At 71.7% G+C, this 57,671-nt stretch carries 40 protein-coding genes and 2 pseudogenes (2 of these 42 cut by a window edge); 15 read left to right on the top strand and 27 right to left on the bottom strand.

Features of this window, described 5'->3' with window-relative positions; genetic code table 11:
- Positions 1–987: the 5' portion of a protoporphyrinogen oxidase gene (gene hemG, locus ACIGO8_RS25530; protein WP_399735021.1), read on the bottom strand. It extends 561 nt beyond the left edge of the window; the window shows 987 of its 1,548 coding nt (coding positions 1–987); it begins with the start codon at positions 985–987; the stop codon falls past the left edge of the window.
- Between the two features lie 139 nt (positions 988–1,126).
- Between hemG and ACIGO8_RS25525 the strand changes: the two genes are divergently transcribed.
- From ACIGO8_RS25525 to ACIGO8_RS25515, 3 genes are all read left to right on the top strand, one after another.
- Positions 1,127–2,386, top strand: a complete 1,260-nt coding sequence (locus tag ACIGO8_RS25525; RefSeq protein ID WP_399735019.1) for a DUF4349 domain-containing protein — start codon at positions 1,127–1,129, stop codon at positions 2,384–2,386.
- Positions 2,387–2,395: 9 nt separating this feature from the next.
- The gene (locus tag ACIGO8_RS25520; protein ID WP_399735016.1) at positions 2,396–3,769 is read left to right on the top strand and encodes an FAD-dependent oxidoreductase; all 1,374 of its coding nucleotides are present in this window, start codon (positions 2,396–2,398) and stop codon (positions 3,767–3,769) included.
- 65 nt (positions 3,770–3,834) lie between these two features.
- Complete coding sequence (locus tag ACIGO8_RS25515; RefSeq protein ID WP_399735014.1) at positions 3,835–4,263, top strand: hypothetical protein; 429 nt, start codon at positions 3,835–3,837, stop codon at positions 4,261–4,263.
- 25 nt (positions 4,264–4,288) lie between these two features.
- Here ACIGO8_RS25515 and hemE read toward each other — a convergent pair whose 3' ends face one another.
- Positions 4,289–5,365 carry a uroporphyrinogen decarboxylase gene (gene hemE / locus ACIGO8_RS25510; protein WP_399735012.1) on the bottom strand — a complete coding sequence of 359 codons (1,077 nt, stop codon included), beginning with the start codon at positions 5,363–5,365 and terminating at the stop codon, positions 4,289–4,291.
- A gap of 91 nt (positions 5,366–5,456) precedes the next feature.
- On the opposite strand from hemE, the gene ACIGO8_RS25505 reads away from it, so the two are divergent.
- The 3 genes from ACIGO8_RS25505 to ACIGO8_RS25495 all read left to right on the top strand — a co-directional run bounded on the left by ACIGO8_RS25505 (position 5,457) and on the right by ACIGO8_RS25495 (position 8,719).
- Positions 5,457–6,185, top strand: a complete 729-nt coding sequence (locus ACIGO8_RS25505; protein ID WP_399735010.1) for a DUF3000 domain-containing protein — start codon at positions 5,457–5,459, stop codon at positions 6,183–6,185.
- A gap of 297 nt (positions 6,186–6,482) precedes the next feature.
- Positions 6,483–7,148, top strand: a complete 666-nt coding sequence (locus ACIGO8_RS25500) for a response regulator transcription factor (RefSeq protein ID WP_015037008.1) — start codon at positions 6,483–6,485, stop codon at positions 7,146–7,148.
- A 290-nt stretch (positions 7,149–7,438) separates the two neighbouring features.
- The gene (locus tag ACIGO8_RS25495; RefSeq protein WP_399735007.1) at positions 7,439–8,719 is read left to right on the top strand and encodes an HRDC domain-containing protein; all 1,281 of its coding nucleotides are present in this window, start codon (positions 7,439–7,441) and stop codon (positions 8,717–8,719) included.
- Positions 8,720–8,792: 73 nt separating this feature from the next.
- Here ACIGO8_RS25495 and ACIGO8_RS25490 read toward each other — a convergent pair whose 3' ends face one another.
- Positions 8,793–9,311 (bottom strand): hypothetical protein, encoded by a 519-nt coding sequence (locus tag ACIGO8_RS25490; protein ID WP_399735004.1) that lies wholly within the window; start codon positions 9,309–9,311, stop codon positions 8,793–8,795.
- 47 nt (positions 9,312–9,358) lie between these two features.
- Positions 9,359–10,714, bottom strand: a complete 1,356-nt coding sequence (locus tag ACIGO8_RS25485; protein WP_399735001.1) for a hypothetical protein — start codon at positions 10,712–10,714, stop codon at positions 9,359–9,361.
- A gap of 232 nt (positions 10,715–10,946) precedes the next feature.
- Between ACIGO8_RS25485 and ACIGO8_RS25480 the strand changes: the two genes are divergently transcribed.
- Both ACIGO8_RS25480 and ACIGO8_RS25475 read left to right on the top strand, forming a co-directional pair.
- Complete coding sequence (locus tag ACIGO8_RS25480; protein ID WP_399734999.1) at positions 10,947–12,173, top strand: thiolase family protein; 1,227 nt, start codon at positions 10,947–10,949, stop codon at positions 12,171–12,173.
- On the top strand, positions 12,170–14,308 hold the full coding sequence (locus tag ACIGO8_RS25475) for a 3-hydroxyacyl-CoA dehydrogenase NAD-binding domain-containing protein (protein WP_399734996.1): 2,139 nt from the start codon (positions 12,170–12,172) through the stop codon (positions 14,306–14,308). The genes ACIGO8_RS25480 and ACIGO8_RS25475 overlap by 4 nt, the downstream gene beginning before the upstream one ends.
- 67 nt (positions 14,309–14,375) lie before the next feature.
- Here ACIGO8_RS25475 and ACIGO8_RS25470 read toward each other — a convergent pair whose 3' ends face one another.
- The 6 genes from ACIGO8_RS25470 to ACIGO8_RS25445 all read right to left on the bottom strand — a co-directional run bounded on the left by ACIGO8_RS25470 (position 14,376) and on the right by ACIGO8_RS25445 (position 24,888).
- Complete coding sequence (locus ACIGO8_RS25470) at positions 14,376–15,716, bottom strand: phosphodiester glycosidase family protein (RefSeq protein ID WP_399734993.1); 1,341 nt, start codon at positions 15,714–15,716, stop codon at positions 14,376–14,378.
- Positions 15,709–16,440: an Ig-like domain-containing protein gene (locus ACIGO8_RS25465; protein ID WP_399734990.1), complete on the bottom strand. Its 732-nt coding sequence runs from the start codon at positions 16,438–16,440 to the stop codon at positions 15,709–15,711. Before ACIGO8_RS25465 ends, ACIGO8_RS25470 begins: the two co-directional genes overlap by 8 nt.
- Positions 16,437–17,276, bottom strand: coding sequence for a rhamnogalacturonan acetylesterase (locus ACIGO8_RS25460; RefSeq protein ID WP_399734987.1), 840 nt, complete (start codon positions 17,274–17,276; stop codon positions 16,437–16,439). Before ACIGO8_RS25460 ends, ACIGO8_RS25465 begins: the two co-directional genes overlap by 4 nt.
- The gene (locus ACIGO8_RS25455; RefSeq protein ID WP_399734984.1) at positions 17,273–21,934 is read right to left on the bottom strand and encodes a glycosyltransferase; all 4,662 of its coding nucleotides are present in this window, start codon (positions 21,932–21,934) and stop codon (positions 17,273–17,275) included. Before ACIGO8_RS25455 ends, ACIGO8_RS25460 begins: the two co-directional genes overlap by 4 nt.
- Complete coding sequence (locus tag ACIGO8_RS25450; protein WP_399734981.1) at positions 21,931–23,109, bottom strand: CDP-alcohol phosphatidyltransferase family protein; 1,179 nt, start codon at positions 23,107–23,109, stop codon at positions 21,931–21,933. Before ACIGO8_RS25450 ends, ACIGO8_RS25455 begins: the two co-directional genes overlap by 4 nt.
- Before the next feature lie 156 nt (positions 23,110–23,265).
- Positions 23,266–24,888 (bottom strand): hypothetical protein, encoded by a 1,623-nt coding sequence (locus ACIGO8_RS25445; RefSeq protein WP_399734978.1) that lies wholly within the window; start codon positions 24,886–24,888, stop codon positions 23,266–23,268.
- A gap of 152 nt (positions 24,889–25,040) precedes the next feature.
- On the opposite strand from ACIGO8_RS25445, the gene ACIGO8_RS25440 reads away from it, so the two are divergent.
- Both ACIGO8_RS25440 and ACIGO8_RS25435 read left to right on the top strand, forming a co-directional pair.
- On the top strand, positions 25,041–26,132 hold the full coding sequence (locus ACIGO8_RS25440; protein ID WP_399734975.1) for an LCP family protein: 1,092 nt from the start codon (positions 25,041–25,043) through the stop codon (positions 26,130–26,132).
- 29 nt (positions 26,133–26,161) lie between these two features.
- Positions 26,162–26,512, top strand: a pseudogene (locus ACIGO8_RS25435) (NTP pyrophosphohydrolase); the annotation flags it as partial.
- A gap of 119 nt (positions 26,513–26,631) precedes the next feature.
- Here the strand turns inward: ACIGO8_RS25435 and ACIGO8_RS25430 are convergent.
- The 10 genes from ACIGO8_RS25430 to ngcE form a co-directional block, all read right to left on the bottom strand.
- Positions 26,632–27,159 (bottom strand): hypothetical protein, encoded by a 528-nt coding sequence (locus ACIGO8_RS25430; protein WP_399734972.1) that lies wholly within the window; start codon positions 27,157–27,159, stop codon positions 26,632–26,634.
- A gap of 140 nt (positions 27,160–27,299) precedes the next feature.
- Positions 27,300–28,832 (bottom strand): amino acid permease, encoded by a 1,533-nt coding sequence (locus ACIGO8_RS25425; RefSeq protein ID WP_399734969.1) that lies wholly within the window; start codon positions 28,830–28,832, stop codon positions 27,300–27,302.
- A 113-nt stretch (positions 28,833–28,945) separates the two neighbouring features.
- The gene (gene dxs, locus ACIGO8_RS25420; protein ID WP_399734966.1) at positions 28,946–30,865 is read right to left on the bottom strand and encodes a 1-deoxy-D-xylulose-5-phosphate synthase; all 1,920 of its coding nucleotides are present in this window, start codon (positions 30,863–30,865) and stop codon (positions 28,946–28,948) included.
- 204 nt (positions 30,866–31,069) lie between these two features.
- Entirely contained in the window at positions 31,070–32,395 is a 1,326-nt protein-coding gene (locus tag ACIGO8_RS25415) for a sugar ABC transporter permease (protein ID WP_399734963.1), read from the bottom strand.
- Positions 32,392–33,207 carry an ATP-binding cassette domain-containing protein gene (locus tag ACIGO8_RS25410; RefSeq protein WP_399734960.1) on the bottom strand — a complete coding sequence of 272 codons (816 nt, stop codon included), beginning with the start codon at positions 33,205–33,207 and terminating at the stop codon, positions 32,392–32,394. The genes ACIGO8_RS25415 and ACIGO8_RS25410 overlap by 4 nt, the downstream gene beginning before the upstream one ends.
- Before the next feature lie 143 nt (positions 33,208–33,350).
- Positions 33,351–34,451 carry a substrate-binding domain-containing protein gene (locus ACIGO8_RS25405; protein ID WP_399734958.1) on the bottom strand — a complete coding sequence of 367 codons (1,101 nt, stop codon included), beginning with the start codon at positions 34,449–34,451 and terminating at the stop codon, positions 33,351–33,353.
- Positions 34,452–34,573: 122 nt separating this feature from the next.
- Positions 34,574–35,794 carry an ROK family protein gene (locus tag ACIGO8_RS25400; protein WP_399734956.1) on the bottom strand — a complete coding sequence of 407 codons (1,221 nt, stop codon included), beginning with the start codon at positions 35,792–35,794 and terminating at the stop codon, positions 34,574–34,576.
- 177 nt (positions 35,795–35,971) lie between these two features.
- The gene (locus ACIGO8_RS25395; protein ID WP_399734953.1) at positions 35,972–36,940 is read right to left on the bottom strand and encodes a carbohydrate ABC transporter permease; all 969 of its coding nucleotides are present in this window, start codon (positions 36,938–36,940) and stop codon (positions 35,972–35,974) included.
- A gap of 15 nt (positions 36,941–36,955) precedes the next feature.
- Positions 36,956–37,885: a carbohydrate ABC transporter permease gene (locus tag ACIGO8_RS25390; RefSeq protein ID WP_399734950.1), complete on the bottom strand. Its 930-nt coding sequence runs from the start codon at positions 37,883–37,885 to the stop codon at positions 36,956–36,958.
- 58 nt (positions 37,886–37,943) lie between these two features.
- A complete protein-coding gene (gene ngcE, locus ACIGO8_RS25385) occupies positions 37,944–39,395 on the bottom strand; it encodes an N-acetylglucosamine/diacetylchitobiose ABC transporter substrate-binding protein (RefSeq protein WP_399734948.1) in 1,452 nt (483 codons plus the stop codon).
- Between the two features lie 381 nt (positions 39,396–39,776).
- Here ngcE and ACIGO8_RS25380 point away from each other — a divergent pair, with 381 nt between their 5' ends.
- Positions 39,777–43,613, top strand: a complete 3,837-nt coding sequence (locus tag ACIGO8_RS25380; RefSeq protein WP_399734945.1) for a GH92 family glycosyl hydrolase — start codon at positions 39,777–39,779, stop codon at positions 43,611–43,613.
- Between the two features lie 57 nt (positions 43,614–43,670).
- Here the strand turns inward: ACIGO8_RS25380 and acnA are convergent, their stop codons facing one another.
- Entirely contained in the window at positions 43,671–46,385 is a 2,715-nt protein-coding gene (acnA, locus tag ACIGO8_RS25375) for an aconitate hydratase AcnA (protein ID WP_399734942.1), read from the bottom strand.
- 170 nt (positions 46,386–46,555) lie between these two features.
- Entirely contained in the window at positions 46,556–47,395 is an 840-nt protein-coding gene (locus ACIGO8_RS25370; RefSeq protein WP_399734939.1) for an alpha/beta fold hydrolase, read from the bottom strand.
- 66 nt (positions 47,396–47,461) lie between these two features.
- Here ACIGO8_RS25370 and ACIGO8_RS25365 point away from each other — a divergent pair, with 66 nt between their 5' ends.
- The 4 genes and pseudogenes from ACIGO8_RS25365 to ACIGO8_RS25350 all read left to right on the top strand — a co-directional run.
- A complete protein-coding gene (locus ACIGO8_RS25365) occupies positions 47,462–48,061 on the top strand; it encodes a sigma-70 family RNA polymerase sigma factor (protein ID WP_399734936.1) in 600 nt (199 codons plus the stop codon).
- Between the two features lie 68 nt (positions 48,062–48,129).
- Complete coding sequence (locus ACIGO8_RS25360) at positions 48,130–48,486, top strand: VOC family protein (protein ID WP_399734933.1); 357 nt, start codon at positions 48,130–48,132, stop codon at positions 48,484–48,486.
- Between the two features lie 50 nt (positions 48,487–48,536).
- Positions 48,537–50,066, top strand: coding sequence for a helix-turn-helix domain-containing protein (locus tag ACIGO8_RS25355; protein WP_399734930.1), 1,530 nt, complete (start codon positions 48,537–48,539; stop codon positions 50,064–50,066).
- 106 nt (positions 50,067–50,172) lie between these two features.
- Positions 50,173–50,913: pseudogene (locus ACIGO8_RS25350) on the top strand (CDP-alcohol phosphatidyltransferase family protein); the annotation flags it as partial.
- Here the strand turns inward: ACIGO8_RS25350 and ACIGO8_RS25345 are convergent.
- From ACIGO8_RS25345 to ACIGO8_RS25325, 5 genes are all read right to left on the bottom strand, one after another.
- On the bottom strand, positions 50,797–51,345 hold the full coding sequence (locus ACIGO8_RS25345; protein ID WP_399734927.1) for an adenylyltransferase/cytidyltransferase family protein: 549 nt from the start codon (positions 51,343–51,345) through the stop codon (positions 50,797–50,799). The pseudogene ACIGO8_RS25350 and the gene ACIGO8_RS25345 sit on opposite strands and share 117 nt — an antisense overlap.
- Positions 51,345–52,862, bottom strand: coding sequence for a fibronectin type III domain-containing protein (locus ACIGO8_RS25340; RefSeq protein ID WP_399734924.1), 1,518 nt, complete (start codon positions 52,860–52,862; stop codon positions 51,345–51,347). The genes ACIGO8_RS25345 and ACIGO8_RS25340 overlap by 1 nt, the downstream gene beginning before the upstream one ends.
- Before the next feature lie 99 nt (positions 52,863–52,961).
- Positions 52,962–54,506 carry an oligosaccharide flippase family protein gene (locus tag ACIGO8_RS25335; RefSeq protein ID WP_399734922.1) on the bottom strand — a complete coding sequence of 515 codons (1,545 nt, stop codon included), beginning with the start codon at positions 54,504–54,506 and terminating at the stop codon, positions 52,962–52,964.
- Positions 54,503–56,368, bottom strand: coding sequence for a hypothetical protein (locus ACIGO8_RS25330; protein WP_399734919.1), 1,866 nt, complete (start codon positions 56,366–56,368; stop codon positions 54,503–54,505). The genes ACIGO8_RS25335 and ACIGO8_RS25330 overlap by 4 nt, the downstream gene beginning before the upstream one ends.
- On the bottom strand, positions 56,343–57,671 hold the 3' portion of the coding sequence (locus ACIGO8_RS25325; RefSeq protein ID WP_399734916.1) for a hypothetical protein. 147 nt of this gene lie beyond the right edge of the window; the window shows 1,329 of its 1,476 coding nt (coding positions 148–1,476); its start codon lies off the right edge, out of view; its stop codon occupies positions 56,343–56,345. The genes ACIGO8_RS25330 and ACIGO8_RS25325 overlap by 26 nt, the downstream gene beginning before the upstream one ends.

Here is a 57,671-nt window from a genome sequence, read left to right as displayed (position 1 = left end):
GGAGGCGGCGGGCGCGTGGCCGGCGAGGAGCGCGGCGGCGGGCCCGGCGGGCGTGGCGAGGACGACGGCGTCGACGGTGTACGTACGCCGCGGCGTCACCACCTGCCAGCGCGCACCGGACGCCCGGGCCTCGGCCCCGGCCTCGGCGGTCCCGGCCCCTTCCTCGGTTCCGGTGCGGCGCAGTGCGGTCACCGGCGTCCCGGTCAGGATCGTGCCGCCCGCCGCGCGGATCGCGTCGGCGACCGCGCCCGGCAGGGTGCCGATGCCGCCCCGGATGCCGGCGAAGGCCGCGCCGCCCAGACCGGTGGCGGCGCCCGCGGCGTCGGCGGGCGTGGCCGCGCCGGCCCGCTGCACGGCGCGGACGGCCTCACCCAGCGTGCCGTGGGCACGGGCGGCGTCGAAGAGCTTGGGAACGGCCGCCTTCATGGAGATGCGGTAGGCGTCGCCGGCGTAGACGCCGCCGAGGAGCGGCTCGACGAGGCGGTCGACGACCTCGTGGCCCATGCGTTCGGCCACGTACGCGCCGATGGCGACGTCGTCGCCGATCTCGGTCGGCGGGAGTTCGCGGTCGCGGCCGACCCGGCGGACGGACTCGGCCGACAGCAGGCCCTCGACGGCGCGCCCGTCGGCCGGGACGCCCATGACGTGGCCCTTGGGCATGGGCACGAGTTCGCCGCGGGACCACACCGACGCGGTGGTGGTGGCCGGGGTCTGGAGCCGGTCGCCGAGGCCGACCTGTGCGGCGAGCGCGACGGCCTCGGGGCGGCGGGCGAGCAGCGACTCGGCGCCGAGGTCGACGGGAGCGCCGGCGATCTCGCCGGCGAGCAGCTTGCCGCCGAGCCGGTCGCCCCCTTCGAGGAGGGTGACCCGGGCGCCGGCCGTGACGAGGCGGTGGGCCGCGGCCAGGCCGGCGATGCCGCCTCCGACGACGACCACGTCCGGTCCGCCGCCCTGGGCCTGCTGCTCGTGCGCGTTCGTGGGGCTCATGGGACCACTCTCTCAAATCGCCCGCCCGCCGCCGTTCCGAGGCCCGACCGTGACCGCTTCGCTACCGCCGGGACGGCAACCCGGCCCCCGGCCCGTACGTCCAACGGGCATCAGCCATCACCACCTTGGGGGGACCACTGTGCGGGGAGCGAGAAGAACGGCCGCGGCGCTGCTGGCGGCGGCGCTGTTCCTGACGGGCTGCGGGGCGGGTGCCGCGGACTCGGGCGGGGACGCCAAGAGCGCGGGCGCGCAGAAGCCGGGCGGCGAGGGCGGCGCGGGCGCCGCCGACCAGGCCGCGGGCGCGTCGGGCGCCGAGCGGGCGCCCGACACGGCCTCGGGAACGGCCTCCGGGCCGGACGGCAAGCCGAAGGCGCCCGGGCAGCAGCAGCCCGGGCAGCAGCACGTCATCCGGACCGCCGAACTGTCCGTGGAGGCCGAGGACGCGGCCAAGGCGCTGGCGACGGCCCGCCGGGTGGCGGGCGCGGCGGGCGGCCACGTCGAGAACGAGACGACGGAGCGGGTCGACGACACGCACGTCACCTCGCGGGTCGTGCTGCGCGTGCCGCAGGAGCGGTACGACGCGGTGCTCGCCGAGCTGGCGGGCACCGGCAAGCTGTTGTCGCGCAAGGCGGGCGCCAAGGACGTCACCGAGCAGGTGGTGGACGTGGAGAGCCGGATCGCCACGCAGCGGGCGAGCGTGGCGCGGGTGCGGGCGCTGATGGACCGGGCGACGCGGCTGGCCGACGTGGTCACGCTGGAAGGCGAACTGAGCCGGCGTCAGGCCGACCTGGAGTCGCTGCTCGCGCAGCAGGCCTCGCTGAAGGACCGCACGACGATGGCGACGATCACGCTCGAGCTCGTCGAGAAGGAGAGCGAGGCGGCCTCCGAGGACGGGGACGGGGACAGGCCGGGCTTCCTGGACGCGCTCGGCGGCTGGGACGCGCTGGTCTCGGCGGCCGCCTGGGTCCTGGTGGTGCTCGCGGCCCTCGCCCCGTGGCTGGCCGCGGCGGCTCTCGCGTACGCGGTCTGGCGTCTGCTCGTCCGCCCGCGCCTGCCCCGGCGCGAGCCGGCCACGAAGCCGGCGCGGGCGCCGGAGCCCGGTCCGTGGGCACCGCGTGACGGGCGCCCGGCGAACGCGGCCGGCGTGCCCGCCGCCCGGTCCGGCGACGGCGACGGCGACGCACACGGTGACGGTCACGGCGGCCGTGACGCCGGCGGTGACGGTCACGGCGGCCGTGACGCCGGCGGTGACGGTCACGGCGGCCGGACCGACGGCGGTGACGCCGGCGGCGGCCGGACCGACGGCGGTGACGCCGGCGGCGGCCGGACCGACGGCGGTGACGCCGGCGGCGGCCGGACCGACGGCGGGGACTCCGGCCGAACGGGCCCGTCGTCGTAGCGTGTTCGTATGAGCGAACGACTGGTGGTCATCGGCGGCGACGCGGCGGGCATGTCCGCCGCGTCGCAGGCGCGCAGGCTCAAGGGGCCTGAGGAGCTGGAGATCGTCGCGTTCGAGCGGGGGCACTTCAGCTCCTACTCGGCCTGCGGCATCCCGTACTGGGTCGGCGGTGACGTCGCCGGCCGCGACGAGCTGATCGCCCGCAGCCCGCGGCAGCACCGGGCGCGGGACATCGACCTGCGGATGCGGACCGAGGTGACGGAACTCGACGTGTCCGGGCAGCGGGTGCGCACCCGGGACCTGGAGTCGGGCGCGGAGTCCTGGACGGGCTTCGACAAGCTGGTGATCGCGACCGGCGCCCGGCCGCTGCGGCCGCCGCTGCCCGGGATGGACGCGCCGGGCGTGCACGGCGTGCAGGACCTGGAGGACGGCCAGGCGCTGCTCGACTCGCTGGAGCGGGCCCGGGGCCGGCGGGCGGTGGTGGTCGGCGCCGGTTACATCGGCGTGGAGATGGCGGAGGCGTTGCTCGGCCGCGGCTTCGACGTGACGGTCCTCAACCGCAGCGAGCAGCCGATGGCGACGCTGGACCCGGACATGGGGCGCCTGGTGCACCGGGCGATGGACGGTCTGGGCATCCGCACGGTCGGCTCCTCGCCGGTGAAGAAGGTCCTGACCGGCGAGGACGGCCGGGTGCGGGCGGTGGCGACGGACCGGGACGAGTACCCGGCCGACGTGGTGGTGCTCGGCACGGGCGTGGCGCCGGAGACCTCGCTGGCGCGGGCGGCGGGGCTGCCGCTCGGCACGTACGGCGGTCTGCTCACCGATCTGTCGATGCGGGTGCGCGGGCACGAGAACATCTGGGCGGGCGGCGACTGCGTGGAGGTCCTCGACCTGGTGTCGGGCCGGGAGCGGCACGTGCCGCTCGGGACGCACGCCAACAAGCAGGGCCAGGTGATCGGCTCGAACGTCGGCGGCGGCTACGCGACCTTCCCCGGCGTGGTGGGGACGGCGGTGTCCAAGGTCTGCGACCTGGAGATCGCGAGGACCGGGCTGCGCGAGAAGGACGCCCGGGAGGTGGGGCTGAAGTTCGTGTCGGTGAGCGTGGAGTCGACGAGCCGCGCGGGCTACTACCCGGGCGCCGCGCCGATGACCGTCAAGATGCTGGCGGAGCTGCGCACGGGACGGCTGCTCGGCGTGCAGATCGTGGGCCGCGAGGGCGCCGCGAAGCGGGTGGACGTCGCGGCGGTGGCGCTGACGGCGCGGATGACGGTGGAGGAGATGACGGCGCTCGACCTGGGCTACGCGCCGCCGTTCTCGCCGGTGTGGGACCCGGTGCTGGTGGCGGCGCGCAAGGCGACGGCAGCCGTTCGGGCGGCAGGCTGACCCGAGCGGACCAGGGCGCCCGGTGACGGTTTGCGAGCCATTGTGCACCATGCGTAGCTGGTCGCATGATCAGACACACCGCGCGAGCGCTCTGCGCCGCCTCTCTCATCGTCACGCCGCTCGTCCTGAGCACGCCTGCCCACGCCGCGACGACGTGCCGGGTCAACGGCGTCTCCGTCACCGGGACCACCATCACCGGCACGCCGGGATCCGACTACATCACCTGCGACACCGTCGACGTGATGAACGTCGTCAACGGCGCCGGCGGGGACGACTTCATCTCGGTCGGCACCGCCAACGGCCCGGTGGCCGGCGGCGACGGCCGCGACTACATCACGGTCGGCACGGTCGGCAGCTCCGGCTCGGTGCTCGGCCAGGCCGGCAACGACTACATCCGCGTCACCACGAACAACGGTTCCGTCGACGGCGGGCTCGCCGGGCTCGACTACTGTCGCGTCACGGCCGGCAACCCGCCCACCAACTGCGAGTTCTGAGTTCCCGTCCGCACGCGGACGGCCGTCAGACGGCCGTCCGCGTGTGCACGTGTTCGACCAGGCGGGTCAGCGTGTCCGGGTCGGTCGTCGGCAGCACCCCGTGACCGAGGTTGAAGACGTGGCCCTCCAGGTCCTTCGCGGCGGCCAGGACCTCGTCCGTCTTGGCCTCCACGGCCTCCCGCGAGGAGAACAGCACGGCCGGGTCGAGGTTGCCCTGGAGCGCCTTGCCCGGGCCGACCCGGCGGGCGGCCTCGTCGAGCGGCACGCGCCAGTCGACGCCGACCACGTCGGCGCCGGCCTCGCCCATCAGGCCGAGCAGCTCGCCGGTGCCGACGCCGAAGTGGATGCGCGGGACGCCGTACGGGGCGACCGCGTCGAACACCTTCACCGAGGCCGGCATGACCGAGCGGCGGTAGTCGGCCGGGGCGAGCGCGCCGACCCAGGAGTCGAAGAGCTGGACGGCGGAGGCGCCGGCCTCGATCTGCACCTTGAGGAAGGCCGAGGTGATCTCGGCGAGGCGGTCGAGGAGGTCGGCCCACAGCTGCGGGTCGCCGTACATGAGCGCCTTGGTGTGCTCGTGGTTGCGGGACGGGCCGCCCTCGACGAGGTAGCTCGCGAGGGTGAACGGCGCGCCGGCGAAGCCGATGAGCGGGGTGGGGCCGAGTTCGGCGGTGAGCATCCCGATCGCCTCGGTGACGTACGAGACGTCCTCGGGCGTCAGGTCGCGCAGCCGGGCCAGGTCGGCGCGGGTGCGGACCGGCTCGGCGACGACCGGGCCGACGCCGGGCTTGATGTCGAGGTCGATGCCGATGGCCTTCAGCGGGACGACGATGTCGCTGAAGTAGATGGCCGCGTCGACCTTGTGCCGGCGCACGGGCTGGAGGGTGATCTCGGTGACCAGCTCGGGCCGCATGCACGACTCGAGCATGGGGATGCCCTCGCGGACCTTGAGGTACTCGGGCAGGGACCGCCCGGCCTGCCGCATGAACCACACCGGCGTGTGCGGGACGGCCTCACGCCGGCACGCCTTCAGGAACGCGGAGTCGTACGTCTGCGGCTGGTGCTTCTGCTGCTGGCCCTGGGGGCGATCGTTGGCGCTCACGACCAGAATCTTCGCATGTGGCGAGAAGCCGCTCGCCCGGCCCGGGTGTCCCTCCCTGCGCGAGGGCCCGCTTCCGCCTACTCTTCCCCGCATGGCTGCGGCTCAGGGACATTTTTCCGATCATTCCGACGGCATTCGAGGGACGGGGAAGACGGAAGGCGACAGGGCGGATCCCACGGACGCGAATCCCGTGCCTCCGGCGTTCAGGCGGGCGGTCGACGGGCTGCGCGCGGTCCGGCTGCGACCGGAGATCGAGGTGGACCCGACCCGGCCGCCGCAGCGGCTCGCCCCGTACGCGTACGCCCTGGAGGCGGCGGTCGTGGACGGCGAGGACGATCTGGCGGACGGGCGGCTGGTGCTGCTGCACGACCCGGCCGGGCACGACGCCTGGAAGGGCACCTTCCGCCTGGTGACGCTGGTGCGGGCGGAGCTGGAGCCGGAGATGGCGGCGGATCCGCTGCTGCCGGAGGTCTGCTGGTCCTGGCTGACCGGGGCGCTGGAGGCGCGCGGTCTGCCGTACGGGGAGGCGAGCGGCACCGTCACCATGGCGGGCTCGCACTACTTCGGTGCGCTCGCGGAGCGGCGGCCGGCGACGCAGATCGAGATCCGGGCCTCCTGGACGCCCCGCGAGGGCCCGGCCGGCGTGCCGGACACCGGGACGCACCTGGCGGCCTGGTGCGATCTGCTGTGCCAGGTCGCGGGGCTGCCGCCGTCACCGGCCGGTCCGGGCCAGGGCGGGGACGCGGGGCCGGGTACGGGGACGGCGTCGGGGGCCGGGGTGGTCCCGCTGCCGCAGCGACGCGGCCCGCAGCAGCCCTGACGGCGGAGGCGCGGCCCCGGGGCCGGGCGTGGACAGGCCGGGCGGGGACGGCGTCGGGCGCCGACAGGGCCGGGCGGGCGTCGATTTTCGGACACTTTCGAGTGGGGCGGGCGTGAGGCTCGTACGATGATCGATCGCGCGTCCGAATTGCCCCAATTGTTACTCACTAAATCGTGATCTTTCCCTAAAGGCGGGCGGCCCTGCTGCCGAAGGACTCAGTGACCCCTTCAAAGCACGGGTTCGCCCCCGGCTTCTTCCCCGAGCCGGCTCCGTCCCGCACCTTCCCCAGGAGGCCTGGTGTCCGTTCTCCTCGAGCAGCCCGCAAGCCTGGTCGCCTACCGCCCGAACAAGCCGACGGCCATGGTCGTCGTGGCCGACCCGCGCGTCCGCTCCACCGTCACCCGCCACCTGTGGGCGCTCGGCGTGCGCGACGTCATCGAGGCGTCGTCCATCGCGGAGGCCCGTCCCCGCGTCGGCAACCCGCGCGACATCTGCGTGGCCGACGTCCACCTCCCCGACGGCAGCGGACTGACCCTGCTGTCCGAGACCCGCGCCGCGGGCTGGCCCAACGGCCTCGCCCTGTCGGCCGCCGACGACATCGGCGCCGTGCGCAACGCCCTCGCGGGCGGCGTCAAGGGTTACGTCGTCACCGGCACCCGCACCAACATCGGGCACCCCACCCGCCCCGGTGCCGCTCCGATCGGCGCCGCGGCCGCCCGCCTCGGCCACCGCCGCCCCCCGGGTGCCCCGAGCCACCCGGGCGGCTACCGCGAGCTGTCCGGCCGCGAGGTCGAGGTCCTGCGGCTCGTCGCCGAGGGCCAGTCGAACAAGGCGATCGGCGTCTCCATGGGCCTGTCCGCGCTCACCGTGAAGAGCCACCTCGCCCGGATCGCCCGCAAGCTGGGCACCGGCGACCGGGCCGGCATGGTCGCCGTGGCCCTGCGCACCGGGATCATCCACTGAGCGGCGTGCCCCGCGTCACGGGGTGACGCGCGCCTGGCGCCCGACGACGGAACGTTTCCCCCATCAGCCTCCGGCCCGAGCGCTGCTCGGGCCCTGCTCGGGCCCGGCTCCGGCCCGGCTCCGGCCCGGCCCGAGCAGGGCCCGAGTCCGGCCCGGCCCGAGCAGGGCCCGAGTCCGGCCCGAGCAGGGCCCGAGTCCGGCCCGAGTCCGGCCTCCGGCCGATCCGACCGTTCAGGCTGTTCCGGCTGTTCCTTCGACGGGCCCTTGCCAGTCACAGATACCCTTGACAGGTGACCGACGCCCAAGACACCGCGAGTGACACCGCACTGCGAACCACCGGGGGCGCCCCCTCGGACGACGACGTCCCTGCGCATGGGCTGCCGATCCCGCTGCTCGAACCCCGCGAGGGCATTCCGCCCGTCGTCGCGACCGAGGACGCCCTCGCCGACGTCGTCGCCGCCTTCGCGGCCGGCCGCGGCCCCGTCGCCGTCGACGCCGAGCGCGCCTCCGGCTACCGCTACGGGCAGCGCGCCTATCTCGTCCAGCTCCGCCGCGAGGGCGCGGGCACCGCGCTGATCGACCCGGTGGGCTGCCCCGATCTGTCCGGCCTCGGCGAGGCCCTGGCCGGCACCGAATGGATCCTGCACGCCGCGACCCAGGACCTGCCCTGCCTGCGCGACATAGGCATGGTGCCGACGCGGCTGTTCGACACCGAGCTCGCCGGCCGCCTCGCCGGCTTCCCGCGGGTCGGCCTCGGCGCCATGGTCGAGTCGGTCCTCGGCTACGCCCTGGAGAAGGGCCACTCCGCCGTCGACTGGTCCACCCGCCCGCTGCCCGAGCCGTGGCTGCGGTACGCGGCGCTCGACGTGGAGCTCCTGGTCGACCTGCGCGACGAGCTGGAGAAGGAGCTGGACCGGCAGGGCAAGCTGGAGTGGGCGCTCGAGGAGTTCGACGCCATCGCCTCGGCGCCGCCCGCCCCGCCGCGCAAGGATCCCTGGCGGCGCACGTCGGGCATGCACAAGGTGCGCCGACGCCGCCAGATGGCGGTCGTACGGGAGCTGTGGACGGCCCGTGACCGGATCGCCCAGCGGCGTGACGTCTCTCCCGGCAAGGTGCTCAGCGACGCGGCGATCGTGGAGGCGGCCCTCGCGCTGCCGCCGAACGCGGGCGCGCTGTCCGCGCTGCCCGGCTTCGGGCAGCGGATGGGCCGGCGCCAGCTGGAGCAGTGGCAGGCGGCCGTGGACCGGGCCAAGGCGCTGCCGGACGCGGAGCTGCCGCAGCCGGGCCAGCCGCTGACGGGCCCGCCGCCGCCGCGCGCCTGGGCGGACAAGGACCCAGCCGCCGCGGCCCGGCTCTCGGCGGCCCGCGCCGCCGTGTCGGCGCTCGCCGAGCAGCTGAACCTGCCCCAGGAGAACCTGATCACGCCGGACACCGTCCGCCGGGTCTGCTGGGAGCCGCCGCCGGCGACCCCGGACTCGGTCGCCGCGGCCCTCACCGGCTACGGCGCCCGCCCCTGGCAGGTCGCCCTGGTCACTCCGCTCCTGGTCACCGCCCTGGCGGCGACGGCCTGACCTCTCGCCCGAGGCCCCCGACGCGCGATCCGCGTGCCGGGGGCCTTCGGCGTTCCACGGGGCCGGGGCGGGATCAGCGCCAGATCGAGGAGAAGCCGTCCAGCTGGATCCAGGAGATCTTGTTGCCGTCGGTGGCGCCGAAGACGTACACCTTGCCGTCGCGGGCGAGCTCGATGCGACAGGTGCTGAAGCCGTCCCGGTTGTTGCGCGGGGCGACACCGCGGACGGTCGTGGTGAGGGGCCTCAGCTCCGGCGGGAGGGTGCCGATCAGGTCGAGCGTCTCGGGCGTGTTCCCGCCGTCGAACTCGGAGCCGGGGTCGCAGGTGACGCCGCCGCGCATCTGGAGGAAGTCGGTACCGGCGATCTTGACGACGCGGGCCTGCGGCGCGTTGCCGCCGAGGGGCTTCAGCTGGGCGTGGGCGAGCGAGGTGAAGTCGGTCCAGGGCCGGACGACCTCGAGGAGGGGGGACGCCGACCCGTCGCTGCCGACGGCCGCGGCCGGTGTCGGCGCGAGGACGGAGGTGCCGGCCGCGGCGGCCGGGACGGCGAGGGCGGCGGTGAGCAGGGAGCGGCGGCTGGTGCTGCTGGTCATGGTGGGCCTTTCGGGAGCGGAGGAGGAACGGCGCGGGGCGGCGGCGGTCAGGCCCACGGGACGGAGAAGTTGTCGAGCTGGATCCAGTCGACGGTGTTGTCGGGCGTGGCTCCGTACGCGTAGAGGTTGCCGTCGTCGTTCGCCTCGACGCGGCAGACCGCGAAGCCGTCGCGCGCGTTGCGGGGACAGCCGGCGTGCAGGTTGAGGCTGGGCCGCAGGGCGGCGGGCAGGGCGCCGACGAGGCCGCCGGTGGCGGCGTCGGAGAAGCCGCAGGTGATCTTGCCGCGGAGCTGGAGCAGCCGGTTCCCGGCGAGGGCGATGAGGCGGGCCTGCGGGACTTCGGCGGAGCCGGACCGCACGCCGGCCGCGAGGGTGATCGGGGTCCAGTCGACGAGGACCTCGACGGTGAGGTCGGGCTCGCCGGGTCCGGGCAGGTACATGAGGTCGAACGACCGCCGGGCGCTGCTGGGCGGCCCGAAGGTGAAGGCGAAGCAGAGCCGGGTCCTGTCGTCTCCCGCGCCGGGCTCCGGGGCCCAGGGCGCGAGGCCTTCGGGCTCGCGGCGGGCCGGATCGGCCGCCGTGCGGCGGATCCTGGTGCGCCGGACCGACAGACCGGTGCGCCAGTCGAAGGTCGTCAGGGTGGCGTCGTCGGCCCAGGCGTCGCCGGTCCACAGGTAGAGGTGGTCACCGAAGGTGGCCATGCCCTGCGGATACGGCTGGACGTGGGTGACCGCCCGCACGCCGGGGACCTCGGCCAGGACGCCCTCGGCGGCCTGGTCGAGGGCGTAGAGCGCGTACCGGTAGACGTAGTGCTGGTTGTCCTGGCCGGGCGGCACCGGGCCCCGGGTGGCGACGACGAGGCGGTGGTGGGCCGGGTCGACGGCGGTGAGGCAGTGCTGCGGAAAGCCCGGGACGTTCAGCACCTCGACCCGGTTGGTGTCGCCGCAGTCGACGGCCGTCGCCGGTGTGTCCTTCGTCCTGCCGTCGCCGGTCGCGGGCACGTACCGGGTGACGGCGATCGCCTGGCCCTCGGTGATGTCGCGGTCGGCGTGGTGGAGGGCGTTGCCCTCCAGCCAGAGGTCGACGCCGCCGCCGGCTCGCGGGACGACGCCGAAGGAGGTGCCGTGGCCGAAGCCGCGCAGGTACATGCGGTCCAGGACCTGGCCGGTCGCGAGGGCCAGCCGGGTGCAGAGCAGGTCTCCCCGGTCCTCGCGGACTCCGCCCGGGATCGGCTCCTTGTCCCCGGTCAGATAGACGTCGGCCGGGACGACCTGGAGGGTGTAGAGCTCCTGGGCCGTGCTGTCGACGGCGAAGGACTGCATCACGCTGTCCGACGTGTACGTGAGCGCGCCGGTGAGCAGCGCCTTCGGTGTCTGGGCGGTGTCGATCGCCGCTGCGGTCATGAGATCCCCCTCGTGAGACGCGGCCGGTGCGATGATCTTGGGCCGCGGGCGACAGCCTCTCAGGCGGTGCGCGCGGCGGCGTCCGCGGGTGTGACGTTCACCGCTCCGGGCCAGGGGGGTGGGCAGCTTGGTTACCCGCAAGTAGCATGGGGGGAGCAAGCGCGCGCTTAGCCGCGTGCCGGGCCCCGCGCCCGCGCAGCAGTGCCATCCCGCACCCTGGAGGAGAGCCATCGTGCCTCGTACCGTCAGGGACGTCGTCTTCGTCGACGGCGTCCGTACCCCGTTCGGCAAGGCGGGCCCGAAGGGCATCTACCACGAGACCCGCGCCGACGACCTCGTCGTGAAGGCCATCCGGGAGCTGCTGCGCCGCAACCCCGGCCTCGACCCCGCCCAGATCGACGAGGTCGCCATCGCCGCGACCACGCAGATCGGTGACCAGGGCCTGACCCTCGGCCGCACCGCCGGCATCCTGGCCGGCCTGCCGCAGTCCGTGCCGGGCTACTCCATCGACCGCATGTGCGCCGGTGCGCTGACCGCCGTCACCTCCGTGGCCGGTTCGATCGCCTTCGGCGCGTACGACGCCGTCATCGCCGGCGGTGTCGAGCACATGGGCCGTCACCCCATGGGCGAGGGCGTCGACCCGAACCCGCGCTTCGTGTCGGAGAAGCTCGTCGACGAGTCCGCCCTCTTCATGGGCATGACCGCAGAGAACCTGCACGACCGCTACCCGACGATCACCAAGCAGCGCGCCGACGAGTACGCCGTGCGCTCGCAGGAGAAGGCCGCCAAGGCGTACGCCGACGGCAAGATCCAGCAGGACCTGGTGCCGATCTCGGTCCGCCGCACCTCGCCCGAGGGCGGCGAGACGGGCTGGGGCCTGGTCACCGCCGACGAGCCGATGCGCCCGGGCACCACCCTGGAGTCGCTGGCGAACCTGAAGACGCCGTTCCGCGTCCACGGCAAGGTCACCGCGGGCAACGCGGCCGGCCTCAACGACGGCGCCACCGCCTCGATCATCGCCTCCGAGGACTTCGCCCGCGAGAACAACCTCCCGGTGAAGATGCGCCTCGTCTCCTACGCCTTCGCCGGCGTCGAGCCCGAGGTCATGGGCTACGGTCCGATCCCGGCCACCGAGAAGGCGCTGGCCAAGGCCGGCCTGTCCATCTCGGACATCGGTCTCTTCGAGATCAACGAGGCCTTCGCCGTCCAGGTCCTGGCCTTCCTGGAGCACTACGGCATCGCCGACGACGACGCGCGCGTCAACCAGTACGGCGGCGCCATCGCGTACGGCCACCCGCTCGCCTCCTCCGGCGTCCGTCTGATGACGCAGCTGGCCCGCCAGTTCGAGGAGCAGCCGGAGGTCCGCTACGGCCTCACCACCATGTGCGTCGGCTTCGGCATGGGCGCCACGGTCATCTGGGAGAACCCGAACCACAAGGACGCCGGAGGCAGCAAGTGAGCACCACCGCAGAGCTTCTGAAGGGCGCCGCCGAGCTCTTCCCGGACGAGGTCGTCACCTCGGCCCACGTACGTCACTTCGACCTGCCCGCGGGCGCGGGCCGGTTCGCGCTGATCACGCTGGACAACGGCTTCGACCACACCAAGCCGACCACCTTCGGCCCGCAGTCGCTCGCCAACCTCAACACGGCGATCGACCAGGTCGAGGCCGAGGCCGCGAACGGTGAGATCGTCGGCGTCGGCATCACCGGCAAGCCGTTCATCTTCGCCGTCGGCGCGGACCTCAAGGGCGTCGAGCTGCTCAAGCAGCACTCCGACGCGCTCGCCATCGGCAAGGGCGGCCACGACGTCTTCAAGCGTCTGTCCGGCCTGGCCGTGCCGACCTTCGCCTACTACAACGGCGCGGCGATGGGCGGCGGTGTCGAGGTCGGTCTGCACTGCACCTACCGCACCGTCTCCAAGGCCCTGCCGGCCTTCTCGCTGCCCGAGGTCTTCCTCGGTCTCGTGCCCGGCTGGGGCGGCTGCACCATCCTGCCGAACCTGATCGGCGCCGAGAAGGCCGTCTCGGTCATCATCGAGAACAGCCTCAACCAGAACCGCCAGCTCAAGGGCAAGCAGGTCTTCGAGCTCGGCATCGCCGACGCGCTCTTCGAGGGCGCCGACTTCCTCGAGCAGTCGCTCATCTGGACCGCGGGCGTGCTGAACGGCTCCGTGACCGTCGAGCGCCCCGAGGTCGACCGCGGCGAGGCCTGGGACCAGGCCGTCGCCAAGGGCCGTGCCGTCGCCGACTCCAAGGTGCACGGCGCCGCCCCGGCCGCCTACCGCGCCCTCGACATCATCGAGGCGTCCAAGGACGGCGAGCTGCAGAAGGGCTTCGACGCCGAGGACCAGGCCCTCGCGGACCTGATCATGGGCGGCGAGCTCCGCTCCGGCATCTACGCCTTCAACCTGGTGCAGAAGCGCGGCAAGCGCCCGGCCGGCGCGCCGGACAAGTCGCTGGCCCGCCCGGTCACCAAGGTCGGCGTCGTCGGCGCCGGTCTGATGGCCTCCCAGCTCGCGCTGCTCTTCCTGCGCCGCCTCGAGGTGCCGGTCGTGCTGACCGACATCGACCAGGAGCGCGTCGACAAGGGCGTGGGCTACGTCCACGGCGAGATCGACAAGCTGCTCGGCAAGGGCCGCATCAACCAGGACAAGGCCAACCGCCTCAAGGGCCTGGTCTCCGGTGTCCTGGACAAGGCCGAGGGCTTCGCGGACGCGGACTTCGTCATCGAGGCCGTGTTCGAGGAGATGTCGGTCAAGCAGAAGGTGTTCGCGGAGGTCGAGGCGGTCGCCCCGGCGCACGCGATCCTCGCCACCAACACCTCCTCGCTGTCCGTGTCGGAGATGGCCTCCAAGCTCCAGCACCCGGAGCGCGTGGTCGGCTTCCACTTCTTCAACCCGGTCGCGATCCTCCCGCTCCTGGAGATCGTGCGCGGCGAGAAGACCGACGACGCCTCGCTGGCCACGGCCTTCGCCGTCGCCAAGAAGCTGAAGAAGACGGGCGTGCTGACGAAGGACGCCCCGGCGTTCGTCGTGAACCGCATCCTCACCCGCTTCATGGGCGAGATCCAGAACATCATCGACGAGGGCACCCCGGTCGCCACGGCGGAGAAGGCGGTCGAGCCGCTCGGCCTGCCGATGTCCCCGCTGGTCCTCCTGGAGCTCGTCGGCCCGGCCATCGGTCTGCACGTCTCCGAGACCCTGAACCGCGCCTTCCCGGAGCGCTTCACGGTCTCCCCCAACCTGAAGGCCGTCGTCGAGGCCGGCAAGCGCGGCTTCTACGTCTACAACGCGGAGAACGGCTTCAAGCCGGAGCTCGACCCCGAGGTCGCCGCGCTCCTGAAGCAGGGCGACGTCGTCCTGACCGAGGAGCAGGCCCGGGACCGCGTCCTGGACGCGGTGGCGCAGGAGATCGGCCTGATGCTGGAAGAGGGTGTCGTCGCCGAGGCGCAGGACATCGACCTCTGCCTGATCACGGGCGCGGGCTGGCCCTTCCACCTGGGCGGCATCACGCCGTACCTGGACCGTGAGGGCGTCTCCGAGCGCGTCAACGGCAAGCGGTTCCTGGCGCAGGGCGTGGCGAGCGTCCCCGCGTAACCGGACTGCGGCACAGCGGCGGCCGGCGGACCGTCCCTCCGGGGATGGACCGCCGGCCGTCGGCGCGTCAGGAGCCGGCGGGCAGGACCGCGAGGGCGGTGGCGACACGGCGCTCGGAGACCGGGTCGCCCGTGGACTCGCGGGGCCGGTTGCGCAGTGCGCCGGCGACGACCATCGTGGACGAGCCGCCGCCGTCGAGGTTGAGGCCGTCGACGGCGCCGAGCGAGCGCAGCAGACCGGCGGCCTCCGCGAGCGTCGCTCCCGTGCTGACGCCGGGCTCGCGCCCGTCGAGGACGAGGAGCAGGACGCCGCCGTCGGCGGTGACGCCGGCCACGGTCCTGGCGGGCCGCTCCGTACGGGCGAGGTCCCGCTCGTTCAGGGCGAGTTCGCCGCCCTTGAGGAGGCGGGCGCCGCCACCGACGGCCGAGTCGACCGGGCCGCCGGGCAGCGGGCCGCCGTCCGGGTCCGTCATCGTCGTCGTGGTGGTGACGCGGGTGCCGGGGCGGGCGTGGGCGCGCAGCCAGCCGGCGCCGGCGCCGATGCCCTGGAGGACCGAGCCGCCGGGCGGTACGGGTCCGCCGGCCGGGGAGCGCAGGGCGCGCACCGTGCCGTCGGCCGCGAGGAGCGCCTCGACGCCGTCGCTGTCGCCGCCGCGCGGTCCTCCGGGTGTGTCGGCGCCCCACTCGGGCGTGAACTGGACGATCTCGTCCGGGTCCTGGCACAGGCCGGTCCTGGCGTCCCGGGTCAGCGGCCGCCCGTCCTCGATCCGCCGCTCGGCGTCCGGTCCGCCGCAGGGCCGAAGCCGCCCGGCGACCCGGTCGACGCCGTCGAGGACGCGCTCGGCGGGAGCGGCCGGACCGGAGCCGCCGGCACGGGCCGGGCCGGAGGCGACGATCCGGCCGGTGGTGGACACCTCGGCGATCCGGGCCGTCAGACGGTCGCCGCGGCGGCCGAGGAGCAGCGCGGCGCCGTCGTTGCGGGACTCGCTGAGGACCCGGCCGTGCTCCACGTAGAGGCCGGTCGGGTCGCCCGGGTAGCCGGCGAAGCCCTTGCCGCCGCGGATGTCGAAGTACGAGGCGTTGACCGCGGCCAGCGCGTGGCCGCGGCGGGCGACGTCGCGTACGGTCTGGCCCTCGGCGAGGCCCCGCCCGTGCACGCCGGTCAGCCGGACCGGCGCGTCGGGCGCGATCCGTACGAGATGGCCGCGCACCGGCCCGGCCGGTCCCTGGGCGGTGAACTCCTGGTAGACCACGCCGGCGGCGAGCCGCTGCCCGGCCGGCAGTGCGGGCGCCGTCAGGGCCGGCTCATGGGCGCCGGGGCCGGAGCCGGAGCCGGAGCAGGCCGCGGTGCCGGCGAGCAGCGCGAGGGCGAGCAGGGCGGCGGGCAGCCGTCCGTTCGGGCTACGCATCCGGAAGGATCGCTCCCGGCGCGTGGGACAGGTCGCCGATGTGGACGGTGATCTCCTGCCACACCCGGTGCCCGTGGTCGTCCTCGAAGCAGCAGGAGAAGGAGTCGTAGCCGAGGTGGCCGGCCTCCGCCTGATAGCTGAGCGAGCCGTCGGACGCGCTGAACAGCGTGCCGTGGGAGGCGAAGGTCGTGCCCGTGAAGCGCAGGCCCTCGGCCGGGCTGTAGCCGCCGGGGATCATGAAGCTGCCGCCCGGGGCCAGGACCATCGAGCGGCCCGGCAGCCAGTGGCGGCGGACCCGGAAGCCGGTCCGGGAGACCGCCATGGACGGGACGAGCCGCTCCTCGTCGGTGCGCTTGACGCCGACGACGATCCGCGGGAGGAAGTACGCGCCCTCGGCGGCGTTCTCGGGCACCTTGACCGTCAGGGTCGCGCTGCGCGGCTCGGCGCCCGAGCTGTACGTGGCGTAGCGGCCGTTGGCCAGCTTGCCGAGGCCCTTGTGGCGGACGACGTCGAGGACGCCGTCCTCGAAGATGTCGCCGAGCAGATAGCCGTAGACCCGGTACGGCGCGTCCTGCGGGGTGATCGACAGCGTCAGGTGGAAGCGCTGTCCGGGCGCCAGCGGCGCGGCCGGGTCGGCGTCGGAGAACAGCTCCAGATGGCCGCCGTAACGCGGCTCCTCCGGGTGGGCCACCCAGGCCCGCGTCAGCGGATACCAGTCGCTCATGCCACTCCCTCGCTCACCGCGCCGGCCGGGCCGGACGCGCTCACCGCGCCGGACGCGCCCACCGGGCCGACCGGGCTCACCCGGGACTTGGTGAGGTGCTCGAAGACGTCGTCGGGAAGCCAGGTCACCTCCTGCTCTGGGACGTGGGCGTCCAGGTTGCGGAAGTGCTCCGGCGCGAGGACGCGCTGGGCGTACAGCTCGTGGGCGACGAAGCGGGCGCACTCCAGGGCGCCGTGCGGCCGCAGATGGCTGTTGTCCTCCACGCCGTCCGGATAGTTGGGGTGCTCCCCCGGCTCCAGGTACAGGAAGATCTTCTTGCTCTCCTCGGCGCCCAGCCGCTCCCACCAGGTGCTGGTGAACTCGTGCAGGTCGACCAGCGGGACGGAGACGGTCCGGGACAGCTCGCGGACGGCCTGCGGATAGACGCCGAGGCTGCGCCGCATGTTGCCGAAGGCGTCGAAGACGCGCCGCTCGACGCCGGGCACCAGGACGGGGTGCGCGCCGCGGGCCCGGGCGCCGTCGGTGTACTTGCGCAGATAGAACTGGAAGTCGGAGAACGGCGCGGTGAAGCGGCCGTCCTCGGCGCGCATGTCGTTGTGGCCGAAGGAGATCAGGAGCAGGTCGCCGGGGGCGATGTTCTCCAGGATCCAGGCCAGCCGGCCGCGCTCGTAGAAGCTGCGCGAACTGGCGCCCGCGCGGGCGGCGTTCACCACCTCGAAGCCCTGGGTGAACAGGTGGAGCGCCTGTCCCCAGCCGGCCATCGGGGCCATGGCGGCCTGCCGCGTGCAGGCTCCCGAGCCTCCCGCGATGAAGATGCGTCTCGTCTGCTCGTTCATACCTGCCTGACCTGCGTATCCATGGAATCGACACCCCCGCGGTGCCGCTCGTCGAAGGCGGGGTCCGCCACGACCGAGGCGTCCAGCGTCTCGATCACCTGGTAGGCGCGGGCGCAGTTCGAGGTGTCGCGGAGCACGAAGAACTCCTCGGCCCGGCGCTGGTACTCGGGCTCGACCTGGAAGCCCCGCTCGACGGAGCGGACGATCTCGTCGACGGCGCGCTCGACGGTCGCGCACGTCGGGCCGAAGCCGTCGCGCGCGAGGTCGAAATAGCCGCGCTTGTAGTGCTTGCTGTAGAACTGCTCGTCGTCGAAGTTGGTGTAGACGACGGGCTTGCCCATGTAGGCGACGTCGAAGAACACGGACGAGTAGTCGGTGACCAGCATCGAGCACTCGCGCATGGCGAGCTGCACGTCGCGGCCGGTCGTGGAGACGGTGATCGACGGATGGTCGATCGAGAAGTGCTTCAGATACGGGCGGATCTCGTAGTGCGGCATGAACTCCAGCTCGACGCCGTGCCGCTGGAGGGTCCCGAGCAGCCGCTCGTCGCGCAGCAGCGCGGAGAAGAAGCGGTAGTACGCGGAGGCGGCGAACGGGATCTCCGGCTTGGCCGCCTTGTTGTAGGACGGCGCGACGATCTCGCGGCGCCAGGTCGGCATGACGAGGACGCGCCGCTTGCCGGGCACCGGTGTCAGGGCGTCGAAGCGGGGCAGGCCGGTGGCGGCGACCCGCTCGTAGCCGTAGCCGCAGTGCTCGGCGTAGTAGGCGCGTTCGCTGCGGCCGGTGGTGAGCACCATGTCGACGTTGGTGACCTGGGCGTGGATGGAGGCGACGACGTCGTTGTAGACGACGCCGTGCTGGAGGAAGACCCGCTTGTAGCGCAGCAGGTCGCCGTAGCCGCGCAGGAAGGACCGCTTGCTCAGGCCGGGGAAGCCGAGGTAGGCCTCCAGGTCGTAGGCGTTGATCAGCCGCTCGGCGTGCAGCAGGTAGGCCCGGTGGCGCCAGGACAGCCGGTCGAGGACCTGGCCGTGGCGGGCCACCTTGTCCCAGTCCGCCGCGTCGCGGTTGAGGGAGTAGTAGACCTTGCGCCGGGGATGGTTCTGCCGGATCCAGGTGAACAGGTGGTAGCTGTTGTCCTGGGCGGTGTCTTCGCGCTCGCCGATGATCCAGATGCCGCGTCGGCCGAGGACGGGCTTGGTCAGCCAGTACAGCAGCCGGGTGCGCCAGCCGGGGCGGCCGGGCAGCGAGCCGCGCAGCTCGGAGCGGAAGCGGCGCAGCCGGTCGGCGCGGCGGGCGAGGAAGCCGCTCACCCAGCGGACGGTGGTGCGCTCGTCGTCGTCGATGCTCAGCACGAAGCGGCGCCGGCCCCGGGTGTGGACGCCCTTGAAGCGGTGCAGCATCTGGCGGGTGGACAGCGGCACGTCGTGGTGCCGGTCGCCGTGGTGGACGCGGACGGCGAGCCGGAGTTCGGCGTTGGCGAGGGTGTCGAGGACGTCCTCGGGGACGGTGGCCCGCCAGCCGGAGAACCAGTCCTGGTCCTTGCGGGTGCGCCAGCGGTCGCGCCGGTAGACCTGGCCGAGCGGTACGGCGGCCTCGCGCCGTCCGTCGGTGAGCACCAGCTCCAGCGGGTTGGTGTAGAGGGTGTCGATGTCGGTGCCGGAGAAGACGAGGAGTCCCTCGAACTCGAGGGCGCGGCCGTCGGTCCAGCGGAAGGTCTCCAGGACGGCGCCGGTCCGCTCGATCCGCAACAGCGAGGTGTCGACGGTGTCCTCGGCGAGGCGGCGGAAGACGCCGGACTCGTCGAGGTGGAGGGTGGGCAGGTAGGCGGGTCTGGCCAGCGGGTCGGCGAACAGCTCGAAGTTGCCGGTGACCAGGGCGTGGTGCTGGAGCCGGGACTGCTGCCGGCCCGCGTACTGCAGGATCAGGTCGTCGGGGATCGCCGCGTAGACCCGCCGGAGCACCGGGAAGACGGCGGCCAGCTCGGGCCTGCTCATGATCCGGTGCATGTTGCGGACGTAGGGCTGGAGCGAGCGGACGACGAAGCGCTGGGCGAGGCGCTCGGTGCGGTCGGGCTCGCCGGCGACCGACTTGAGGACGTGGTCGGCGAGGCGCACCAGCTCCTGCGTCTTGACCGGGTCGTTCCACGGGCGGTCGAAGAGCGAGTCCTGCTCGTGCTCGTCGCGGGCGTAGCAGCGGGCGCCCTTGGCGACGGTGATGCGGCGCGAGCGCAGCATGGCCGGCACGGTGAACCAGTCGTCCTCGAAGCCGGGCCCGGGGCCGCAGCGGAAGCCGCGGTCGCGGATGTAGGAGGTCTTGAAGAGCTTGGCGCCGAGTCCGGTGGAGAAGACGAGGTAGGGCGCGTCGTGGAGCTGACGCACCGGGGCGGAGTCCTTGAAGTAGCGCAGCCAGGGCTCGTCGGCTGCCTGCCGCGGGCCGGGGAAGTTGTCGGCCTCGCCGACGACCACGTCGAAGCCGGTGTCGAGGGTGCGGGTGGCGGCGAGCAGCCGGGCGAGCACGGCCTCGCCGAGGATGTCCCGGGCGCGCGCGAACATCACGTAGGGGGCCCGGACGTGGCGCAGGCCGTGGTCGAAGGACGAGCGCGGGCCGAGGGAGGCCTGGCTGACGACCTTCGCGTTGCGGTGGGCGGCGGCGAAGGCGGCGAGCCGCGCGGCGGTGGTGTCGCTGGAGCCGTCGTCGACGAGGACGACCTGGGTCTCGGCGAAGCCCTGCTGGGCCACGAGGGAGCCGAGGAAGGCGTCCAGGTTGTACTCGTCGTTGCGGCAGTGGACGACGAGCGCGGCGGTGTGGCGCTGGGGCGGGGCGGCGGCGGGGCGGTGCGCCTCGGCGGTCTGCCACCACAGCCAGGGCGTGCCGCGCGGGTTGGTCCGCTCCTGGGCGGCGCTGGTCTCGGGGCGGATGCCGAGGTTGCCGCTGACGGTCCGGTAGAGCTCGTAGACGTCGCTGCCGCCGGAGCCGCCGGAGGCGCCGGAGGCGCCGGAGGCGGTGTAGCGCAGGTCGGAGACGTCGACCGGGTCGATGTTGAGGGCCGTGGAGGCGCGCTCGCCGCGGTGGCGGAGCTGGACGAAGAAGTTCCAGTTGCCGGGGCGTTCGGCCGCGCCGAGGGTGGCGGCGAGGTCGACGTCGGCGTGGTAACGGATCCAGTGCTCGTCGATCTCGACGCCGGTGACCGGGAAGCGGTGGTCCGCCTTGGTGCTGCGGCGGCGCAGCACGGCGATGAGTTCGACGGTGTCGTCGGGCCGGACGCGGCCGAGCTGGTTGCGGACGGCTCCGGCGATGTGGAGCCGGTCGCCGTGGATCTCGACCCGGGAGGCCTCGTTGTAGAGGCGGGCGTCGGCCAGCGGGGTGCCGCTCAGTTCCAGGTCGGTGACGTCGAGGAAGCTCTCGGCGCCGGGCCGGCCGAGCAGCGAGCCGGACCAGTAGACGCGGCCGTCGCGTTCGACGAGGTCGGAGCTGACGACGCTGCGGCGGGCGAGGAAGTCGGCGGCGGACAGCGCGATGTCGACCCGGCCGTGCAGCAGGCCGAAGGCCCGGATCCGCTCCATGGGGCCGCACAGCGCGTAGGTGTCCTCGTCGAACGTGCGCAGGTAGGGGGCCACGGCGCGGACGAAGCCGTCGCGGTAGGCGGCGTCGCCGGTGCGCAGCTCGGGCGTGTAGAGCCGCAGGTCGTGGGAGAGGAACTTGGCGCCCTTGCGGGCGATCAGGTCGGGGCGGCCGACGCCGGTGAGGAACAGGTCGGTGTGGCGGTGGACCCGGACCCGGTCGGTGATGCTGCGCAGCTCGTGGCGGCGGTTGGTGATCGACGGCTGGTCGGTCTCGCGTTCCCACAGCCAGCGGTAGACGGGCGTGGGCAGGAGGGTGAGCGTGCGGGCGTGGAAGTTGGCGACGGTGGAGAAGTAGGTGTCCTCGAAGAAGACGCCCTCGGGGAAGCGGATGCCGTGGTCGTGGAGGAAGTCGCGGCGGTAGAGCTTGCCGGCGGCGATCGGGTCGTCGAAGAGCTCGGGCAGCTCGCCGAGACCGCCGGTGGTGCGGGCGGTCGTGTAGAGCTGCTGCTGCCAGACGGTGATCTCGTCCTTGGCCGGGTTGATCCGCAGCACGCGGCCCGCGGTGACGTCGGCGCCGGTGGCGAGGGCGGAGGCGAGGAGGTCCTCGACGGCCTTGAGCGGCAGCTCGTCGTCGGCGTCGAGGAACATCACGTACTGGCCGGTGGCGGCGTCGATGCCGTGGTTGCGCGGGGCTCCGCAGCCGCCGCTGTTGTGCGGCCGCTCGATGACCCGGACCCGGTCGTCCTGCTCGGCGTACTGGTGGGCGACGAGCAGGGTGCCGTCGGCGGAGGCGTCGTCGACGACGAGCACCTCGAGGTCGCGGTGCGTCTGGCTGACGGCGGACTGGAGCGCGCGGCCGAGGGTGGCGCTCGCGTTGTAGGCGGGGACGACGACGGTGACGCGGTAGGCGCCCGGGCCGTAGGAGGCGTCGTACGAGGTCGCGTGCGTGTCGTCGTACGAAGTCGCGTGCGCGCCGTCGTACGAGGTGGCGTGCCCGCCTTTGTCAGCGTGCGCGCCGTCGTACGAGGTGACGTGCCCGCCGTCGTACGCGTGCACGCCGTCGTACGAGGTGGCGTGCGGGTCAGGGTTGCTCATCGGCCCTGGTACTCCGGGTGGTGGCGCTCGCCGCGCGCGGGCTGGGCCGGGATCTGCTGCAGCCGCATGGTGTCCCAGCCGCCCTGGGCCGCCGGGTCGTAGGGATGCGGATACGGCTGGAAGCCCGGGTCCTCGTACGGCTCGGGAGCGGGGAAGCGCTCGTGCGCCTCGGCCTGCTCCTCCTCCTGCTCCTGGCCGCGCCTGCGGTGCCGGCCCGCCTGCAGACGGGGCGAGATGGACCCGGCCTTGGAGGGCACGCCGGCGGGATCGATCTGCTCCATGGTGCGGGTGAAGTCCCTGGTGGACAGCCAGAACTTGAACATGATGACGAGCTCGAAGGCGCCCAGGAGGACGGCCGAGACGGCCGTGGTGGCGAGCACGTGCCCGACGAGCGGCCCCACGATGAAGATGAACATCTGGAACTCGATGCCGCTGATCAGGTGCGGCCGGATCCGGCTGCGCAGCAGCGCGTGGCGGACCCGCGCGTACCACGGGAAGCTCTTGCGGAACTGCTGGTGCAGGTCGATGACCTCGGGCTGTCCGGCCGCCACGGCGGCGGCCCGGTGCGCCTCGGGCTCCACGTGCGGGTTGTCGCGGAGCAGGTCCTCCATGAAGACGACCTTCTGTTCCTCCTCCTGCACGCCTTCCGCGGCCTGGCGGGCCAGCGTCACGGCCTCGATCTTGCCGCGCATGGACATGCGCATCTTGTAGATCTGGAGGGCGTCGACGTAGCGGAGCATGTCGAGGAAGACGACGACGAGGGCCGCGAGCAGGAAGACGGGCTTCCCGGTGCGCAGGTACTGACCGCCCATCAGGGCGAGGGCGCAGAACAGCACCCGGATGCGGTCGAAGACGTAGTCGAGCCAGCCGCCGAAGACCGAGCCATTGCCCTTGAGGCGGGCGAGCTTGCCGTCGATGCAGTCGAGGATGAAGCTGACGTGGTAGAGACCGGCGCCGATCGCGAGGGAGGCGGGGTCGCCCTCGAGGAAGTAGAACGCGGAGCCGAGGCCCACGAAGAGCGCGGCCCAGGTGACGCGGTTCGGCGTGACGGAGTCGAAGCGCGCGAGCCAGCACACCAGCCGCGTGGCGACGGGGTCCACCAGGAGGACCGTCCACCAGGCGTCCCGCTTCTTGCAGGTCAGCTTCTGGACAGCCCTGAGTGACAGCTTCTGCATGGCCCCCCTCGCGAGCGTGGCAACGTCACGTCTCGCCGAACGGGCCCCTGCCCCCGCCACGCCGCGGTCGCGGGTCGTGCGCACGAGATGAACACATGAGGTTCACTCGTCATTCACTTCAGACGCGCCACGGATCTTAGCAAGAAAGTCGGATTTTCATATTTCTTGGTGAACCGATTGCCAGGACCCGAAGACGAGACCGCCCACGTCAGGGCGTTGCCGGGCGACCAGCGGCACGCCGTCGGCCGCCACCGTGGCGATCACCACACGGCCGAAGCCGTCCAGCGCGACCGCCGGCGGCGCCGGTGCCACCGGCGCCGGATCACCATGGGCGGCCCACCACACCCCCAGATCGGGCCGGCCGTCCGCGTGCGCGCCGACGGCCGGGACGCCGTCGTGGCCGTCGCGCACCAGGACCGTACAGCTCCAGCCGTCGACGCCGGCGCCCGCGACACCGGCGACCGGGCCGCCGCCGTCGCCGCCGCCCAGGCCGATCGGTGCGCCCGCGCCCGGCTGCCAGACACAGACCTCGTTGGTCGCCGCGTACCGGTAGCGCAGCGCCCCGGCCTCCGGCGCGGCGGACAGACTGCCCGGCACCGCGCTCACCGGCACCGAACGGTCTTCCGTCCAGGCGCCGGACGCCGGGTCGTAGTGCCAGTGCACGGCCGCCTCGCCGTCGCGGACGCGGGCGACGAGGTCGACGCCGCCGTCCCAGGCGGGGAAGGCGACGAGCTCGTCGGCCACCTTGCGGCCGCGCAGGTGCTCCCAGGCCGACCAGCGGCCGGCCGGGTCCTGGCGCCGGGTGCTGATGCTCGCGCCCACGTTGCGCACGAAGACGTGGAAGGTGCCGGCGGCGTCGAGGGCGCCCACCGGGAAGCCGACCCGGCGGGCCTTGGGCCACTCGCGCGCGTTCGGATTGCCCACCGCGGTCCACGGGCCGAGCGGCCGGCCGCTCTGGTACTGGACGGCGGTGACGACCTCCAGGGACGGGCCCTGGGCGGAGTCCGCGCGCCGCAGCCCGAGCAGCCGTACGTAGCCGTCGGCGCCGCGCACGACGGAGAGGCCGGGCATCAGGTCGGGCGTCTCCAGGAGTTCGGGACCCGACCAGCCCGGCCCGCCGGGCGTCCGCTCCGTCCAGCACAGCACGCCCGCGGCCGAGAGCAGATGGACCGACAGCCGGCCGTCGGTGCCGGTGGTCAGCCAGCGGGTGGGGCGCGGATAGCGGGCGGCGAGGCCGCCCGGCGCGTCCGGGCCGGCGGCCGCGCGCCGGCAGTCCACGAAGACGGGCGTGCCGGTGTCGCGCTGCAGACGGCGGGCGGCGCCCACGGCGGCGAGCGCGGCGACGGCGCGCCGGGGCGGTTCGACGACCGCGTACCTCCGCTCCCCGCCGGGCACGGGCACGCTCGCCGGATCCGGGTCGAGGGTGGCGACGCGGAGCGGGGCGAGGCGGGCGAGGGCGTCGTACACCGCGGCCTCGGCCCGCGCGACGGCCTGCGCGGCCGCCCGGGCCGCCGCCTGCGGATCGTCCGGCGACGCGGCCGGATCCTCCGGCAGGCCGAGGTCGAGGCCGAGGACCAGCGGCCGGCCGACGGGACGCGGTCCCGGCCCGGCGGCGGCCCGGTCGAGGAAGCGCTCCAGGCCTTCGAGTTCGCCTGCCTCACCGTGCCCGAGGCACACGACCGCGACGGGCCGGCCCGGCGGCTGGGCGAGCAGCAGCGGAGGCGCGTCGGCCGGGGTGGCGACGACGACGGCGACGAGGTCCGGCCGGGTACGCCCCATGTCGCCCCACTTTCCTGCTGTTTATCCGTACGTTCCCTGTTGTTCACATCCATGCGAACGCATAGACGATAACTCCCCGGGGTCCTCGCAAATGTGTCCGAGCGTCCGCTTATACTTCACGACTTGACAAGAGCCCACGGAGGACTCGCAGCATGACGCAGGACGTACGCCGGCCGGCCGCCCACGGGGACCGGGATCTCCCGGCCGGCAGGCGGGGCCGCAAGGCACCCCGTAAGCGCAGGACCGGCCGGATCGTGCTGCTGGTCCTGCTCGTGCTCGTCCTCGCCGCCGGCGGCGGGCTCTACTGGATGTACGCGAGCATCGACGGCAACATCAAAGCCGTCGACATCACCAAGGAACTCGGCGACGACCGGCCGGCCAAGGTGCCCACCACCGGACAGAACCTGCTGGTGCTCGGCTCGGACTCGCGGGCCGGGGCCAACGCCGCTCTCGACGGGGCCGCGGTCAGCGGCGCCCGCTCGGACACCGCGCTCGTGGTGCACATCCCGGAGGGACGGACCCGGGCCGTGGCCGTCAGCATCCCCCGCGACACCCTGGTCACCCGGCCGGAGTGCACCCGCAAGGGCGGCGGCACGGCGCCGTCGGCCCAGCGCGTGATGTTCAACTCGGTCTACTCCCAGTACGGTCCGGCCTGCGTGGTCAAGACGGTCGAGAAGATGTCCGGCGTCCGGCTCGACCACTACATGGAGATCGACTTCGCCGGCTTCAAGGACCTGGTCGACGCCATCGGCGGAGTGACCGTCGACGTCGAGCGGCCGATCAAGGACACCCACTCGGGCCTCGACCTCGCCGCCGGCCCGCAGCGCCTGGACGGCACGCAGTCACTGGCCTTCGTGCGGACCCGCTACGGCGTGGGCGACGGCAGCGACCTCGGCCGGATCGGCAACCAGCAGAAGTTCCTCACCGCGCTGCTGACCGAGGTCAAGCGGCAGGACCTGCTGGGCAGCCCCGCCAAGACGTACGAGATCGCCGACTCGGCCACCAAGGCGCTCACCACCGACGCCGAACTCGCCTCGCTCACCGCGCTCGGCGACTACGCCCGCAGCCTGAACGGCGTCGACCCGGCGAACATGGAGACGATCATGCTCCCGGTGGCGTACGACAAGAAGGACCCGAACCGGGTCGTGGCCCACGAGCCCGCCGCCAAGCAGCTGTGGACCGCGATCCGCGAGGACACCGACATCCCGGAGTCCGCGAAGAAGTCACCGGCCACCGGCGGCTGACGAAGCCGACGTGCTGACATCCTGAGGGCATGACTCTGCCCCTGCTCGTCGTGGACGGCGCCAACGTGGTGGGCTCGGTGCCCGACGGCTGGTGGAAGGACCGGCGCGGGGCCGCCGAACGGCTCCGCGACCGGCTCGCCGAGCACGGCGGGCCCGACGGCCTCCCGTACGAGATCGTGCTCGTCGTGGAGGGCCGGGCGCGGGGCGTCGCCTCCGTGCCGGGAGTACGGGTCGAGGAGGCGTCCGGCAGCGGCGACGACCTGATCGCCGAGCTGGCCCGGAACGCACAGGGCCGGCCGTGCCTGGTGGTCACGGCCGACCGCGCCCTGCGCCGGCGCGTCGAGGAGACCGGAGCCCGCTGCGTGGGGCCCCGCAGCCTGCCGTCCGAGCGCCGCTCCTCCTCGGGCTCACCCGCCGAGGACCCGCCCGAAGCCGGCCCGACCTCCGAAGGCCCGTCCGCCGAAGGCCCGTCCGCCGGAGGCCCGTCCTCGGCGGCGGATTAGGCCGCCCACTCCCGCAGCAGGTCCTCGCGCTGTGCCTGGCGGGGTGAGCCGCCCTCCCACGAGCGGCCCCACGCCGCCATCGCCGCCAGCGTCGTCTCCATCGTCGCGGCGCCTTCCGTGAGCCGGGACAGCACGGCCCGGGAGAGGTCGGCCTCGGCCGCGGAGTAGCCGACGGCCGCCGCCACGTAGGCGGACAGCTCGTGCTCGCCGTCGCGGGCCTCCACGCACAGCCGCATCATCGGCGGGGCGTCGCCCGTCCGGGTCGGACCGATCGGCACCGCGAGGTTCATCACCGTGTCCAGGGCCACGTCGGCGAAGGCGCCGACCTGCCGCTTCAGGGTCTTCACGGGCACGTCCGCCACGGTCAGGGCCCGCACGTCCTCCCACAGATGGAGCACGCTCTGGCCGTCGCCGAGACCCATGACGCCCTGGGTGGTCAGGCGCACGCCGGGCGCCAGTCCGGACGGCTTCGCGCCCACGTACACATCGCCCTCGGCGATCCAGAACAGGCCGACCATGGCCATGGGTTGCTCACTTCCCCCGACTGGCGGCACCGCCGCCACGTCACGCGTCGAACGATCAGGTCGTCCTCGCAACGCGCGAAGGGGCCGGGAAGTTCCACTTCCCGGCCCCTGCTCCCGGCACCCGTCGGCGCCGGCACCGCTCAGTACTTCGCGTCCTGGCCCAGCCGGCCGAGGCGGCTGTTCCTGCGGCCGTACAGGAAGTAGACGACCAAGCCGATCACCATCCAGACGGCGAAGCGGAACCAGGTCTCGGCCGGCAGGTTGAGCATCAGCCAGACCGAGGCGGCGATGGAGAGGATCGGCAGCACCGGCACCCACGGCGTGCGGAAGGACCGGTGGAGGTCGGGGCGGCTGCGGCGCAGCACCATCACACCGGCCGCGACCACCACGAAGGCGAAGAGCGTGCCGATGTTCACCAGCGTCGCCAGCTCGTTGATGCTGGTGAAGCCGGCGACGATCGCGATGATGACGCCGAGCAGGATCGTCGGCCGGTACGGAGTCCGAAAGCGCGGGTGCGTCACGGAGAAGAAGCGGGGCAGCAGCCCGTCGCGGCTCATCGCGAAGAAGACGCGGGTCTGGCCGAGCAGCAGGATCAGGCACACCGTGGTGAGGCCGACGGCGGCGCCGAAGCTGATGACGCCCGCGTAGAACGGGTGGCCCACGGCCTTGAAGGCGTCGGCGAGCGGGGCGCTGGTGGACAGCTCCGTGTACTTCTCCATGCCGGTGACGACGAGGGCGACCGCCACGTACAGCACGGTGCAGATGAGGAGCGAGCCGAGGATGCCGCGGGGCATGTCGCGCTGCGGCAGCTTGGTCTCCTCGGCCGCGGTGGCGACCACGTCGAAGCCGATGAAGGCGAAGAAGACGACGGACGCGGCGGTGAAGATGCCCATGACGCCGAAGTTCGTCGGCTCGTAACCGAAGATCAGCTGGACCATCGGCGAGTCCCAGTTGGAGCCGCCGCCGGGCGGGGTGACCGCGGGCGGGATGAAGGGCTTGTAGTTGTCGCCGACGACGAAGAACAGACCGGCGATGATCACGATCATCACGACGGTGACCTTGATCGCGACGACGATCGCGGTGATCCGGGCGGACAGCTTCATGCCGAGCACCAGAATGACCGTCAGCACCAGCACCAGCAGGAAGGCCAGGAGGTCGAAGGTGCCGCCGGGCACGTCCGGTCCTTCGAGCGCGGCCGGCAGATGCCATCCGATGTTGTCCATCAGCGAGCGCACGTAGCCCGACCAGCCGACGGCGACGACGGCGGTGCCGAGCGCGAACTCCAGGACGAGGTCCCAGCCGATGATCCAGGCCGGCAGCTCGCCGATCGAGGCGTACGCGAAGGTGTACGCCGAACCGGCGACCGGCACCGTCGAGGCGAACTCCGCGTAGCACAGGGCGGCGAGGGCGCAGACGATGCCGGCGGCGACGAAGGCCAGGGCCGTCGCCGGGCCCGCGTTCTCCTTGGCCACCTTGCCCGTCAGGACGAAGATGCCGGTGCCGATGATGACGCCGACGCCGAACACCGTCAGGTCCCAGGCGGACAGCGACTTCTTGAGGGCGTGCTCCGGCTCCTCGGTGTCGCGGATCGACTGCTCGACCGACTTGGTCCGGAACATCCCGGAGTTCGCGCGTGGCTGCTGGTCCGTACTCACGTCGTACCTCCCTGCCATGGGGCTGCCCGTCCTCAGGTCAGGATGCACGCCAAAGGGCCGGTCGGCACCCGTAAGGGTGGCGCGACCGGCCCAAAGGTGACGCGGTGTGACGAAGGTGAGCCGACGGCGGGTCAGTCCCGGGCGGGCTCGACCGCCTGGGCGCTGGTCTCGAAGCGGCCGTCCAGGCGCGAGACCAGGCCGGTCACCTGGCGCGCGATGTCCGGGGCGGTCAGCCCGATCTCGGCGAGCACCTCGGCGCGCGAGGCGTGGTCGAGGAAGCGCGGCGGGATGCCGAAGTCACGCAGCGGCACGTCCACTCCGGCGTCCCGCAGGGCCTGGGCGACGGCGGAGCCGACGCCGCCGGCCCGGCTGTTGTCCTCGACGGTGACGACCACCCGGTGCTGCTCGGCGAGCGGCGCGAGGGCCTCGTCGACCGGCTTGACCCAGCGCGGGTCGACGACGGTCGTGGAGATGCCCTGCTGGTCGAGGAGGCCGGCGATCTCCAGGCACATGGGCGCCAGCGCGCCGACCGAGACGAGGAGCACGTCGGGCGTGTCGGTGCCGGCCTCGCGCAGCACGTCCATGCCGCCGACGCGGCGCACGGCGGGGACGGCCGGGCCGACCGCGCCCTTGGAGAAGCGGACCACGGTGGGCGCGTCGGTGACCTCGACGGCCTCGCGCAGCTGGGCGCGGACCTGGTCGGCGTCACGCGGCGCGGCGAGCCTGAGGCCGGGCACGACCTGGAGGATCGACATGTCCCACATGCCGTTGTGGGAGGCGCCGTCGGTGCCGGTGACGCCGGCGCGGTCGAGCACGAAGGTGACGCCGCACTTGTGCAGGGCCACGTCCATGAGGACCTGGTCGAAGGCGCGGTTGAGGAAGGTCGCGTAGACCGCGAAGACCGGGTGGAGGCCGCCGGTGGCGAGGCCGGCCGCGGAGACCGCGGCGTGCTGCTCGGCGATGCCGACGTCGAACACCCGCTCGGGGAAGGCCTTGGCGAAGCGGTCGAGGCCGACCGGCTGGAGCATGGCCGCGGTGATCGCGACGATGTCCTCGCGCTCCTTGCCGAGCGCGACCATCTCCTCGCCGAAGACGCTGGTCCAGTCGGCGCCGGAGGAGGCGATCGGCAGACCGGTGTCCGGGTGGATCTTGCCGACGGCGTGGAAGCGGTCGGCCTCGTCCTGGAGCGCGGGCTGGTAGCCGCGGCCCTTCTCGGTGAGGCAGTGCACGATGACCGGGCCGCCGAAGCGCTTGGCGCGGGTGAGCGCCGACTCCAGGGCCTCGATGTCGTGGCCGTCGATGGGGCCGACGTACTTCAGGCCGAGGTCCTCGAACATGCCCTGCGGGGCGATGAAGTCCTTCAGGCCCTTCTTGGCGCCGTGCAGGGTCTCGTAGAGCGGCTTGCCGACGACCGGGGTGCGCTCCAGGATGTCCTTGCCGCGGGCGAGGAAGCGCTCGTAGCCGTCGGTGGTGCGCAGGGTGGCCAGGTGGTTGGCGAGGCCGCCGATGGTCGGGGCGTAGGAACGCTCGTTGTCGTTGACGACGATGACGACCTGGCGGTCCTTGGCGTCGGCGATGTTGTTGAGCGCCTCCCAGGCCATGCCGCCGGTCAGCGCGCCGTCACCGATGACGGCGACGACGTGGTCGTCCTTGCGCAGGATCTGGTTGGCCTTGGCGAGGCCGTCGGCCCAGCCGAGGACGGTGGAGGCGTGCGAGTTCTCGATGACGTCGTGCTCGGACTCGGCCTGCGACGGGTAGCCCGACAGGCCGCCCTTCATCTTGAGCTTGGAGAAGTCCTGCCGGCCGGTGAGCAGCTTGTGCACGTAGCTCTGGTGGCCGGTGTCCCACAGGACCTTGTCCTTGGGCGAGTCGAAGACGCGGTGCAGGGCGATGGTCAGCTCGACCACGCCGAGGTTGGGACCGAGGTGCCCGCCGGTCTTGGAGACGGCGTCCACGAGGAACGACCTGATCTCTTCGGCCAGCTGGTCCAGCTGTTCCGAGGAGAGCCGGTCCAGATCTCGCGGTCCCCTGATACGGGTCAGCAGAGCCACCCGTGCCTCCTTGCGTTTGAACTGGTCGAGCTTGCCGATTTGTCGAGTCTAATGTTCCGTCTTGGATCGTGGGCATCGGGCCGGGGGTGGCACGCCACCCGGATGGCCGACACACCGCTGATCCTTCTGCCCCGTCCACTGGTCCGGACGCAGCAGTGCCCGGCGCCGGTTTCCCGGCGCCGGGCGGACTGTCCGTGATGTGCGTTACGCGCGTCCCGCGGTCTTCTGCGTGCGGCGGGAGACCGAGTCGATCACGACGGCGGCGAGCAGCACCGCGCCGGTGATCATGTTCTGGATCGCGTTGGACATGCCGATCATGTTGAGACCCTGCTGGATCGACTGGATCACGATCATGCCCAGGAGCGCGGACCAGACCTTGCCGCGGCCGCCGAAGAGGCTGGTGCCGCCGATCACGGCCGCGGCGATGACCAGCATCAGCGTGTTGCCGCCGCCGAGGCTCTTGGTCGCGCCGCCGGAGAGGCTCGCGATGAACAGGCCGCCGAAGGCGGCGAGCGTGCCGGAGATCGCGAAGACCGCGATCCGGACCCGGTCGACGTTGATGCCGGCGCGGCGGGCCGCCTCGGCGTTGCCGCCGACCGCGAAGACCTTGCGGCCGAAGAGGGTGCGGCGGGCGACGAAGTCGGCGAGGACCAGGACGGCCAGGAAGAGCACCAGGGCGAGCGGCAGGCCGCGGGCGCCGGCGGGCTCGTTCATGACGTACGCCACGGCGAAGACCAGGACCGCGACGACGGCGGCGCGCAGCACGATCTCGCTGACCGGGCGGGCCGGGAGCCGGGCGGCCTTGCGGCGGCCGCTGTCACGCAGCAGCGACAGCACGTAGCCGGCCACGGCGACCAGGGCCAGGCCGTAGGCGGCGATCTTGTCGGCGAAGAAGTAGTTGGTGAGGTTCTCCACCACGCTGCCGGACGGCGTGTTGATGGAGCCCTCGCCGCCCATGAGCCACTCCTGCAGGCCCATCCAGCCGAGGAAGCCCGCGAGGGTGACGACGAAGGCGGGCACGCCGATCTTGGCGAAGAAGAAGCCGTGGAGCGCGCCGATGACGGTGCCGCTGAGCACCGCGATCACGATCGACAGCCACTCGTTCATGCCGTTGCTGACCTGGAGGCCGGCCCAGACGGCGGCGCCGACGCCGGCGACCGAGCCCATGGACAGGTCGATCTCGCCGAGGACGAGCACGAAGACGATGCCGACCGCCATGATGCCGAGGCCGGAGGCGTAGACGGCGACGTTGGCGACGGAGCTCGCGGACAGGAAGTTGCTGTTCTGGAGCTGGAAGACGATCGCGATGACGATCAGGCCGAGGATCACGGGCAGGGAGCCGAGCTCGCCGCCGCGGATCTTGCGGGTGAACTCCGTCCAGTAACCCTTGAGGCCCTCCTCGCGGACGAGCAGGCGCGGGTCGACGGCCGGGACGGGAGCCGCGGACTCCTCGGGGGTCCCGGAGGCCGCGGGGACCTCGGAGGCTTCGGGAGCCTCGGAGGCTTCGGGGGTCTTGGCGAGGTCGCTCACTTGGCGGCCCCCTTCTCGGCGGTGTTCTCGGCGGTCTCGGCGATCCGCGCCTGCCGGCGGGTCACGGCGTTGTCCGTGGCACCGGTGATGGCGGCGATGATCGTCTCGTGGCTGGTGTCCTTGACGTCGAAGACACCGTTGTTGCGGCCGAGGCGGAGCACGGCGACCTTGTCCGCGACGGCGCGGACGTCGGCCATGTTGTGGCTGATGAGGATGACGCCGTGGCCGCGCTCGCGCAGCCGCTCCACCAGGTCGAGCACCTGTGCGGTCTGCTCGACGCCGAGGGCGGCGGTGGGCTCGTCCAGGATGACGATCTTCGGGTCGCCGATCAGGGCGCGGGCGATGGCCACGACCTGGCGCTGGCCGCCGGAGAGGGCGGCGACGGGTATGCGGACCGACGGGATGCGGATGGACAGGGTGTCCAGGAGCTCCCGGGCGCGCTTCTCCATGGCGATCTCGTCGAGGACGGAGCCGGAGCTGAGCTCGCTGCCGAGGAAGAGGTTGGCGACGACGTCGAGGTTGTCGCAGAGCGCCAGGTCCTGGTAGACGGTCGCGACCCCGAGGTTCTGGGAGTCGTGGGGCTTGGTGATCTGGACGGGGCGGCCGTCCCACTCGATGGTGCCCTCGTCGATCGGGTGGACGCCCGAGATCGTCTTGACGAGGGTGGACTTGCCGGCGCCGTTGTCGCCCACCAGGGCGACGACCTCTCCGGCATGGATCTCCAGATCGACATCGGTGAGCACCTGGACGGCGCCGAACCGCTTGGAGACCCCGCGCAACGCCAGCACGGGCGCAGCGGACACGTGAATCATCTCCTTCGCCGCCTGACCGGCGGGGATGTGGTGCGAGAAGGTACTGCGAGGTTTCGCGAGGGGAGTCCGGCGCCCCGCCCCCGCTTGCGGGGCGTGTGTACGGGGCGGGAGGCGCCGGACCGGTTCCGGGGGGACGGGGCGGGCTACTTGATGCCCGCCGCCTCGCAGGCCGCCTTGTACTCGGCGGTGCAGATGTCGGCCGCCTTGTAGACGTTGTCGGCGATGATCGTGGAGCCGATGTTCTCCTTGGTCACGACCTGCGCGTCGTAGAGCTTGGCCGGGATGTCCTTGAACTCGCCGGTGAGGCTGGTGACCTTGACCGGGACGAGGTCGTCGATCTTCTCGCCCTTGAGGAGCTTGACGGCGATCTCGGCGGTGGTCTCGGCCTCGGGCTTGATCTGCTTGTAGATCGTGAAGGCCTGGTCGCCCTTCAGGATGCGCTGCAGACCGGCGAGTTCGGCGTCCTGGCCGCCGACCGGGACCTTGACGCCCTGCTTGTTGAGGGCGGTGATGATGCCGCCGGCCATGCCGTCGTTGGCGGAGTAGACGCCCTGGAAGCCGGTCTTGCCCAGCGAGTCGATGGCGGCGCCCATCTTCTTGTTGGCCTCGTCCGGCGACCAGTCCGGGATGTCCTGCTCGTAGACGACCTTCTTGACGGCGCTGTCGATGACGCTGTGGGCGCCCTTCTTGAACAGCGGGGCGTTCGGGTCGGTCGGCGAGCCGTTGATCATGACAACGTTGGCGTCCTTCGCCTTGTCGCCCAGCGACTTCACGAGGGCCTCGCCCTGGAGGCGGCCGATCTTCTCGTTGTCGTAGGAGACGTAGGCGGAGATCGGGCCCTCGGCCAGACGGTCGTACGCGACGACCTTGACGCCCTTCTTCTCGGCCTGCTGGACCCAGGACTTGGTGGCCTTGTAGTCGACCGAGTCCAGGATGATGACCTTCACGCCCTGCGTGACGAGCGCGTCGAACTGCTTCTTCTGGGTCTCGGTGTCCTGCGCGGCGTTGTTGTACTTGACCTCGCAGTCGGCGCAGAGGGCCTTGATCTTCGCCTCCATGATGGGGCGGTCGAAGGTCTCGTAGCGCGTGGTCTTGTTCTCCGGCAGCAGCAGACCGATGGTCTTGCCGTCGCCGCCGCCCGAGTCGCCGGAACCGTTGTCGCCGGCCTTGCCACAGGCGGCGAGGGAGAGGGCCATGGAAACCGCGGCCGTGCCTATGACGACGCGACGCGTCACTGCGTTCATGTGGGGTTGCCTCCCTGACGAGGCCGCGACATTGCGGCCGAGGTGGCTGGAAGTCAACTCGGCCGCAGGGTCGACGTCAAGGAGTAAATCCTTAACGAGATGACAACGGTGCCATCCGTTATCTAAGTGAAGGCAGGCTGAGGCGCCGACGGCGAGCCCGACGGGGCGCTGACAGAACTCTGCAGAAGCGGCGAATCGCCCATCTCGCTCAGCACGAGCGCGAGCGCGCCCAGCACCTCCGCGCGGCCGCCCAGCGCTCCCGGGGCCAGCGACAGCTGGCGGGCGGCGCTGGGAATGGCGTAGCGCGACACGGAGTCCCGGATGGGCGCGAGGACCAGCTCGCCCGCCTCGGCCAGATCACCGCCCAGGACCACCCGGCTCGGGTTCAGAAGATTGCAGAGGTTGGCGACACCGCTGCCGATGTGCCGGCCCACGTCGGCGATCACCCGCCGGCAGCCGGGATCGCCCTCCCGGGCCAGCTGGACCACCCGCTCCATGGTCAGGTCCGGCCCGTGCGAGGGCTGGAGCAGCGGCAGGACGTAACGGGCCGCCGTGAAGGTCTCCAGGCAGCCCCGGTTGCCGCAGCGGCACACCGGCCCCGACTCGTCGAGCGTGATGTGGCCGATCTCGCCGGCCGTGCCGCCCGGGCCCCGGTAGACGCGGCCGTCTATCACCAGGCCGGCACCGACACCGCTGGCCACCTTGATGTACGCGAGGTCCTTCACGCCCCGGCCGCTGCCCCAGACCAGCTCGCCGAGCGCGCCGAGGTTGGCGTCGTTGTCGACGTGCACGGGCACGCCCAGCCGGGCCGACAGCTCGTCGGCCGGATTGATCCCGCTCCAGCCCGGCAGGATCGACGTGGAGCCCAGCGTGCCCGAGGACACGTCGATCGGGCCCGGCACGCCGAGACCGACGCCGACCACCTTGTCCCGGCCGATGCCGGTCGCCGCGATCAGCCGGCTGACCAGCTGTTCCGCCCGGTCGAAGCCCTCCGCGGCCGAGGCGTCCACATCCAGCGGCTCGGCCTCCTCGGCCAGCACCTGATGGGCCAGGTTGCCCACCGCGACCCGCAGGTGGGTGTGGCCGAAGTCGACCCCGATGACGATGCCCGCGTCGCCGCTGAGCGAGACGCTGCGGGCCCGGCGGCCTCCGGCGGAGGTCGGCGTGACCTCCACGGTCCCGCCGTCCTTCAGCTCCCGCACGATGTTGGAGACCGTGGCGGCGGACAGCCCGGTCGACCGGGCGATCTCGGCCTGGGTGAGCGATCCGGCCATCCGTACCGCCCGGACGACCCGCTCCAGATTGGCCCGGTGCAGCGAGGACTGCGACCCCGGAGTCTCCATTGACTCTCTCCACCCTACGACGTGTACAAGTTATGAAGTCCAAGCTCCTTCGAGGGGCTTGTCGTCGTCAAGTCCTCGACGGCAGTCGTATCCGGATGGAAAAGGTCCGGCCCCGGGGAAACCCACTCCCCCGGGGCCGGACCGAGCAGCGCCTGGACCGTCTCTTCCTCGTCCTCGCTACTTCAGCGTGGCCGAGGTGAGACCCGCCTGGACCTGCCGCTGGAAGGACAGGTAGACCACCAGCATCGGGATCATGGCGATGGTGACGCCGGCGAAGAGCACCGGCAGGTCCGTCTCGTAGCCCTGCTGCTGCTGGAGCTGGATCAGGCCCTGCGTCAGCACGTACCGCTCCGGGTCGTCACCGGTCTGCGGCTGCATGAGCACCGTCGGCAGCACGAACTGGTTCCACTGCCCGAGCGTGTTGAAGATGCCCACGCTGAGCAGACCCGGCTTCGCCATCGGCAGCATCACCTGGAAGAAGGCCCGGGTGTGCGAGGCGCCGTCCAGGACCGCGGCCTCGAAGACGGCCGTCGGCAGCGTCCGGAAGAAGGAGTGCATGAAGAAGACGGTGAACGGCATCGAGTAGGCGACGTACACCAGGATGAGGCCCTGGTAGGTGTTGAGCATCCCGAGCATCTTCACCATGAAGAAGAGCGGGACGAGCGCCAGGAAGACCGGGAACATCGCGCCGGCCACGAAGAAGTAGTAGATCAGCCGGTTGCCCCAGAACTGGTAGCGCGCCAGCACGTACGCCGCCATCGAGCCGAACAGCATGGTCAGCGGCACCGAGAACACCAGGACGATCACGGTGTTCAGGAAGTAGTCGCCGATGCCCTTGTTCCAGGCCCGGGAGAAGACGTCGAAGGACCAGTTGGACGGCCAGCCGAAGGCCGAGCCGGCGATCTGGCTGTCGGTCTTGAAGGAGCTGAGCACCAGCCACAGCAGCGGCAGCACGATCAGCAGGGCCCAGACGGCCAGGAAGCCGTGCGAGAAGACGTTCAGGACGACGCCCTCGCGGGCCGGCGCCGGGGCCGGCCCGGAGCCCTTGCGGACGGCGCGCTGACGGGGCACGGCGGCCCCGGCGGCTCCTGCGGAGGCCCCGGCCGGCGTGGCGGAGGCGTCGGACTTCTGGATGGGTGCAGTCATCGTGGGTTCTCCCGCTCAGAACTCGAGGCGCTCGCGGCGGGTGGCGCGCAGCGTGACCACGGACACGATCAGGGTGAGCAGCAGCATGACCACGCCCATGGCGCAGGCGTAACCGCTCTTACCGAAGTAGAGGAAGTTGCGCATCATGACCGTCGACATGGTCTCGCTGTGATGGTCGGGGCCGCCGCCGTAGTCGCCCGAGGTCATGGTGGAGACCAGGACGAACATGTCCATGGCGACGATGCCGAGGTAGACCCAGGCGGTCTGCACGGAGTCCCACAGCAGCGGCAGGGTGATGCGGAAGAAGGACTGGGCGCGGCCCGCGCCGTCGATCAGCGCGGCCTCGTAGATGTCCTTCGGGATGGACTGCATCGCGGCGGAGAACAGCACCAGGTAGAAGCCGACGCCGTGCCAGACCACGACCGCGATCAGGGCCCACAGGACGAAGTTCGGCTCGTTGAGCCATTCGACGGGCTTGTCGGCCTCGATCAGCCCGAGCTTCAGCAGGAAGCCGTTCAGCATGCCGCCGGTGTCGCTGCGGTAGACGGCGCCGAAGAGCACCGCGAGGATCGCGAGCGAGAGCACCTGCGGAAAGAAGTAGACGACCTTGTAGAACTTGGATCCGGCGACGCCCGCGACGCCGCCGGCCTTGCTGCGCCCGCCCGCGTTCACCATGAAGGCGAGGAAGAGGGCGAGCAGGATGGTGATCACCGGGATGAACACCAGGAACAGGATGTTGTGCCAGACCGCTCCCAGGAAGACGTCGTCCTCGAAGAGCGCGACGTAGTTGTCGAGGCCGACGAAGGAGAAGGTCTGCGACTGGCCCTTCCAGTCGGTCAGCGAATAGCCGAAGGTCTGGAGGTACGGCCAGATGACGAAGACCAGATAGAGGGCCACGGGTATGAAGAGGAAGCCCGTGACGAACTTGTACTGCCCTTTGCGCATGACGTTCCTGTCCCTGATGTCCCCGTCGAGATCGATACGCGAGATGGGTGTCCGCGCGTCAGTCGCGGTGGTTGTTCTTGGCCGCCGGGTCCTTGGCCGCCTTGTCGACCGCGGCCTGGGCCCGCTTGAGCCATTCGGCGGGCTGGATGCGCTTGGCCATCAGCTCGTTGGAGGCGTTCTGGATCTCGGTGTCCATCTCGCTGTACCACTCGGTGTACAGGAAGCGGAAGGTGTTGCTGCCGGCCTTCTTGGAGGCCTCGACCGTGGACTGGGTGCCGGGGCGCAGCTTGACGCTCGGGTCCACGCCGTCGGCGAGGATGGTGAGCGAGTTGGCCTCCTTGGCGAAGAGCGTCGACCACTCCTTGGAGAGCATCATCCGCATGAACTCCTTGGCCTCGGGCAGGTTCTTGGCCTTGGCCGGGATGATGAAGGGCTCGCCGGAGCCGGCGCGGATCGCCTCGTAGGGCATCTTGCTGCCGGGCAGCAGTGGCATCGGCATGAACTTCATGTCGAAGTCGGCCGGCGTCTGCTTGAGCTGCTCGTTCTCCAGCCAGGAGCCACAGGTGATGAAGGCGGCCTTGTACTGGTTCCAGCGGGTCTGGGACTCGGTGTGGGTGAGGCCGTTGGTGCCGGGCATGAGGTAGCCCTTCTCGACCACCTCGTAGATCGCCTCGACGGCCTCCTTGGCGGCGTCGGAGCCGACGAAGGCCTTCGGGTCGAGGTTGTCGATCGCCTTCATGGCCTCGAGACCGCCCTTCTTGGCGATCAGGTCCATGATGGCGACGTTGATGTAGTACGGGAACTTGCCCTGGTGGGCGAGGCCGCCGATGCCCTGTGAGGTGGCGTCCTTGCAGATGGCGAGGAACTCGTCCCAGGTCTTGGGCTCGGTCCAGCCCTTCTCCTTGAAGAGCTTGCCGGAGTACCACAGGCCCCACACCGTGTAGATGTAGTTGAGGGCGACGGTCTTGCCCTCCAGGATGCCGGCGTCGAGCGTGCCGGGGATCAGGGTGTCGCGGACCTTCTTGGCCGGGTCGTCGACGGACGGCGCGTCGAGGACCTCGGCGAGGTCGAGCAGCTGGCCGTTCTTGTGCAGGACGTCGATCTTGATCTTCTGGGCGCCGGAGTCGTCGACGAGGTCCGGCGGGTTGCCCGCGTTGAAGCGCGGCTGGAGCTTGCCGGTGATCTCCTGGGTGCCGGTGTGGGTGGCGGTGACGCCCCACTTCTTGTTGAAGCTGGCCTCCCAGGCCTTGGCGTAGTCGTCGCCGTATCCGCCCTTGAAGACGACGACGTCGATCTTTCCGCCCTTGGCGACGCCGAACGGATTGTCCTTCGTCTTCTCGCCCTTGGGCTTGTCGGAGCCGCCGTCGTCGCCGCCGCTGGAGGCGCACGCGGACAGGAAGCTCATGGTCGGCACCGAGATCAGACCGAGTGCGGCGGAACGCTTGATCAGATCGCGACGGCCGAGGCCCTCGTTCTTCGGGGCGTCGTTCTGGGCGGAGGTGGATCCCATGCTAAGTCCTCGCCTTCATTCAGGACTCAGGCGGTGTACCGGTCGCCCGTACAGATTCGCCTCCGGCGAAGGGCCCCGCCACCGCGGTCAATTGCAGCTGGGTCGTGCAGGCGTCGGGCCGTCGTTCGCAGTGGTACGACGGGCGGGACGCCGACAGGTATAGTCCACTTCCCGCCGCCGGAGCAAGATCGAAACCGGCTTTCCCCGGCAGTCTTCTCCGAGTTGAGACCTGCGGGACAGCCCTGGCTTTTCTGTCCCGGTTCCTCCCTCGAATTCTCGTCAACACCCTTGACACCGTCGGCCTTTCACCCGTCTCCTGGGTGCTCGTGCGAGCGGTTTGACAACGTTGTCTAGAACCAGCGGCAGGAGCGACGACACGGTATGCGTCCCCATCACAGAGCGGTCTGCCTGGCGGCCTCGGCGGCATTGGTCCTGAGCCTCACCCCCACGGTGGCTCAGGCGCTTCCGGGCGGAACGGATCAGTCCGGCGGATCCGTACGAGAGTTCACGACCTCCTTCGAAGCGGACGAACCGCAGCCGACCTGGCGGAACACCGTCGAAACAGGACTAGACGGAAAGAAGCGGACGTCGGGTGTCGACGGCGGATTCGTCACCGGCATACCCGGCAACGTCACCGACCGGGTGACGGCCCTGCGCGCCAGCGGCGAGAACGCGGGCGCGGGCGAGGTCAAGGAGAACCTGGTCGACCTCCAGCCGGGCACCAAGTGGCTGGTCTTCGAGCCCACCGCCTGGATCGAGTTCGACCTCGAGACGCCGGTGAAACTCGCCACGTACGCCATGACCTCGGCCAACGACGCCGCCGAACGCGACCCGCGCGACTGGACCCTCAAGGGCTCGGCGGACGGCAAGGAGTGGACGGTCCTCGACACCCGCGGCGCGCAGAGCTTCGCCAAGCGCTTCGAGACGAAGACCTACGACGTCCCCGGGGCCGCGGGCGGCGGAGCCACCGCCTACGCCCACTACCGCCTGGAGATCACCAGGAACGCCGGCGCCGGCCTGACCCAGCTCGCCGACGTCCAGTTCTCCAACGGCGACACCTCGCAGCCCGTCCCCGAGGAGATGCGCAGCCAGGCCGACCGCGGTCCCAGCGGCTCCCCCACCGCCAAGGCCGGCGCCGGCTTCACCGGGAAGCGGGCGCTGCGCTACGCCGGCACCCACAAGGGCGCGGGCCGGGCCTGGTCGTACAACAAGGTCTTCGACGTCGACATCCGGATCGTCCGCAACACGGAGCTGTCGTACAAGATCTTCCCGTCGATGTCGGCGTCCGAGACGGACCTGAACTATCCGGCCACGAACGTGTCCGTCGACCTGGCCTTCACCGACGGCACCTATCTGAGCGACCTCGGTGCCACCGACTCCTACGGCGGGCCGCTCACGCCGCAGGGCCAGGGCGCCGCCAAGCGGCTGCACGTCAACCAGTGGAACCAGGTCACCGCGCGGATCGGCGAGGTCGCGAACGGCAGGACCGTGGACCGGATCCTGGTGGCGTACGACGCGCCGAAGGGCCCGGCGAAGTTCCAGGGCTGGATCGACGACGTGACGATCGCGCCGAAGCGGCCGCGGGAGCCGTACGACCGGCTGTCCGACTACGCCTCGACGGTCCGCGGCACCCACTCCTCCGGCTCCTTCTCGCGCGGCAACACCTTCCCGGCCACCGCCGTCCCGCACGGCTTCAACTTCTGGACGCCGGTGACCAACGCGGCGACGCAGAGCTGGATCTACGAGTACGCGCGCGGCAACAACGCGGACAACCTGCCCACCCTGCAGGCGCTGTCCGCCAGCCACCAGCCGAGCCCGTGGATGGGCGACCGGCAGACCTTCCAGGTGATGCCCTCGGCCGCCGCCGGCGCGCCACCGACCGACCGGACCGCCCGCGCGCTGCCCTTCCGGCATGCCGAGGAGACGGCGAAGCCGCACTACTACGGCGTCACGTTCGAGAACGGTCTGAAGGCGGAGATCGCCCCGGCCGACCACGCCGCCGCGATGCGGTTCACCTATCCCGGTGACGACGCGAGCGTCGTCTTCGACAACGTCACCGACCAGGGCGGGCTCACCCTCGACCCGGCGACCCGCTCCTTCACGGCCTACTCGGACGTGCGCAGCGGTCTGTCGACGGGCGCGGGCCGGATGTTCGTGTACGGCGTCTTCGACGCGCCGGTCACCGCCTCCGGCAAGCCCACCGAGGCCGGTGTGAAGGGCCACTTCCGCTTCGACGCGGGCGCGGGTCGGACGGTGAACCTGCGGATCGCGACCTCGCTGATCTCCGTGGAGCAGGCGAAGGCGAACCTCGCGGACGAGATCCCGGAGGGCACCGGCTTCGAGACCGTACGGGAGCGGGCGCAGGACGCCTGGGACGAGGTGCTGGGCCGGGTCACGGTCGAGGGCGCGACCCACGACCAGCTCACCACCCTCTATTCCAGCCTCTACCGGCTCTACCTCTATCCCAACTCCGGCTTCGAGAAGGTGGGTTCGGTCTACAAGTACGCCAGCCCCTTCTCCGCGCCGGCCGGGCCCGACACGCCGACCCGTACCGGTGCGAAGGTCGTCGAGGGCAGGCCGTACGTCAACAACGGCTTCTGGGACACCTACCGGACGACCTGGCCGGCCTACTCCTTCCTCACGCCGGGCAAGGCGGGCGAGCTGGTCGACGGCTTCGTGCAGCAGTACAAGGACGGCGGCTGGATCTCGCGCTGGTCCTCGCCCGGCTACGCGGATCTGATGACCGGCACCTCCTCCGACGTGGCCTTCGCCGACGCCTACGTCAAGGGCGTGGACTTCGACGCCGAGGCGGCGTACGAGGCGGCCCTGAAGAACGCCACCGTCGCCCCGCCCAGCCGTGGTGTGGGCCGCAAGGGCATGGAGACCTCGCCCTTCACCGGTTACGCCTCGACGGAGACCCACGAGGGCCTGTCCTGGTCCCTGGAGGGCTATCTCAACGACTACGGCATCGCGCGGATGGGCCGGGCGCTGTACGAGAAGACCGGCGAGAAGCGGTACCGGGAGGAGTCGGAGTACTTCCTGAACCGGGCGCGGGAGTACGTGTCGCTCTTCGACGCCAAGGCGGGCTTCTTCCAGGGCCGGGACGCCAAGGGCGGCTGGCGGGTGCCGTCGGAGTCGTACGACCCGCGCGTCTGGGGCTACGACTACACGGAGACCAACGGCTGGGGCTACGCCTTCACCGCGCCGCAGGACTCGCGTGGTCTGGCCAATCTGTACGGCGGGCGGGCGGGCCTCGGCAAGAAGCTCGACGCGTACTTCTCGACGCCGGAGACGGCCTCGCCGGACGTGGCCGGCTCGTACGGCAGTGTCATCCACGAGATGACGGAGGCGCGGGACGTGCGGATGGGCATGTACGGGCACTCCAACCAGGTCGCGCACCATGTGCCGTACATGTACGACGCGGCGGGGCAGCCGTGGAAGACGGCCGAGAAGGTGCGGGAGGTGCTGTCCCGGCTGTACACGGGCAGCGAGATCGGGCAGGGCTATCACGGTGACGAGGACAACGGCGAGCAGTCGGCCTGGTTCCTGTTCTCCTCGCTCGGCTTCTATCCGCTGGTGATGGGCAGCGGGGAGTACGCGATCGGGTCGCCGCTGTTCACGAAGGCGACGGTGCGGATGGACAACGGCCGCACGCTGGTCGTGGAGGCCCCGCGCAACAGCGCCCGGAACGTGTACGTCCAGGGTGTGAGGCTGAACGGCGAGCGCTGGACGTCGACGGCGCTGCCGCACGGCCTGCTGGCGAAGGGCGGCGTGCTGAAGTTCGACATGGGCCCGGAGCCGTCGGCGTGGGGCACGGGTTCTTCGGCGGCCCCGGTGTCGATCACGAAGGACGACGAGGTGCCGGCGCCGCGGGCGGATCTGCTGGCGGGTGGCGCGGGGCCGCTGTTCGACGACACGTCGGCGACGGCGGGTGCGGCGGCCGGTCCGGTGGAGCTGCCGGTGGCGAAGGCCGGGAAGGCGGTCCAGTACACGCTGACGTCGTCGGCGGACCGGGCGAAGGCGCCGGCCGGCTGGGTGCTGCAGGGTTCGGCGGACGGGCTGAGCTGGAAGGACCTGGACCGGCGGGAGGGCGAGTCCTTCGCCTGGGCCCGGCAGACCCGGGTCTTCACGGTCGCGGCGCCCGGCTCGTACGCGAGGTACCGGCTGGTGCCCGCGGGTCCGGGCGGTGAGCTGGCGGAGGTCGAGCTGCTGGGCTGACGGCACGGGCAAGGGCCCTCTCCCCAGTGGGGAGAGGGCCCTTGCCGTTTCGGATCCCTAGCCGCGGATCAGGTTGCGCAGCACGTACTGCATGATGCCGCCGTTGCGGTAGTAGTCCGCCTCACCGGGGGTGTCGATGCGGACGACCGCGTCGAACTCGACACCGGTGTCGGTGGTGACCTTGACCGTGCTCGGGGTGGTGCCCTCGTTGAGCTCGGTGATGCCGGTGATGGAGAAGGTCTCCTCGCCGGTCAGGCCGAGGGAGTCGGCCGACTGGCCGGCCGGGAACTGCAGCGGCAGGACGCCCATGCCGATGAGGTTCGAGCGGTGGATGCGCTCGTACGACTCGGTGATGACGGCCTTGACGCCGAGGAGCGCGGTGCCCTTGGCGGCCCAGTCGCGGGACGAGCCGGAGCCGTACTCCTTGCCGCCCAGGATGACCAGCGGGGTGCCGGCGGCCTGGTAGTTCTGCGAGGCGTCGTAGATGAAGGAGACCGGGCCGCCCTCCTGCGTGAAGTCACGCGTGTAGCCGCCCTCGGTGCCCGGCGCGATCTGGTTGCGCAGGCGGATGTTGGCGAAGGTGCCGCGGATCATGACCTCGTGGTTGCCTCGGCGCGAGCCGTAGGAGTTGAAGTCACGACGCTCCACACCGTGCTCGGTGAGGTACTGGCCGGCCGGGGTGTCGGCCTTGATGGCACCGGCCGGGGAGATGTGGTCGGTGGTGACCGAGTCGCCGAGCTTGGCGAGCACGCGGGCGCCCGTGATGTCGGTGACCGGGGTGGTCTCCATCGTCATGCCCTCGAAGTACGGGGGCTTGCGGACGTAGGTGGACTCGGTGTCCCACTCGAAGGTGTTGCCGGTCGGGATCGGCAGCGCCTGCCACTGGGCGTCGCCCGCGAAGACGTCGCTGTAGGACTTGCTGAACATGTCCTCGCCGATGGCGTTGGCGACGACGTCGTTGACCTCGGCCTCGGAGGGCCAGATGTCGGCCAGGTAGACGGGCTTGCCGTCCTGGTCGACGCCGAGGGCGTCCTTGGTGATGTCCACCTTCATGGAGCCCGCGATGGCGTACGCGACGACCAGCGGCGGGGAGGCCAGGTAGTTCATCTTGACGTCGGGGTTGATGCGGCCCTCGAAGTTCCGGTTGCCGGAGAGGACCGAGGTCACGGCCAGGTCGTGCTCGTTGACGGCCTTGGAGACCTCCTCCGGCAGCGGGCCGGAGTTGCCGATGCAGGTGGTGCAGCCGTAGCCGACGAGGTTGAAGCCGACCTTGTCGAGGTACGGGGTGAGGCCCGCCTTGTCGAAGTAGTCGGTGACGACCTTCGAGCCCGGGGCGAGGGTGGTCTTGACCCACGGCTTGCGGGTCAGGCCCTTCTCCACGGCCTTCTTCGCGACGAGCGCGGCGGCGACCATGACGTACGGGTTCGAGGTGTTGGTGCAGGAGGTGATCGCGGCGACGGTGACGGCGCCGTGGTCGAGGGTGTAGGTCGTGCCGTCGGGGGCGGTGACCTGGACCGGGTTCGACGGGACCGTGCTGCTGACGGCCGGGGCGTCGGAGGCCGGGAAGGACTCCTGGCCCGCCTCGTCGACGCTGTCGACGTAGTTGCGCACGTCCTGGGCGAACTGCTCGGCGGCGTTGGCGAGGACGATGCGGTCCTGCGGGCGCTTCGGGCCGGCGATCGACGGGACGACGGTGGAGAGGTCGAGCTCCAGCTTCTCGGAGAAGTCGGGCTCGGCGGCCGGGTCGAGCCAGAGGCCCTGCTCCTTGGCGTACGCCTCGACGAGCGCGACCTGCTGCTCGGAGCGGCCGGTGAGCTTGAGGTAGTTCAGGGTCTCGCCGTCGATCGGGAAGATCGCGGCGGTGGAGCCGAACTCGGGCGACATGTTGCCGATGGTGGCGCGGTTGGCGAGGCTGGTGGCCGCGACGCCCTCGCCGTAGAACTCGACGAACTTGCCGACGACGCCGTGCTTGCGCAGCATCTCGGTGATCGTGAGGACCAGGTCGGTGGCGGTGGTGCCGGTGGGCAGCTCGCCGGTGAGCTTGAAGCCGACGACGCGCGGGATCAGCATGGAGACCGGCTGGCCGAGCATGGCGGCCTCGGCCTCGATGCCGCCGACGCCCCAGCCGAGGACGCCGAGGCCGTTGACCATGGTGGTGTGCGAGTCGGTGCCGACGAGGGTGTCGGGGTAGGCCTGGCCGCCCCGGACCATGACGGTGCGGGCCAGGTGCTCGATGTTCACCTGGTGGACGATGCCGGTGCCGGGCGGGACGACCTTGAACTCGTCGAAGGCGGTCTGGCCCCAGCGCAGGAACTGGTAGCGCTCCTTGTTGCGGCCGTACTCGAGCTCGACGTTCTGGCCGAACGCGTCCTTGGTGCCGAACTTGTCGGCGATGACGGAGTGGTCGATGACCAGCTCGGCGGGGGCGAGCGGGTTGATCTTCGCCGGGTCGCCGCCGAGCTCCTTGACGGCCTCGCGCATGGTGGCGAGGTCGACGACACAGGGCACGCCGGTGAAGTCCTGCATGATCACGCGCGCCGGCGTGAACTGGATCTCCTGGCTCGGCTGGGCCTGGGAGTCCCAGTTGCCGAGGGCCCGGATGTGGTCGGCGGTGATGTTCGCGCCGTCCTCGGTGCGGAGGAGGTTCTCCAGCAGGACCTTCAGGCTGTAGGGGAGCCGGGCCGAGCCCTCCACCTTGTCCAGGCGGAAGATCTCGTAGGACTCGTCGCCCACGCGCAGCGTGGCGCGGGCGTCGAAGCTGTTCGCCGACACGACAGTCTCCTTCATATATGTGCGCGTTCCACCGCATCCTGCCGCCACGTACGCGTCGTCGATCCGCTAAGGTAAGGCTAAGTTAGGTAACCCTTACCGGGTGGCGGCAGCGGTGCGCCTCGGCAGATATCTCGATGTCGAGATAACTCTAGTACATCACCGGCGCTCGGTCATGCTCGGCTTGCGCCGAGAAACGCCGCCACGGTCGCGACGAACCGGGCGGGGTCGTCCAGCCACGGATAGTGGCCCGCGCCGGGCTGCACGGGGAATGTGGCGTCGGACACCCACGCCGCGAGCCCGGCCACCGCGCTCGGCGGACTGTTGAGGTCGAGCTCTCCCGCGAGCACCAGGACGGGCGAGGCGAGCCGGGCGAGCGCGGCCCGGGTGGCGGCCGGGGTGAAGGCGCCCTCGGCGCCGAAGCCGGCGACCGCCTCCGGGTTGTCCGGCCGGCTCGCCGCGTGGTGCCGACGGGCGGCCTCGTCCCAGCGGCCGTACCAGAAGGGTGCGACGGCCTCCCAGTCGGCACCCGTGCCGTCGTTGATCGCCTCCAGGGCGGCGAAGGCGGCCGGGAACCAGGGCTCGTGGGCGCGTCGGCGGGCGAGTGCCAGCCGGACCTCGGCCGGCACGTCGATCCCGACGGCCCGCAGACCGGGCGTGACGAGGGCGAGCCGGGCCACGCGGTGCGGGTGACGGGCGGCGTACTGGACGGCGACGTTCGCGCCGGCCGAGTGACCGAGCAGCTCGATCCGTTCGAGTCCGAGGTGCGCCCGCAGCGCCTCGATGTCGTCGACGAGCCGGTCGCAGCGGTAGGTGGCGGGGTCCGCGGGACGGGCGGAGGCGCCGGTGCCGCGCAGATCGGGGACGACGAGGGTGCGGTGGGCGGTCAGTCCGCCGAGGTCGCCGAGGTACGCGGAGTCGGCGGGCCCGCCGGGGACGCAGAGGAGGGGCGCGCCCGAGCCGATGACGCGGTGGGCGAGCCGGGTGCCGTCGGGCGCGGTGAAGAAGGTCATAACCACGTTGTACAACCTGGTTATGAGCGCTGTCGAGAGCCCGCCCCCGACGGGTATAACTGAGTGATGACAGCCGAGCGGAACCCGACGGGCACCCTGACCGAGGAGCAGGTCGAGCGGATGTTCGCCGGCATGAACGAGGTCGTCCGCGCGGGCGAGGAGATGCGCCGCCTGCGCGCGGAGATGATCCAGCTGCTCGCCGGCGCCGGCTGGACCCAGGACCGGCTCGCGCGCCTGGCCGGGATGAGCCAGCCCGCCGTCTCCAAACAGGTCACCAAGCCCCGTACCGGCGAGGCGGTGGACGTGTCGCTCGACCAGCACGACGCGCCCTGGCTCGAAGGGCGCCTGTGGGGACTCGCCGAGGAGATCGCGGACACGCTCGGCGACTCCGCGCACTGCTCGCGCCTGGTGCACGTGCTTGCCCGCGGCCGCAAGCGGTTCACCGCGCAGAACGTGGACGCGTTGCGGCGCCTGGTGGAGCAGGACCTGCGGGAGCATGCGGCGCGCCGGCCTTTCGGGGCGTATCAGCACACCTACGACCGGATCGCCCGCGGCCTCGACGTCCTGGCCACGCCGGGGACGGGCGAGGCCGGCAGCGGTCCGGCCTCGGTGCGCCGGGCACTCGCCTGCCAGATCCAGCGCGTCCGGCTCCACGAGGACACCTGAGCGTCCGCGGGTGTCCGGATGGCCGATGCGCAATTGCCGTGAACCGGCCCAAGGGTGACGATCGGAGCATGTTCAGCGGCGCGCATGTGATCGTCTACACCCGGGACGCGGAGGCGGACCGCACCTTCCTCAAGGACGTCTTCCGGTTCGCCCATGTCGACGCGGGCCGCGGCTGGCTCATCTTCCAACTGCCGCCCTCCGAGATCGCGGTGCACCCCACCGACGGGGAGCCGAAGACCGAGGTCTACCTGATGTGCGAGGACATCGCCGCCACCCTGGCCGTCCTGGAGGACCGCGGCGCCGAGGTCTCACGGCCCGTCAGCGACCAGGGCTGGGGGCTCGTCGCGGCCGTGCGCCTGCCGAGCGGGACCGAACTCCCGTTGTACGAGCCGCGTCACCCGGTCGCGCACAGCCCGTCACCCTGATGGCCTACCCCACCGCGAGTGACATCTCATATCTGAGATAACGTGACGGCATGGCAGACGACTACCTCGTACGCATCGGCAAGCTCATCCGTGACGCACGCCAGCACCGCGGCTGGACGCAGACCCAGCTGGCCGACGCACTCGGCACCAGCCAGAGCGCGGTGAACCGGATCGAGCGCGGCAACCAGAACATCAGCCTTGAGATGATCGCCCGCATCGGCGAAGCACTCGACAGCGAGATCGTCGCCCTCGGTTACGCCGGACCCATGCACCTGCGGGTCGTCGGCCGCCGCCGGCTCTCCGGCTCCATCGACGTCAAGACGAGCAAGAACGCCTGTGTCGCCCTGCTGTGCGCCTCGCTGCTCAACAAGGGCCGCACCGTGCTGCGCCGGGTCGCCCGCATCGAGGAGGTCTTCCGCCTGCTCGAGGTCCTCAACTCCATCGGCGTCCGCACCCGCTGGATCAACGAGGGCGTCGACCTGGAGATCGTGCCGCCGGCCGAGCTGGAGATGGAGTCCATCGACGCGGAGGCGGCCATCCGCACCCGCTCGATCATCATGTTCCTCGGCCCGCTGCTGCACCGCCTGGACCACTTCAAGCTGCCCTACGCCGGCGGCTGCGACCTCGGCACCCGCACCATCGAGCCGCACATGATCGCACTGCGCCGCTTCGGCCTGGAGATCACCGCCACCGAGGGCCTCTACCACGCGCGGGTCGAGTCGTCCGTCGTTCCCGACCGCCCGATCGTCCTGACCGAGCGCGGCGACACGGTGACCGAGAACGCCCTCCTCGCCGCCGCCCGCCACGACGGCGTCACCGTCATCCGCAACGCCTCCTCCAACTACATGGTCCAGGACCTGTGCTTCTTCCTGGAGGCGCTGGGCGTACGGGTCGAGGGCATCGGCACCACCACACTCACCGTGCACGGCGTCCCCCAGATCGACGTCGACGTCGACTACTCGCCCTCCGAGGACCCGGTCGAGGCGATGAGCCTGCTCGCCGCGGCCGTCGTCACCGAGTCCGAACTGACGATCCGCCGGGTCCCGATCGAGTTCATGGAGATCGAGCTCGCGGTCCTGGAGGAGATGGGCCTCGACCACGACCGCTCCGCCGAGTACCCGGCGGACAACGGCCGCACCCGCCTGGTCGACCTCACGGTCCGCCCCTCCAAGCTGGAGGCGCCGATCGACAAGATCCACCCGATGCCCTTCCCGGGCCTCAACATCGACAACGTGCCCTTCTTCGCGGCGATCGCGGCCACCGCCCAGGGCAAGACCCTCATCCACGACTGGGTCTACGACAACCGCGCCATCTACCTCACCGACCTCAACCGCCTCGGCGGCCGCCTCCAGCTCCTCGACCCGCACCGCGTCCTCGTCGAGGGCCCCACCCGCTGGCGCGCCGCCGAGATGATGTGCCCGCCGGCCCTGCGCCCGGCCGTGGTCGTCCTCCTCGCCATGATGGCCGCCGAGGGCACCTCGGTGCTGCGCAACGTCTACGTCATCAACCGCGGCTACGAGGACCTGGCCGAGCGCCTGAACTCGGTGGGCGCGCAGATCGAGATCTTCCGCGACATCTGACGGAAGGACACCGCCGCATCCCGCCCGGCTCGGGACATCACGAGTCGGCGCGGGGTGCGGCGGTGTCCGTGGGGCTTCTTTTGTCCCGGTTCTGCCATAATCACTGATGTTCCGGTGGTTTATTCATATTGGGGATTTGATGTCGCAACTCCCTGACGCCTTCAGGCGTCTGTCGGCAGCCCAGAAGTCCCCGAAGGGGGTCCCCCTCTACAGCCGGTTCGTCAATCGTCCGGCCGGCCGGATGCTGGCGGCCGTGGCCTATCGGTACGACGCCACACCGAATCAGCTGACGGCGCTCGGTGCCCTGTGCACCTTCCCGGCGCTGGCCGCCGTGGCGCTGATGCCACCGGGACCCGTGATGGCGGTCGCCGTGTCGGCGGCGCTGGCGCTGGGCTTCGCCCTGGACGCGGCGGACGGGCAGCTGGCACGGAGCCGGAGGACGGAGAGCGCCCTCGGCGAATGGCTGGACCACGTGGTCGACGCCATCAAGATCATGGCCCTGCACCTGGTGGTGCTGGTGTCGTTCTACCGCTTCTTCGACCTGCCCAGCGACGCCTTTCTGCTGGTGCCGATGGCGTTCCAGCTCGCGGCCGTCGTCATCTTCTTCGCGGGCGTCCTGGCGGGCAAGCTGAAGCAGCAGACCGGGCGGGACGCCACGACGGTGCCTCCCTCGCCGCTGCGGTCGGCACTCCTGCTTCCCGTCGACTACGGCACGGTCTGCTTCAGCTTTCTATTCCTGGGGAGTGAAGACCTCTTTCTCGGCGTGTATTGCGTAATGCTCGTAGCTCATGTCCTCTACCTGGCCGCCTTCTTTGTGAAGTGGTCCCGCGAGCTGTCCGGAGGCTCCGGAGAGATTCTGCCGGGCCTGCACGCCGAGGGCGCGGCGCAGCAGCGTGCTTGAGGTCTGCACGGTGTAGGGAAAGTAGACGACCTCCACCCCGACCTTCGCGAACTCGGTCTCGAGCGCCTGCCATACCTCCGTGCCGAGCCAGTCGTCGCCCTTGAAGATGACGTCGAACCCGACCTCCTTCCAGATCTCCACCTTGTCGTCCACGGTCGCGACGAAGACCTCGTCCACGTAGCGGACGCTCCGGACGATCTCCAGACGCTCGCTGAGCGGTACGACGGGCGGCCTGCCCTTCAGGCACACCACCAGGTCGTCGGAGCAGACGCCCGCGACGAGCCGGTCGCAGTGCTCCCGGGCCCGGCGCAGGATGTTGAGGTGGCCGACGTGGAAGACGTCGAAGACGCCCGGCGCGTAACCGAGACGTTCTCCCATCACCGTTCTCCCGCCGGTCGCTCGTCGGCGACCGCACGCACGTCGAGCGGCTCGGACGGGCGCGTCGTGTGGGAGCCGTCGGTGACGACGATCGTGTACTGGTGGCGGGCGCCGGGCTCGACGGCATCGGTGAACTTCATGGTCGGGCGGCTCCAGGCCGTCGACCGCTGCGTCGGTGCGGCCACGAGGTCGCCGTCCCGGTAGAGGAGGTACGTCAGCTCCGCGTCGTCCCGGTCCCACGCCGCGCGCCAGCTCAGCGTCACCTCGCCGGCGCCGGTCTCCGCGAGCGAGAGCCGGGGAGCCGCGTCCGGGGCCGCGCCGGCGGGGCCGGCCGAGAAGCGCGTCAGGCTCTGCTGCGGCGAGTCGTTGACCTCGGTGAACTCGCCGCCCGCCCAGAGGATCCCGCCGGCCATCTCCAGCGCGCGGGGGCCGTTGCCCTCGCCGGTGCCGTCGTCGGTGTCGGGGAACCAGTGCAGGATGTGCTTGTCGGCGACCGAGTTGGCCAGGAAGTGCTGACGGTCGTTGACCTCGGGGAATCCTCCCGGCGTCTGGCTGCAGTCGTGGGCGTGCGACCCGCTGTAGAGGACGCCGTTGTGCAGGGCGAGGGCCTGGGTGGCGCCCCAGCACCAGTCCTTCCACAGCATGGCGTCGTCGGACAGACGGCCGGCGATGCGGCCGTCGAAGATGCCGGTCCCGCGGCCCTCGGCGCCGACGTAGAAGTTGACGCCGTCGCGTACCAGGGCCTTCACACCCGATCGGATGGGCAGCCAGCCCGGGTACACGCGCACCGTCGCGCCGGTCGTGGGGTCCAGGGCCGCCAGACCCCGCGACTCCTTGGTGTTGACCTTCGTGAAGTCGCCTCCGACGAGGATCTTTCCGTGGTCGAGCGCGGCCACGAGGGACCAGACCGGGGCGTCGATGTCGGCCTTGAAGGGCAGCAGGGTGCCGCTGGGGGTGAAGGCCGCGATGCGCTGCTGCGGCTTGCCGTTGACGGCCGTGAAGTCGCCGCCCACGTAGACCGCGGTGTCGGTGGTCTCGATGGCCCGGACGGGCGCGGCCATGGCGGGACGGAAGTCGGGGCGCAGCGCGCAGTCGGCCGTGTCGAGGGCGACCGCGCTCGCCACACCGGTCCCGTCGACCTTGCCGAACGAGCCGCCGACGTAGAGCACCGTGCCGTCGGGCGAGGTCTTCAGGGCCCGTACGGTGTTGCCGGCCTCCGTGAAGGAGGGTGCGCACGGCAGGAGTTCGCCGGTGACGGCGTCGAAGGCGGCGAAGTTCTTGCGGGCGACGTCGCGTTCGCCGGCCTTGGCGCCCGGAGGACGTACGTGGTCGAAGGTGCCGCCGACGTACACGACGCCGTGCGCGTACTCGAGGGCCCACACGATGCCGTCCGTCTGCCAGGTCTCCAACGGCTCGGCGGTCAGCAGCCCTTGTTCGCCGGCCTGCGACCCTGCGGCCGTCGTCAGTGAGGCGGCCGCGAGGAAGACCACGGCGGAAGCCGCGGTGACGACCCTCATCGTGCATTTTCTTCTCAGGTGCATGGAAGCTCCCGGGGTTGCAAAGGGGTTCGGGCGGCGGAAAGGGAAAGCCTGCGTCGCACGGATTCCGCGACGGGTTCATGTGGCGCGTTGGCGCAGCACACCGACGAGATCGCTCATTCCCAAAGGGGTGCGAAAGCGCCACAAACTTATACTGAATACGGACATTCCCAGCACGATTCCCACGGCGAGTCCGGCCGCCGTGTCACCCGCCATCAGCCTGACGGGAAGGACCAGGGCTCCGGTGAGGCACAGGCCGGCGGCCGTCGCGGCGAGGTAGCCGTCGTCGACGATCGTGAAGCCCGGATGGCGGCGCACCAGGGCGGCCGAGACGAGGTTCTCGAAGACGATCGCCGCTCCCCAGGACAGCGCGGCTCCCATGACTCCCCAGCGCGGCACGGTGAGCAGGCCCACCGTCACCTGCACCGCGAACGCGGCGCCGGTGACGGCGAGATGCCAGGAGCTCTTGCCGGCCATGAGCAGCACCGTCTGGGCGCTGCCCACGCCGACGTTGACCGCGGAGGCGACGCAGAGCACGACCAGCGCGCCCGCGCCCTGCTCGAACTCCCGGCCGAACAGGGAGAGTACGGTGTCGGGAAAGCTGACGAGCAGCACGAGCAGCGGCCAGGACAGCAGGACGCTCCAGCGCGTCGCGATGCGATGCAGCTGGCAGGCCTGACGGCCGTCCTCCAGGGCGAGGAGCCGGCTGATCTCCGGGGCCACGGCCAGGCGGATCGCGAGCTGGAGCATGGTCGCCGCGACGACGATCCGGCCCACGGCGGTGTAGATGCCGGCCTCTTCGCTGGTGGCCAGACCCGAGAGCATCACGACGCCCAGCCAGGCCGCGCTGATGTCGAAGACGGAGGAGATCGCCCGCGGCGCGGCGAACGACCAGAAGCTCCGGCGGGCCAGGGCCGCTTCGGCACCGGAGGACGCGCCCCGGCTCGTACGGCGGCACCGGCGCAGCGCGAGCCAGGCGACGAACGCGCCCACCACCGTGGGCAGAAGCCATGCGGCGGACAGACCCAGGACGCCCGGTGCCAGGAGCGCGACCGGCACCGCGAGGAGGACCCGGAGCACCGGTTTGACGATCTGCTCGACGCCGATGAACGGCACCACCGTGCCGTAGCCCTGGGTGGCGGCGAGCAGGATCAGGGTGACGGTCGCGAGGGGCAGGAAGAGGGCGAAGAGCCGTACCAGTGTGACCGCGTCGTCCGAGGCGAGGTTCGGGAGCAGGGCCGTCGCCGTGGAGGGTGAGAGGAACAGCGCCGCCGCGGCCACCGTACTGGCCGCCGCTCCCGGCACGACGGCGGTACGCAGGAGCGCGCCCACCTGGCGGCCACCGCTGGTGGCCACGTCACGGGAGACGAACCGCACCAGTCCGGTGTCGGCCCCGAGCTTGCACGCGTTGATGAGGATGGTGAAGACGGCGACGCCGGTGAAGACCGCTCCCGATCCGTGCGCTCCGAGGGAGCGGCTGACCAGGGCCACGAGCAGATAGCCGAAGACGGCGTTGACCGTCGAACCCAGGAATCCCCACCAGCCGCCGCGCGCCGTGGCGGCGACGCCGCTCCGGGCGGCCGTCCCGCGGGTGGCGGGAACGGCCGTTCCGGAGGCGCTCATCGAGAGACGGTGAGCGTGTCGTCCGGCACGGAGGAGCCCTGCTCGGGCCGGGAGCGCTCGTCTTCCCGGGCCGGCTCCTCGGCGGTCTTGCCGACGGGCTTGCCGACGGGCTTCGTGGCCGCCTCCTCGGTGGGCTTGGCAGCCTCCTGGGCGGGCTTGCCGACGGGCTTCACGGCGGTCTTGCCGACGGGCTTGTCGGGGGTCTTGCCGGCGGGCTTCGCGGCGGGCTTGTCGGCGGTCTTCGTGGCCGCCTCCTCCGCGGGCTTGGCGGCCGGCTCCTCTCCGGGCTTGGCGGCCGGCTCCTCGGCGGGCTTCACCGGCGTGGGCGCCGCGGCCGGCGTCGGGATCCCGTCCGCGGCCGCACGGCGGGTGCGGGCGGCGTCGAGGAGGCGGCGGAGCGGGCCGGGCCGCGTGGTGGTGTCGAGCACCGCGCCCACGACGTGTCCGCCCGAGCAGCCGATCAGCTCGCGGACCCGCTTGAGGTCGTCGCGCCGGGTGTCGTCCAGACCGCCCACGACGAGGACGCCGGCCACCCGCTGGGCGACCGTGAGCCCGTCGGCGTTTTCGAGCAGAGGCCGGGTGACGACGAGGACCTGCGTGCCGGAGCCGGCGGACGCCAGGGCGCGGGTCACCCGGGACGACAGCGGGAGGTCGTCCCCGCCGGTGCCGCGCGCGTGGGACAGGAGCGTGAACCGTCCGGCCTTCTCGTCGCCGACGGCGACGCGGCCTTCGGTGACGCCGGCCGTCTCGCCGCCGGGTTCCGCGGCCGCCATCGGCAGCCGGGCGGGCAGGCCGGGCGTGCCTCCGGTGGCGTCGAGCAGGACGACGTCGTCACCGGTCTCGGCGAACGCCGCGGCGAGGTTCACCGCGACGGCCTCACCGCGCTGTTCGCCCTTCGGCGCCACGACGAGGAGCGGGCCGTCGGTGCGCTTCTCGCCGCGCCGGAGACGGAAGGCGAGGGTGCGGTACGCCTCCGCGCGCTCGCCGTCGGTCCGGCCGACCACCAGCAGGTCGTCGTCGGGTCCGGCGCCGGCGCCCGGGAGGAGGCCGAGGACCGGGGCGCCCAGCGCGCCCTCCACCTCGCTCACCGAGCGTGCCCGCGGTTCGAGGGCGGAGCGCAGCCAGGCGACCACGATGCCGCCGAGGAGCCCGGTCACCAGGCCGATGCCGAGGAGCCACGCGGGGCCGGGCCCCGCGGGGGCCGCCGACGGCTCGGCCCGGCGCACCAGGTCACCGCCCGCGGTGTCGTAGGACCTGATGTCGGAGATCCGCTTGCGCAGGGCGACGATCTGGTCGCGTCGGCCCGGGGCGGTGGCCTCGTCGGCCTTTCCCTCGCCCTCCTTGGTCAGCGCGGCGACCTGCTGCTCCAGGCCGCCGGTCATCCGCTTCACCGTGGCCTCGGACCGGGCCTTGCGGTCGGCGAGGTAGGCCTCGGCGAGCGCGTTGGCCGCCCGGGCCGCCCGCTTGGGGCTGTTCGCGGTGTACTCGAACCGGAGGATCTGCGTGTTGGGCTGGTTGGTGACGCGGAGGTTCTCCCGCAGCGCGTCGGCGCCGACGCCGGCCTCCTTCGCCGCCCGGGCCGCCAGCGTGGTGCTGAGCGCGATCTGCCGCTCCGTGCCCATGCTCACCTGGTGGTCGAGGGACACGCCGAAGGTGCTGAACGGGTCGGTGGTCGAGCGGACCAGGACCTCGCTGGCGGAGGTGTAACCGCCCGTGCGCAGCAGCGTCATGAGCAGCCCGCCGAGGAGTCCCACCACGATGCCGAGCGCGATGGTCGTGCGGTACCTGAGCAGTTGGCGCACCTGGTCACGCAGCCGGTCCGGGTCGTCGTACCGGTCATCGAAGCGGGTGGAGCTGGTCACGAGTGCCTCCTCTTCCGGGGCTTGGGGCGGGGACGGCGGTCGCGCGCGACAGCGCCGATGAGGGTGACCGGGACGACCGGCCGGCCGGCGTGGTGATGAAGAGCGGAAGGAGCAGGAGCAGCGCCAGCGGCCCCACGACGGCGATGAGGCTGCCGCGCAGCAGGATGATCTGGTAGAAGGCGAAGCCCGGGACCAGCAGAACCGCGAGCGTGGCCGGTCCGGCTCGCAGGCGTTCCCGGATGTCGTCCATACGGCGGCCGGCCGCGCCGAAGAGGCCGAGGAGGACCACCACGGCGGGCACGCCGCCCCACAGGTAGCTCTCGATCCACAGCGGCGCCGAAAGGTTCTGGAAGTCGTATCCCGCGTACTGGGCGAGCACGATGCCGGTCGCCTCCGGCTTGTCGGGCCACATCGAGCGGGGCACCGCGAACAGCGGCACGCCGAGCACGGAGGCCGGCGAGATGCCGTGGTCCCGTACGTAGTCGATGCCGGTCTGCGTCTGCTGGAAGGCGTCGTAGTCCATGCTCGTGGAGAACTGCTCGGTCAGGCCCACGACGGTGAGGTCTTCGCGTTCGTTGTAGCGGAAGTAGTCGCTGTACGGGAAGGCGAACAGGACCACGGTCGTCACCGCCGCGGCGGTCAGCCGGAAGGCCCGGGGACGGTTGAACCGGGGCACGGAGAAGAGCAGGACGAGGAGAACCGTTCCCGCCCAGAAACGCGGCTTGCTGATCGGGTTGTTGACCACGACGTTGAGGGCGAGGAGGAGCGGGAGCAGCAGCCGGCGGAGGCTGCGCAGCAGCCGGTCCCCCGTTCTCCGCAGGGGCAGGTGCACCAGGCCCACGAGCGCCCAGAACGCGGGGACGGCCAGCACCCAGACGCCCAGCCGGTGCAGCGGGTCGGCCGTGGCGCTCTCGTCCCGCATGGCCTGCCGGCTGGTGAAGAAGGGCACCAGTCCGCCCGCCCGCGGGATCAGCACGACCGCGAGCGCGAGGGCCAGGCCGCACAGGAGGATCACGGGCACCGGAGCGAGCCTGCGGGAGAGCACCGGTTCGAGGACGAGGGACGGGCGGTCGGCACGGGCGGCGGCGAACGCGGCGCCCGCGCAGTAGGCGAGGATCCCGAGTTCGGTCAGGACGGCCGCGGCGAGAGTGGTGGACGCGCCCGCGCGGTAACGGAGCGGATAGGTGTCGGTGGCGATCATGGCCAGCGGTGCCAGGCCGAGCCACACGTAGGTGAAGAGCCAGAATCCCAGAGCGACGAGCCGCACCGACGTGGCGGTGAGCACCCGGGTGAGCGCCCCGCC

Source organism: Streptomyces sp. NPDC053493 (genome assembly GCF_044544825.1).
Taxonomy (GTDB): domain Bacteria; phylum Actinomycetota; class Actinomycetes; order Streptomycetales; family Streptomycetaceae; genus Streptomyces.
This window is presented reverse-complemented; position numbering and strand designations above follow the sequence as displayed.

Coding starts and splice junctions, on each gene's coding strand:
- ACIGO8_RS25345 (WP_399734927.1), bottom strand. CDS start 51,345: ATGGGAGAACGTCTCGGTTACGCGCCGGGCGTCTTCGACGTCTTCCAC.
- ACIGO8_RS25335 (WP_399734922.1), bottom strand. CDS start 54,506: ATGAGCGCCTCCGGAACGGCCGTTCCCGCCACCCGCGGGACGGCCGCC.
- ACIGO8_RS25505 (WP_399735010.1), top strand. CDS start 5,457: ATGGCTGCGGCTCAGGGACATTTTTCCGATCATTCCGACGGCATTCGA.
- ngcE (WP_399734948.1), bottom strand. CDS start 39,395: ATGGGATCCACCTCCGCCCAGAACGACGCCCCGAAGAACGAGGGCCTC.
- ACIGO8_RS25520 (WP_399735016.1), top strand. CDS start 2,396: ATGAGCGAACGACTGGTGGTCATCGGCGGCGACGCGGCGGGCATGTCC.
- ACIGO8_RS25485 (WP_399735001.1), bottom strand. CDS start 10,714: ATGACCGCAGCGGCGATCGACACCGCCCAGACACCGAAGGCGCTGCTC.
- ACIGO8_RS25460 (WP_399734987.1), bottom strand. CDS start 17,276: ATGAACGAGCAGACGAGACGCATCTTCATCGCGGGAGGCTCGGGAGCC.
- ACIGO8_RS25380 (WP_399734945.1), top strand. CDS start 39,777: ATGCGTCCCCATCACAGAGCGGTCTGCCTGGCGGCCTCGGCGGCATTG.
- ACIGO8_RS25360 (WP_399734933.1), top strand. CDS start 48,130: ATGTTCAGCGGCGCGCATGTGATCGTCTACACCCGGGACGCGGAGGCG.
- ACIGO8_RS25430 (WP_399734972.1), bottom strand. CDS start 27,159: ATGGCCATGGTCGGCCTGTTCTGGATCGCCGAGGGCGATGTGTACGTG.
- ACIGO8_RS25455 (WP_399734984.1), bottom strand. CDS start 21,934: ATGAGCAACCCTGACCCGCACGCCACCTCGTACGACGGCGTGCACGCG.
- ACIGO8_RS25365 (WP_399734936.1), top strand. CDS start 47,462: ATGACAGCCGAGCGGAACCCGACGGGCACCCTGACCGAGGAGCAGGTC.
- ACIGO8_RS25390 (WP_399734950.1), bottom strand. CDS start 37,885: ATGCGCAAAGGGCAGTACAAGTTCGTCACGGGCTTCCTCTTCATACCC.
- ACIGO8_RS25445 (WP_399734978.1), bottom strand. CDS start 24,888: ATGGGGCGTACCCGGCCGGACCTCGTCGCCGTCGTCGTCGCCACCCCG.
- ACIGO8_RS25515 (WP_399735014.1), top strand. CDS start 3,835: ATGATCAGACACACCGCGCGAGCGCTCTGCGCCGCCTCTCTCATCGTC.
- ACIGO8_RS25340 (WP_399734924.1), bottom strand. CDS start 52,862: ATGAGGGTCGTCACCGCGGCTTCCGCCGTGGTCTTCCTCGCGGCCGCC.
- ACIGO8_RS25450 (WP_399734981.1), bottom strand. CDS start 23,109: ATGCAGAAGCTGTCACTCAGGGCTGTCCAGAAGCTGACCTGCAAGAAG.
- ACIGO8_RS25395 (WP_399734953.1), bottom strand. CDS start 36,940: ATGACTGCACCCATCCAGAAGTCCGACGCCTCCGCCACGCCGGCCGGG.
- ACIGO8_RS25405 (WP_399734958.1), bottom strand. CDS start 34,451: ATGAACGCAGTGACGCGTCGCGTCGTCATAGGCACGGCCGCGGTTTCC.
- ACIGO8_RS25355 (WP_399734930.1), top strand. CDS start 48,537: ATGGCAGACGACTACCTCGTACGCATCGGCAAGCTCATCCGTGACGCA.
- ACIGO8_RS25470 (WP_399734993.1), bottom strand. CDS start 15,716: ATGCGTAGCCCGAACGGACGGCTGCCCGCCGCCCTGCTCGCCCTCGCG.
- ACIGO8_RS25490 (WP_399735004.1), bottom strand. CDS start 9,311: ATGACCAGCAGCACCAGCCGCCGCTCCCTGCTCACCGCCGCCCTCGCC.
- ACIGO8_RS25400 (WP_399734956.1), bottom strand. CDS start 35,794: ATGGAGACTCCGGGGTCGCAGTCCTCGCTGCACCGGGCCAATCTGGAG.
- ACIGO8_RS25370 (WP_399734939.1), bottom strand. CDS start 47,395: ATGACCTTCTTCACCGCGCCCGACGGCACCCGGCTCGCCCACCGCGTC.
- ACIGO8_RS25465 (WP_399734990.1), bottom strand. CDS start 16,440: ATGAGCGACTGGTATCCGCTGACGCGGGCCTGGGTGGCCCACCCGGAG.
- ACIGO8_RS25440 (WP_399734975.1), top strand. CDS start 25,041: ATGACGCAGGACGTACGCCGGCCGGCCGCCCACGGGGACCGGGATCTC.
- ACIGO8_RS25425 (WP_399734969.1), bottom strand. CDS start 28,832: ATGGCAGGGAGGTACGACGTGAGTACGGACCAGCAGCCACGCGCGAAC.
- ACIGO8_RS25410 (WP_399734960.1), bottom strand. CDS start 33,207: ATGATTCACGTGTCCGCTGCGCCCGTGCTGGCGTTGCGCGGGGTCTCC.